The sequence below is a fragment of the Streptomyces globisporus C-1027 genome (assembly GCF_000261345.2).
In the GTDB taxonomy this organism is placed as follows: Bacteria; Actinomycetota; Actinomycetes; order Streptomycetales; family Streptomycetaceae; genus Streptomyces; species Streptomyces pakalii.
In genome coordinates, this window is sequence record NZ_CP013738.1 from 1,706,134 (window position 1) to 1,763,804 (window position 57,671).

The window sequence follows — 57,671 nt, forward strand, 5'->3', positions numbered from 1 at the left end:
ACGTCTTGCCGGGGGCGGTGCCGCGCTCCGGAGTGCCGTGGGGTGTTCCGCACCCCGGAGCGCGGGCCGACGGGCCGCTGGAGTCGCCGCTCAGGCGTCCGTGGCCGGGGATCGCCCGGTACGGCTCCGGCGGCGCAGCGCGGCGGCCCCGCACAGGACCAGGGCGAGCAGCGCCCCGGCGCCGGCGGTGGTGGAGACCGCGGTCAGAGCCGTGTCGGGGCCCTGGGCCGCGCCGGCCAGTGCGGGGCTTGTGCCGCGGTCCGGGGCGGCCTGGTCCGCCGCCGGGCCCGAGACGGGGCCAGGGGCGGGCGCGGATCCGCCGGCCGGTCCGGTTGCCGCGTCGGGGCCGTAGCCGCCCGCCTTGCCGGAGCGGGCGTATCCGGAGCCGGGCAGCTTGTCGCCGTAGGCCTCCTGCACCCGGGTCCGGTAGGCGTCGAGCGTGGCGCCCTTGGCTCCGACGGCGGCCTTCGCGTCCTGGTCGAGCGGGAGCACCCGGGAGCCGTCGTGGACGTACCAGGCGTCGATCTGCGGTTCGCGGAAGACGGTGCCGCCGGGGAGCGCGCGGGCCCCCTGGGCGACGTAACGGGCCTCGTCGTCGCCGGTGGCGATGTTCACCACCTGCCAGTCGCCGTCGGCGCTTGCCCCGGGGAGGGTCCACAGGGAGGCCTTCTGGCCGTCGGAGGAGACGGCGGTGCTGGCGAGGTAGTCCAGGGTGCTCGGGGCGGCCCCGGGCTTTCCGGCGACGAAGGCGGCCGAGAGCGTGCGGACGGGAACGGCCTCGCCCTCGATCCTCGGTGCGCTGGCCTTCCTGCTCACCGCGCCCTCCCGGGCGAAGAACCGGGACAGGGTGTCCAGGGTCGCCGGCTCGGTCGCGGCCTCGTGGGCGGCTTCGAGGGTCGACGCGGTCAGCTTGGGCGGGGCCGCGCGGCCGTCGTCGGCGAGGGCGGGAGCGGCGGCGGTGAACAGGGCGGCACCGGTGAGGGCGGTGGCGACGGCGATGCGCCGGGTGGTGGCCGCGTTCCGCGTGGTGGCTGTGCGCCGGGTGGTGGAGTTCATGTCCTCACGCTCCGATCCGGTAGAGCGAGTGGGTCCAGGAGAACTCGTTGTTGTTCACGTACCAGGCGTGCGAAGCCCAGTTGTAGCGGTCGCTGGAGGGCCAGGGATCGCCCCAGTAGACCCAGCTGTTGGCGTCGTCGTACCCGTAGATGACATGCATGTGGCCGCCGCCGGACGACCACTGGATCCGGGTCTCGATGGGGCGCTGGGCGGATATCTCGGCCTGCACGGTCGGGTAGCGCAGCCAGCCGGTGACGTAACTGCCGGGCCTGACCCCGGCCCAGGACAGGCCGGTCTGGACATTGCCCAGGGTGGCCTGCGAGTTGGGGCACTGGGTGTTCTGGTTGCGGTTGAAGGCGGCGTTGCAGAACTGGTTCTGGGAGTAGCTGCGGCCGAACCAGGCGGCGATGGTGTTGCCGCCGGCCGCCCAGCACCAGTTGCTCTGCTGCTGCGCCTGCATGGTGATGTTCAGCCGCTGGGCGGCGGCGACGGTGGAGCCGGTCGAGGCGGGGGACTGGACGGCGGTGGCGGTGGCTGTGGGGACAGCAAGGAGGGCGGCGGCCAGAAGGGCGGTGAACGAGAGCCTTCCGCGCCTTCCGGACCTCAGGGGCCGTCTGGGGCTGACTTTTCGGTTGCGCATGGCGTTCCTCCCGAAACGGGGGTGGGGATCGGAGGAGCGCGTCCGGACGCTGACAAAGAGCATCCGGCGTTGTCCGGAGCAGGTCAACACGCTTCAATGCGAGGTGACATCACGGTGTGAACGGCACGGCGTCCGTGTGAACGGCACCGCCCCGGTCACCTGCTCCCCCGCATCCCCCGGGGGTCGGTGTCGCCACTCCCCACGTGAACGTTCACCGGAGGCCCGCCCATGCGGCAGACCGAGACCGAGACCGAACTGGCGCAGGTGCTGCGGACCGGACCGTTCCATCTGGCGTTGCGCACGGCCCTGTCGGTGCGCGGGCTGCCGCTCCAGCGGGTGCAGCACCATCTGGCGCACCGGGGCGTCAAGCTCGGGGTGACGAGCCTCAGTTACTGGCAGCAGGGGGTGCGCCGCCCCCGGCGGGCCGAGTCGCTGCGGGCCGTACGGGCGCTGGAGGAGGTGCTCGCGCTGCCGGACGACTCGCTGCTGCGGCTGCTGCGCGACGGCGACGCCCCGGGCGAGGGGGACCGCCCGGCGGGACGCTCGTACCGGTCGCTGATGGAGGCGTCGGGCTCGGTGGAGCGGCTCCTCGCGGCGATGGAGTCACCCGTGGACGGCGGGCTGCACACGGTGGGCCACCAGGAGCGGGTACGGATCGGGGCGCGCCGGGAGCTGGCCGGCCGCACCTCCCGGCATGTGGTGCGCGCGCACCGGGACGGCGTGGACCGCTATCTCGCGGTGCACCGGGGCGACCCCGGCTGCGACCCGTCGCGGATCGCGGTGCGGGCCCTGGAGAACTGCCGGACGGGCCGGGTCCGCTGGGACGGGGACGCGGGGGTGCTGGTGGCGGAGCTGCTGTTCGACACCCGGCTGCGGTCCGGCGAGACGTACCTCTTCGGGTACGGCTTCGACGACGGTACGGGTGGGGCGAGCGGTGAGTACGTACGCGGCTTCACCTTCGGGGGCGGCCAGTACGTGCTCCAGGTCGGCTTCGACGAGGCCGCGCTCCCGGTGCGGTGCCGCCGGTTCGCCCAGGCGTCGGCGGGAGCGGCGCGCGGGGCCCGCGGGGACCTCACCCTGACCGGTCGGCACCGGACCGTGCACCTGGTGGAGGAGGGCGTACGGCCGGGACTGATCGGGATCGACTGGGACTGGGAGTGAGGGGCGGCCGGTGAGCCGACGAGCCGGCGCTCGTGGTTCAGGCGTCGGGGCCCGCGATCAGGTTTCCGCCCTCGGCGGTGAGGGGGACGGCGGGCAGCGGCACGGTGGCCGGGCCCTCGATGACCTCGCCGGTGGTCGTGTCGAAGCGGCTGCCGTGGCAGGGGCAGTGCCCCTCGGTGCCCTCGATCTTGGTCAGGACGCAGCCGCCGTGGGTGCACTGGGCGCTGAACGCTTTGTACTCGCCCTTGGCCGGGCAGCTCACGACGAGGCGCGCTTCCCGGTAGAGCTTGGCACCGCCGACCGGCACCTCGGAGGCCGCGCCGAGGGGAACGGGGGCGGTCGGCGTGGGGTTCTTGGCATGCCCGAGCTTGGACTCGGTCGAGCAGGCGGCCGCTCCCAGCCCGGCGGCACCGGCGAGCGCGGCGCCCTTCAGCACGGTACGGCGGGCGGCGGGCAGGCCGGGCATGCGGACTCCACGGGGTGTCGTTCGAGGCGGATCGCGGTGGATCACCGCGGTCGGGATCGCCGGACGGGCGCGGAGCGACGACGGCGGCCGCGTGTGCCGGTGACAGAACCGACGATACCGGCGGGGATCGGGAGCCTTGCGGGCGGGCCGGTCGAGAGGGGACGGCCGCGGGCGCGGCTGGCCGCCTGGGCAGGGTCTCAGCGGGTCCGGTCCCGTCTCCGCCCAGGACGGCCGCCTACGCCGGTGGCGGCGGCCCCCCTCGTCCTGCGGGGGCCGCCGCCATCGGTGAGCCCGGGGCTGGGGGGTGTCCGGCGGATCAGGCCCCCGGTCATGATCCGCCGGACGCCCCCTAGGCCTTGCGGGCCCGGGTCGTCTTCTTGGCGGCAGCGGCCTTCGTGCCGGTGGCCGTGGCCTTCGCCTTGGTGGCCGTGGCCTTGGTGGCCGTGGCCTTCTTGGCGGCTGCCGTCTTCTTCGCCGGGGCGGCCTTGCGGGCGGCCGTCTTGCGGGGGGTCCCGCCCGAGGGCACCACGGCCTCGGCGATCCGGTCCGCGTCCAGGATTCCCTGGAGGAACTTCCCGGTGTGGCTGGCGGGCACGGAGGCGACCTGCTCCGGTGTTCCCTCGGCGACGACCAGTCCGCCGCCGTTGCCGCCCTCGGGGCCCATGTCGACCACCCAGTCGGCGGTCTTGATGACGTCGAGGTTGTGCTCGATGACGATCACCGAGTTGCCCTTGTCCACCAGGCCCGAGAGCACCGTGATCAGCTTGCTGATGTCCTCGAAGTGCAGACCGGTGGTCGGCTCGTCCAGGACGTAGACCGTGCGGCCGGTCGAGCGCTTCTGGAGCTCGCTCGCCAGCTTGACGCGCTGCGCCTCACCGCCGGAGAGCGTCGGCGCGGACTGGCCGAGCCGGACATAGCCGAGGCCCACGTCGTTGAGGGTGCGCAGATGGCGGGCGATCGCCGGGACGGCCTCGAAGAACTCCAGGCCCTCCTCGATCGGCATGTCCAGCACCTCGGCGATGGACTTGCCCTTGTAGTGGACCTCCAGGGTCTCCCGGTTGTAGCGCGCACCGTGGCAGACCTCGCACGGGACGTACACGTCGGGCAGGAAGTTCATCTCGATCTTGATCGTGCCGTCGCCGGAGCAGTTCTCGCAGCGGCCGCCCTTGACGTTGAAGGAGAAGCGGCCCGGCAGATAGCCGCGCACCTTCGCCTCCATCGTCTCGGCGAACAGCTTGCGGACGTGATCGAAGACTCCGGTGTACGTCGCCGGGTTGGACCGGGGGGTCCGGCCGATCGGCGACTGGTCGACGTGCACCACCTTGTCGACGAGGTCGTCGCCGTCGACCCGGGTGTGGCGGCCGGGCACCGACTTGGCGCCGTTCAGCTCGCGGGCCAGGTGGGTGTAGAGGATGTCGTTGACCAGGGTCGACTTCCCGGACCCGGAGACGCCGGTGACGGCGGTGAGGACGCCGAGCGGGAAGGAGACGTCGATGTCCTGGAGGTTGTTCTCCCGGGCGCCGTGCACGGTGAGGCTACGGGCCGGGTCGACCGGGCGGCGGATGTCCGGAGTCGGGATGGACCGCTTGCCGGACAGATACTGGCCGGTGATCGAGGCCTTGTTCCCCAGCAGCTCCTTGAGCGAGCCGGAGTGGACGACCTTGCCGCCATGCTCACCGGCGCCGGGGCCGATGTCCACGACCCAGTCGGCGACCTTGATGGTGTCCTCGTCGTGCTCGACGACGATGAGCGTGTTGCCCATGTCGCGCAGCCGGACCAGGGTTTCGATGAGCCGGTGGTTGTCGCGCTGGTGCAGGCCGATGGACGGCTCGTCCAGGACGTACAGCACGCCGACCAGGCCGGAGCCGATCTGGGTGGCGAGCCGGATGCGCTGGGCCTCGCCGCCGGACAGGGTGCCGGCCGCGCGGTTCAGCGACAGATAGTCGAGGCCGACGTCGACGAGGAACTTCAGCCGCTCGTTGACCTCCTTGAGCACCCGCTCGGCGATCTTCTTGTCGCGGGCGTTCAGCTTGAGGCGGCCGAGGAACTCGGCGCACTCGCTGATCGACATCGCGGCGACCTCGGCGATGGACTTCTCCATCACCGTCACCGCGAGGACGATCGGCTTGAGCCGGGTGCCCTCACAGGTGGGGCAGGGCACCTCGCGCATGTAGCCCTCGAAACGCTCCCGGCTGGAGTCGCTCTCGGCCTCGGTGTGGCGCCGCTTGACGAACTGCACCGCGCCCTCGAAGGCGGGGGTGGTGTAGGCGCGCTCGCGCCCGTAGCGGTTGCGGTAGCGGACCTCGGTCTGGATCTTGTGGCCGAAGAGCAGGGCCTTCTTGGCCCGCTGCGGCAGCCCGGCCCAGGGGATGTCCGTACGGAAGCCGAGGGCTTCGGAGAGCGCGCCGATCAGCCGGCCGAAGTACTCCTTGGTGTGGCCGTGGGACCAGGGGTGGATGGCTCCCTCGTCGAGGGACTTCTCCTCGTCCGGGACGATCAGCTCCGGGTCGACCTCCATGCGGGTGCCGATGCCGGTGCAGTCGGGGCAGGCACCGAAGGGCGAGTTGAAGGAGAAGGAGCGCGGCTCCAGCTCCTCGAAGGAGAGGTCGTCGTACGGGCAGTAGAGGTGCTCGGAATACATCCGCTCGCGCTCGGGGTCGTCCTCGGGGAGGTCGACGAAGTCGAGCACGACCATGCCGCCGGAGAGGCCGAGCGCGGTCTCGACCGAGTCGGTCAGCCGGCGCTTGGCGCTGTCCTTGACGGTGAGGCGGTCGACGACCACCTCGATGGTGTGCTTCTCCTGCTTCTTGAGCGTGGGCGGCTCGGCGAGCTGGATGGTCTGGCCGTCGACCCGGGCGCGGCTGTAGCCCTTGGTCTGGAGGTCGGCGAAGAGGTCGACGAACTCGCCCTTGCGCTCGCGCACCAGCGGCGAGAGGACCTGGAAGCGGCTGCCCTCGGGCAGGCCGAGGACCTTGTCGACGATGGCCTGCGGCGACTGCCGGGAGATGGGCCGGTGGCACTCGGGGCAGTGCGGCTTGCCGATCCTGGCGAAGAGCAGCCGGAGGTAGTCGTAGACCTCGGTGATGGTGCCGACCGTCGAGCGCGGGTTGCGCGAGGTCGACTTCTGGTCGATGGAGACGGCCGGGGACAGACCTTCGATGAAGTCGACGTCCGGCTTGTCCATCTGGCCGAGGAACTGCCGGGCGTACGAGGAGAGGGACTCCACGTAGCGGCGCTGCCCCTCGGCGAAGATCGTGTCGAACGCGAGGGACGACTTGCCCGACCCGGAGAGCCCGGTGAAGACGATGAGGGAGTCGCGGGGCAGGTCGAGCGAGACGTTCTTCAGGTTGTGCTCGCGCGCGCCACGGACGATGAGACGGTCGGCCACGCCGGTCCGCACCTTTCTAGAGAGAAGCGGGGGAACTGAGCCCCTCTCCCAGGGTATGGGGGGCGCCACAGCGGTGTCAGAGGCTTTCGACTCCGAGCGTATAGCACGCACATTCGATTTACGGCCACCCTTCCCCTCCTTCACCCGAATGAGTGGCGGGGCTAGGCTCGGCCGCATGATTGATCATGCGCACGACCTGGGAGCTGTACGCGAAGCGACCGAACGGCTGCTCGACGCAGTCGGCAAACTGGACAACGCCGCTGTCGCCGAGCCGTCACGGTTGCCCGGATGGAGTCGGAGCCATGTCCTGACCCACCTGTCACGTAACGCCGACGCGATCGGAAATGTTCTCCGAGGCCTCCCGATGTACGCGAGCAGCGAAACCCGCGACGCCGACATCGCCGACGGCGCCCCCCGCCCGCTCGCCGAGCAGCTGGCCGACCTGCGGGAGACCGCGGACGCCCTTCAGGCGGTCAGCGCCGAACCGGCCGACTGGTCCCGTACGGTCGCCCTGCGCAACGGAGTGACGGACGCGGCGGCCCGGGTGCCCTTCCGGCGCTGGGTCGAGGTGGAGCTGCACCACGTCGACCTCGACATCGGCTACGAGCTGGAGGACCTGCCCGCCGAGTTCGTGGAGCGGGAGATCGCCTTCCTCGCCGATCGCTTCCTGGGCAACGAGAGCGTGCCCGCCACCGGGCTGACCGACCTCGACGGCCGCACCTGGAGCACGGGCGGCGGCCCGCCGAGCGACCTGGTAACGGTGCAGGGGCCCGCCGCGGAGCTGCTGGGCTGGCTCTGCGGCCGCCGTGACGGCTCCGCCCTGACGGTGGCCGGAGGCCCGTTGCCCACGCTGCCCCCGCTATAGGCTGAGCCGTATGACGTACAGCGGAGCGGTGAAGGTCGGCGGACCGGCGAGCGTGCACGAACTGACGGATCTGATGATCTCCAAGGTCGCCGTCGGCGCGATGAACAACAACGCGTATCTGCTGCGCTGCCGGGCCACCGGCGAGCAGCTGCTGATCGACGCGGCCGCCGAGCCGGAGACCCTGCTCGCGCTGATCGGTGACGACGGGATCACCTCCGTCGTCACCACCCACCAGCACGGGGACCACTGGCAGGCACTGGCCCAGGTGACCGGGGCGACGGGCGCCCGGACGTACGCGGGCCGCTACGACGCCGACGGCATCCCGGTGCCGACCGACGTCCTGGTCGAGGACGGCGACACGATCACCGTCGGCCGGGTCGAGCTGACCGCCCGCCATCTGGTCGGCCACACCCCGGGCTCCATCGCCCTGGTCTACGACGACCCGCACGGCGCCCCGCACCTGTTCACCGGGGACTGCCTCTTCCCCGGCGGGGTCGGGAACACGCACCAGGACCCCGAGGCGTTCGCGAGCCTGCTGAACGACGTCGAGACGAAGCTGTTCGACCGGCTGCCCGACGAGACGTGGGTCTACCCGGGCCACGGGCACGACACGACGCTGGGCGCCGAGCGCCCCCAGCTGCCCGAGTGGCGCGCCCGCGGCTGGTAGCCCGCACCCGCCGCCCCGCGCCTGCGGCGCACCCGTACCCTTCGCGTACGCGCCTTCCGGGCGCGCACGCGAAAGCGGCCGGGGTGGACGGCTCTCGCCGTGTCCACCCCGGCCGCTGCCGGTGTGTCCCTGTGCCGCTCGGGGCGGCCCCGGGTCAGCTGAGGGTCTTGCTCTCCTCGTCGGCCGGGCCGGCGGTCTCGGCCGCATCCGCCTTCGCGGCCTCCTCCGCCTCGGCCGCCGCCTGCTTCTTGCTGGCGATGAGGCTGGTGATCGTGGTGATCACCAGGACACCGCCGATGACGGAGAGCGAGAACGGGATGCTGATCTCGGGCGTGTGCACGCCGTTCTCGTGCAGGGCGTGCAGCACCAGCTTGACGCCGATGAAGCCGAGGATCACCGACAGGCCGTAGCTGAGGTGGACCAGCTTCTTCAGCAGGCCGCCGATGAGGAAGTACAGCTGGCGCAGGCCCATCAGCGCGAACGCGTTGGCCGTGAAGACGATGTACGGGTCCTGGGTCAGGCCGAAGATCGCCGGGATCGAGTCCAGCGCGAACAGCACGTCGGTCATACCGATGGCGAGCATGACCACCATCAGCGGGGTCATGATGCGCTTGCCGTTCTTCTGGATGAAGAGCTTCGTGCCGTGGTACTTGTCGTCGACACCGAAACGGGTCTCGATCTTCTTGAGGAGACGGTTCTCCTCCCAGTCCTCCTCGTCCTCGCCGGCCCGGGCCTCCTGGATGAGCTTCCAGGCGGTGTAGATCAGGAACGCGCCGAAGATGTAGAACACCCACGAGAAGTTCGCGATCACGGCGGCGCCGGCGGCGATGAAGATCGCGCGGAGCACCAGGGCGATGAGCACACCGATCAGCAGCACGCGCTGCTGGAGGTGCGAGGGCACCGAGAACTTCGCCATGATCAGGACGAAGACGAAGAGGTTGTCGACGCTCAGCGACTTCTCGGTGATGAATCCGGCGAAGAACTCGCCGGAGGCCTGGCTCTCGCCGACGACCATGAGGCCGACTCCGAAGAGGACGGCCAACGCGATCCAGACGATCGTCCAGATCCCGGCTTCCTTGGTCGACACGTCATGGGGCTTGCGCCCGATGAAGAAGTCGACGGCGATGAGGGCCGACAGACCAACGATGGTCAGGGCCCATACGGTCCATGAAACGTCCACTGCGCCTCCGGCAGTTCGCTACGGCTACTGAATCAGCGTCGTCGCTGCCGGAGGTCTCTTCCATCCCTGCGCGTGGTGCGCGCCTGGACCGACGCCCCGGGACCGATTGCGATCCGTATTGACGGGCACGTCGCGTAAGGAGTACTCCCCTCCGTTCCCCGAACAGTACAGGCATCACCAAGGGTAGGTAAAGAAAAGGGTAAAGAAGTCGTCAAAACCGCAGGTCGGATCCGTCTGCTCCGTCAGCGGCCGGCGGCTCTGCGGGCCGCTGCCACCGCCGTGAGCACCTGCTCCAGGACCTGGCTGCCCGGCGGGATCGTCAGCGGCTCGTACGTCCAGGCGTGCCCGACCCAGGGATCGGCGAGGTGGCTGTCGGCGACCGGGGTGATCCGCAGCAGCGAACGCCACAGCGGATCGAGGACCGGCCCGTACGCACTGGCGTCCTCCCGGTCCGCGACCATCAGGAGGTGCACCCCGACCGCGGGGCCCTCGTCGGCGAGGTAGCGGAGCTGGGTGACGGCGCGGTCGTCGAAGCCGTGCGGGAAGTCGTTGACCACCAGGAGCTGTTCGCCGGTGTCCAGGTCGGGCGGGAGCGAGTCGGCCGCCCGGGCCCGCACCGCCATCTGCACGAGGTCCACCCGCCGGGTGAGGTGGGCGAGGACGGAGGCCACTCCCCCGGGTCCGGCGGCGGGCGGTCCGGCGAGGACGCCCGACTCGACCAGCGGCGCGAGCGGACCGGCCGCCGACCCCGCCGGGTCGATGACGTGCACCGCGAACTCCCCGGGCGGATACACCGCGAGCAGCCGCGCCGCGTGCGCGACCGCGGTCTCCATGGCCAGCCGTCGCAGCCGGTCCGTGTCCATCAGGGTGGCCGCCTCGGACGCTGTCCGGCCGCTGTCCACCCACATCCCGCGCTCCAGCGGCAGCCGGACGAGCAGCGGGATGCGCAGGTCGGTGCGCTCGGGCAGATGGAGATCGCCGATGCGCAGGGCCATCGGTATCTCCATGGGGATCCGGTGGGCGTGCCAGACGGGGTTGCCCCAGCCCGCGTACGCCGCCGGAAGCGCGGGCTCGACGACGGCCGCCTCGGCGGCCAGCTGGGCCAGATCGCGGTCCAGGGCCTCCCGGGCCCGGGAGGCCAGCTCGTCGCGCTTGGCGCGGGCCGCCTCACGGGCGCGGTCGCCCGCTCCGCCGATCCGGTTGCGCGGGTCGGACAGGACACGGTCGATCTCCTGGTCCATCCGGGACTCGGCGAAGCCGACGGCGCTGCGGTGGGCGGCGACGGCGCGGGCCAGGTCCTCGAACATGCCCCAGATCTGGTTGTAGAGGCGCTCGTCCATCGACCAGCCGGTGGCGTCGCCCGCGACCGGCTGAGCGGGCTGTCCGGGCTGGGCGGGGGGCGCGGCGGGCGGCGGCGAGGGGGGCGCGGCATGCTGCCGCCGCGGGTGCGCGTAGTTGATGGGCCCACCGGTGGAGGGTCCCGCGGCCGAAGCTGCCGCGGCGGCCGGTCCGCGGGCGGTGTGCGGCTGGGTGGTGTGCGCCGGCCCGGTGGCGGCCGGGTCGGCCAGCGGCTCGGGGGGTTCCGGGGCCGGGGGCGGCGCGGTCGGCCGGTGGTCGGCGGAGCCCGTCGCGTGCCGTACGCGGTCGCCTTCCGTGCGGGGCGGCGGCGGGGCCACCGAGCGGGCCAGGCCCCGGGTGACGGCTTCCTGGATCGATCCGGCCAGGGCGGCTGGGTCGGTCACGCCCTGGTCGGCGAGCATCTCGGCGAGCCCGCCCGCATACCCCTGTCCGACGGCCCGGACCTTCCAGGCGTCCTGGCGGCGGTAGAGCTCCAGGGCGCTGACCGCGGACTCGGCGTCCAGGTCGGTGAGCGTGAAGGTGGCGATCTCGGTGCCGTCGAGCCCGGTGACGGCGACGAAGGGGGCGGGGACGGCACCGAACCGCACCGGGCCGCCGACTCCGACGGGCAGCGCGAGCAGCACGGTGACCCGGTGGGCGCCGGCGGGCAGGGCATCCAGATCGACGGCGAGCCGGTGGTCGGCCGCCGCCTGCTGGGAGACTTCGAGCCCGGGGAGCTGGGGCGAGCCGGGGTGGGCGATCCACTCGATGCCGCGCACCGTGCCCCGCTCGTCGCCGAGGGTGGCGCCCGCCACGACGGGCGTGCCCGCCGACACCCGGATCTCCAGACGGGTCTGGGGCAAGGTGTGGTTCTGCCCCCGGACCAGTTCGGCCGTCATGTCCCCTGTCCCCCTCGACGATGACCCGCGCGCCGCTGTGGGCGCCGGGCCGAGCGATGCCGTGTTCCTGCTGCGTACTGCCGTGCTGTGCGTGGGGCGGCTCCCGGCGGCCTGTGCCGCCGGGAGCCGCCCCCGCTCGTTTCGACGCCGGGTCGGGACCCGGACCCGCCCGGGTCCTACAGGTGCGGGAGGATCGACGGCATCAGGTCCTGGAAGGTGCGGCCGTTGGCCGGGTTCCCGAGGGCCGTCATCTTCCAGCCGGTGCCCGCGCGGTGCACCTTCGCCATGATCTGGGCGGTGTACTGGCCGCCGCCGTCGAGCGTGTACCGGGCGAGCTCCTGGCCGTTGGTCTCGTCGACGATGCGGCAGAAGGCGTTCTGGACCTCCTGGAACGTCTGCCCGGTGAAGGAGTTCACCGTGAAGACGATCTGGTCGATGTGGACCGGGACGCGCTGGAGGTCGACGAGGATCGCCTCGTCGTCGCCGCCGGAGCCCGCGCCGCCGACCAGGTTGTCACCGGTGTGCTTGACCGAGCCGTCATCGCTGACGAGGTGGCGGAAGAACACGACGTCGACGGGCTGCTTGTCGGCGAAGAGCACCGCCGAGGCGTCCAGGTCGACCTCGCGGGTGCGCGAACCGAACAGGCCACGGCGCGGAGCCGCCTGCCAGCCGAGCCCCATCCGTACCGCGGTCAGGGTCCCCCCGTCGCTCTTCTGCAGGTTGATGGCCTGGCCCTTGGTCATATTGACCGTCACGCGCTGTCCCCTCTCGGCATTGCCCCGCAGCCATCCGTGTGCGGTTTCCCCGCACCCTACGCATTCCACCCCGGGTGGCAGCAGGTTCGGTCCTTTTTTGTGTCGGTCTTGCAACACACCCGGCGCGGCCCGCCCGGTGCGGTGGAAACGGTGCCGGTCGCCGGTGCCGGGAGCGGCCCGGCCCCGCGGCCGGCACCGACGATCGACGGCGGAATCAGGCCATGCCCGCTTCCTTCATCTGCCGCAGTTCCTTCTTCAGTTCGCCGACCTCGTCGCGCAGCCGGGCGGCCACCTCGAACTGCAGATCCGCGGCGGCGGCCCGCATCCGGTCGGTCATCTCCTCGATGATCCCGGCCAGTTCGGTCGCGGGCCGGTCGCTGACGACCGCGCCGGCCTTGGCGGCCTTGCCCTTCCCCTTCGCCCCGCCCTGGGCCGCCTTGCCGCCGAGTGCGGGGACCGGGGCCTTGGTCTCCTTGCCCTGCCGGTAGCCGGTGCCGAGGAGCTGTTCGGTGTCGATCTCCTCGCGGGCGATGGTCGCGACGATGTCGTTGATCTTCTTGCGGAGCGGCTGCGGGTCGATGCCCCGCTCGGTGTTGTAGGCGATCTGCTTCTCGCGGCGCCGGTTCGTCTCGTCGATCGCCTGTTCCATGGCCGGGGTGACCTTGTCGGCGTACATGTGGACCTGGCCGGAGACGTTACGGGCGGCGCGGCCGATGGTCTGGATGAGCGAGGTGCCGGAGCGCAGGAAGCCCTGCTTGTCGGCGTCGAGAATGGCCACGAGGGACACCTCGGGAAGGTCGAGGCCCTCGCGCAGCAGGTTGATGCCGACGAGCACGTCGTACTCACCGGAGCGCAGCTCGCGCAGGAGCTCGATACGGCGCAGGGTGTCGACGTCGCTGTGCAGATAGCGGACCTGGATGCCGAGCTCCAGGAAGTAGTCGGTGAGGTCCTCGGCCATCTTCTTGGTGAGCGTGGTGACCAGGACCCGCTCGTCGCGCTCGGTGCGCTCGCGGATCTCGTGGACCAGGTCGTCGATCTGCCCCTCGGTGGGCTTGACCACGACCTGGGGGTCGACGAGACCGGTGGGGCGGATGATCTGCTCGACGAACCCGTCGCCGCGCGAGAGCTCGTACTTCCCCGGGGTGGCGGAGAGGTACACCGTCTGGTCGATCCGCTTCAGGAACTCCTCCCACTTCAGCGGCCGGTTGTCCATGGCCGAGGGCAGCCGGAAGCCGTGGTCGACGAGGGTCCGCTTGCGGGAGGCGTCCCCCTCGTACATCGCGCCGATCTGCGGGACGGTGACGTGGGACTCGTCCAGGACGAGCAGGAAGTCGTCCGGGAAGTAGTCGAGGAGGGTGTTGGGGGCGGTGCCGGGCGCGCGGTCGTCGAAGTGCATCGAGTAGTTCTCGACGCCGGAGCAGGTGCCGATCTGGCGGAGCATCTCGATGTCGTACGTGGTGCGCATGCGCAGGCGCTGGGCCTCCAGCATCTTGCCCTGCTTCTCCAGCTCGGCCAGGCGCTGCTCCAGCTCCTGCTCGATGCCGCTGACGGCCCGCTCCATGCGCTCGGGCCCGGCGACGTAGTGGCTGGCGGGGAAGACGTGGACCGTGGGGTCCTCGCTGATGATCTCGCCGGTGAGCGGGTGGAGCGTGGACAGGTTCTCGATCTCGTCGCCGAACATCTCGATGCGGACGGCGAGCTCCTCGTAGACCGGGAAGATCTCGATGGTGTCGCCCCGGACCCGGAAGGTGCCGCGGGTGAACGCCAGGTCGTTGCGGGTGTACTGCATCTCGACGAAGCGGCGCAGCAGCTGGTCGCGGTCGATCTCCTCGCCGACCTTGAGCTGGACCATGCGGTCCACGTACTCCTGGGGCGTACCGAGGCCGTAGATGCAGGAGACGGAGGCGACCACGACGACGTCGCGCCGGGTGAGCAGCGAATTCGTCGCGGAGTGGCGCAGCCGCTCGACCTCCTCGTTGATGGAGGAGTCCTTCTCGATGTAGGTGTCCGACTGCGGGACGTACGCCTCGGGCTGGTAGTAGTCGTAGTACGAGACGAAATACTCCACCGCGTTGTTCGGGAGGAGCTCGCGGAACTCGTTGGCCAGCTGGGCGGCGAGCGTCTTGTTCGGCGCCATCACCAGGGTGGGGCGCTGCAGCTTCTCGATCATCCAGGCGGTGGTCGCCGACTTGCCGGTGCCGGTCGCGCCGAGCAGGACGACGTCCTTCTCGTCGGCGCGGATACGCCGCTCCAGCTCGGCGATGGCCGTCGGCTGGTCACCGCTGGGCTGGTAGGGGCTGACGACCTCGAAAGGCCGCGTGGAACGTTCGATCTGGGAAACGGGCCGCATGCAACCACCGTACGACCCACCACTGACAACGGCCTCGGATCAGCGGTACCGGGCCCTTCCCGTGCCCTCCCGGGCGGTGCTCCGCGGGCGCCGGTCGCGCGCGTGGGGATCGTTCCGAGGGCGCTGTCGCGCCTGCGGGACCAGGTGGTCCCTGTGGTCCCCGGGGCGGTGGCCCGGGCGGGGCTCGCCCGTCACGGCCCCGGGGTCGAACAGGAGCACCACGGCGGCGAGGAGCAGGAAGCAGCCGGGGCCCACCAGCATCGGGCCGATCATCTCGGCGGGCCGGTCGCCGGACAGGACGGCGGACAGGTCGGACGGCAGGGTGGGCGGCAGGTGCAGGTGCACGTCGAGCGCCGCCATGCCGGTGTAGTGCATCCCGGTCACCGCGACGGCCATCAGAATGCTCGCGCCGAGGCCGGAGAGGGCACCCCGCAGGGTGACGGCCGCCCACAGCGCGCCCGTGGCGGCGCACCCGGCGATCAGCACCGAGAGGACGACGAGGGGGGTGTCGTACGCGAACTGCGCGGCCATGCGCATGCCCGCCATGCCGAGATAGTGCATCGAGGCGATGCCGAGGCCGGTGATGGTGCCGCCCGTGATCAACGCCATGCGGGTCGCGCCCCGGTACCCGACAATGAAGATGCCGATGCCGATCATGACCACGGCCACGGCCAGGCCGGCGAAGGTGAGGGGCTTGTCGTAGGAGATCGGCGTCTCCTGGACGGTGAAGCCCGTCATCGCGACGAAGTGCATGGTCCACACCCCGGAGCCGATGGAGAGCGAGCCCAGCGCCAGCCAGCCGACCCGACACGAGCGTGTGGCGTGAAGGGACCGGGTGGTGCAGCGGAGCCCGAGGGCGGCTCCCAAGGCGGCCATGAGGAACGCCGCGACCGGAGTCACCAGGCCGTAGGTGAATCCGTCGACTGTTCCTTGCATGCGCGTACGCCCTTCGAGAATGCCCGGGGTCGAGGAGGGTCCCCAAGGGGCGCGTCCCGGCAGACAGACAAAAGAAAGCGCATTTTATCGGCACGGCCGCACGCCGTGCTCCGGCGGTGGTCCCCGGGACCGAAGGTTCCGTTCATTTCGCGGCCATCGCCACCCCGCCGGGCGTTGGCGGGCCGCTGTCACTCTCTGCGTGTCCGCACACTCCCGACGTGAGGAGTCCCCGTGTTCGTCCGTACCGCAACCGCCTCCACCACGGCCGCCGCCCTGCTCGGCGCCGGCGCCCTGCTGCTGCCCGCCGACCGGCCCGAGGCCCCGGACCAGGTCTCCGCGCAGCGGGCGAACCCGGTCGTCGTGGCCCACCGGGGGGCGTCGGGCTACGCGCCGGAGAACACCCTCGCCGCCGTCGACGCCGCGGACGCGCTCGGCATCGACTGGGTCGAGAACGACGTCCACCGCAGCCGTGACGGGGTGCTCGTCGTGCTGCACGACACCGACCTGAAGCGCACGACGGACGTCGAGGAGGTCTTCCCCGACCGGGCGCCGTGGGCGGTCAAGGACTTCACCGCCGCGGAGCTGGCGAGACTCGACGCGGGCAGCTGGTTCGGGGAGCAGTTCACCGGGGCCCGGATCCCGACGCTGACCCAGTTCCTGAACCGCCTGGAGCGCAACCGGCAGAAGCTGCTCCTGGAGATCAAGAGCCCGGCGACCTACCCGGGCATCGAGCGGGACATCATCCGGACGCTGGGCCGGTCGGGGTGGCTGGACCGTTCCCACGTACGGGACCGGCTGGTCATCCAGAGCTTCGGCGCCGACAGCGTGAAGACGGTGCACGCGCTGCGCCCCGACATCACGACCGGCTTCCTGGGCACCCCGGCGGTGGCGGACCTGCCCTCGTACGCGGCGTTCACCGATCAGATCAACCCGTCGTACGCGACGATCGGCGCCGACTACGTGGCGGCCGTCCAGCGGCTCAAGGGCCCGCACGGCAAGCGTCTGCGGGTGAACACGTGGACGGTCAACAAGGCGGCGGACGCGGTGAAGGCCCGTGACTACGGGGTCGACGGCATCATCACCAACTTCCCCGACGTGGTCCGCGACGCGACGAGCTGACGCGGCGGGGGCGGCCTTCCGGCCTTCCCGGCTTCTCACCGATGGGCCCGTCGCTGTCAGTGGCGGGTCGTACGGTGGTCGGCATGGACAGCTACGGGGCCGGTGGAGAGCCGGCCGTCGAGTGGGACGTCGTGGACAGCGGCATCGGCCCGCTGCTGCTCGCGGCGACCGCGACGGGCCTGGTGAACGTGGCCTTCCACGCCCGCCCCGACGTCCGGGACACAGCCCTCGACCGGCTGCGGACCCGGTTCGGCACGGAGCCGGTGGCGGCGCCCGGCTCGGCCCGGCTCGCCGAGCCGATACGCGAGCTCGCGGCGTACTTCGCGGGTGAGCCGCGTGACTTCGATCTCGCTCTGGACTGGTCGCTGACCTCCGGCTTCCACCGTGAGGTGCTCCGCGAGCTGGCGTCCGGCGTGCCCTACGGGACGGTCGTCGGGTACGGCGATCTGGCCGCGCGGGTGGGCCGGCCGGAAGGAGCGCAGGCGGTGGGCGCGGCCATGGGGGCCAACCCGCTGCCGGTGGTGGTGCCGTGCCACCGGGTGGTGGAGAGCGACGGGGGCCTGGGCGGGTTCGGCGGCGGCCTGGAGACCAAGCGGCAACTGCTGGCACTGGAGGGGGTGCTGCCGCAGCCGCTGTTCTAGAGGGCCGACAGGGCACGGGCACGGTTCTCGCGGGGGCCGGTTTCACCCGCTCGGGTGCACGGCGGCGGCCCGGCGGTGGCACACTGCGCCGGTGACCCGACCCCTCTCCCTCCCCCCGGCCCCGGCCGTCGGCCTGCCCGCTCTGCAGCGGCGGACGTCGGCCGTGCTCGTCGTCAGCCAGATACTCGGCGGCCTCGGCGTGGCCATCGGCATCGCCCTGGCCCCGATGCTCGCCGCAGAGGTGAGCGGATCGGAGGCGCTGTCCGGCCTCGCGCCGACCGCGTCCGTCCTCGGCACGGCGCTGCTGTCACTGCCGCTGGCCTCCCTGATGAGTTCCCGGGGCCGCCGGTCCGGGCTGATGCTCGCGTATCTGATCGGTGCGCTGGGCGGCGGTCTGGTGGTCCTGGCCACGATGCTGCCGAGCTTCCCCCTGCTGCTGCTCGGTATGGCCGGGTTCGGCGCGGGGTCGCTGGCCGGTCTCCAGGCGCGGTTCGCCGCGGCCGACCTGGTGGGGCCGGAACGCCGGGGGCGGGCCATCTCCACCATCGTCTGGGCGACCACGATCGGCTCGGTCCTGGGCCCCAACATCTCGGCCCCGGCGAGCCGGCTGTTCCGCGGTACGCCGGTGCCCGAGGCGGCCGGGCCGTTCCTCTGCTCGGCCGTCGTCTTCCTGCTCGCCGGGCTCGTCGTGGCGCTCGCGCTGCGCCCGGACCCGCTCCTCACCGCCCGCGCCCTGGCCCCGGAGGGCCCGTCGGGGCCGCCGAAGCGCTCCCTGCGCGCCGGGATCGAGGCCGTACGCGCGTCCCCGATGGCGCGGCTCGCCCTGGTGACGGTCACCGTGTCGCACACCGCCATGGTGTCGATCATGGTCATGACCCCGGTAGATCTGAGCCGGCACGGCGCCGACCTCCAGTTGATCGGGCTCGTCATCAGCGGGCACATCGCGGGCATGTACGCGTTCTCGCCGGTGATGGGGTGGCTGGCCGACCGGTTCGGCCGGCTGACCGTGATCGGGCTGGCCGTCGGACTGCTGAGCTGCGCCGCGCTGCTCGCGGGCACGGCCGGGCCCCGGCACGGGCAGACCGCGGCGGGCCTCTTCGTGCTGGGTCTCGGCTGGTCGGCGGGGATGATCGCCGGTTCGGCGCTGCTCACCGACGCGGTGCCCCGGTCCGCCCAGGCGGCGGTGCAGGGTCTCTCGGACCTGACCATGAGCGCGGCGGCGGGCGTCGGCGGGGCGACGGCGGGGGTGATCGTCGCCCAGTGGGGATACGGGCCCCTCAACGCGATCGGCGCCGCGCTGCTGCTGCCGGTCGCCGCGCTCGCCCTGCGCCGGAGCCTGCGGAGGCGGCCGGGGGCGGGCCCGGGTGCGGTCGGCGGCTGACCCGCGCGCCGCCGGTCCGGACGCGCTGCACCTCGGGACGTCGCCCCGGCTGCTCTGTCGGAGAACCGCAGCCCTCAGAGGCTGATGTGGTACGCCTTGCGGAGCGTCTCGTGAACGGTCCAGGTCGTCCGGTCGCCCTCGCGCAGCACGCAGGCGTCCCCCGGGCCGATCTCCAGCGTCGCCCCGCCCTCGACCGCGACCGTCGCCCGGCCGCTGACGACCACGAACAGCTCGTTCGCCTCGGTGTCGGTGACCACGCCGGGCGTGATCTGCCAGATGCCCCGGATCTGCTTGCCGTCGGGCGACTCCCCCAGCACCTTGCCCGTCACCACGGGGTCGCCCGAGACGATCTGCGCCGGATCGAGGGGTTCCGGTACGAGCTCGGCGTCCGGGATGTGCACGGCGAAGGAGGCGGGGACCTGGTCGTTTGTCGTCATGGCCGGTCACCTTAGCGACCGCTTCAAGCCACCGGGTGACCAGGACCCGCCGGAGAACGTCCGGCCGTGGTTTGCGCCCCTCCCGGCCGCGACAGGGATGGGGCATGCCTCAGAACTCACCAGAACCCTACGAGCCGGTGCTCTCGGCAGAGGTGCGCGCGGCTCTGAGTACCGGTCTGCCCGTCGTGGCGCTGGAGTCGACGATCATCGCGCACGGTCTGCCGCGCCCCCGCAACCTCTCCGTGGCGCGGGAGCTGGAGGGGCTCGTCCGGTCCGCGGGCGCCGTCCCGGCCACCGTCGCCGTTCTCGACGGCCGGGCCCATGTGGGCCTGGGCGATGACCAGTTGGAGCGGGTCGCCGGGGACCCGGCGGTACGCAAGCTGGGGCACCGCGATCTCGCCCCCGCGCTCGCGGCCGGGGCGAGCGGAGCGACGACGGTGTCCGCGACGGCGTTCCTGGCGGCGCGGGCGGGCGTCGGCGTCTTCGCCACGGGCGGGCTCGGCGGCGTACACCGGGAGTGGGCCGCCGACCAGGACGAGTCGGCCGATCTGCGGCTCCTCGCCCGCACCGGGATCACCGTGGTCTGCGCGGGGGTGAAGTCGATCCTCGACGTCCCGGCGACCCTCCAGCGGCTGGAGACCCTCGGCGTCTGTGTCGTCGGCTACGGCACCGGGCACTTTCCCGGCTTCTATCTGAGCAGTTCGGGCCAACCCGTCGACTGGACGGTGCACAGCCCCGAGGAGGTGGTGGAGGTGATCCGGGCCAGGGAGGCGCTGGGCGGGCCGGCGTCCGCGCTGATCGTCGCCAACCCCGTGGCGGAAGCCGATCAGTTGGATCCGGCCCTGCACGACCGGGTGCTGGCGGAGGCGCTGGACGCGTGCCGGGAGCGAGGCATCTCGGGGCAGGGCGTCACGCCGTTCCTGCTGGACCAGCTGATGCGGCGGACCGGGGGCGCGTCGCTGGAGGCGAACCTCGCGGCCGTACGCGGGAACGTGACGCTCGCGGCGAGGATCGCCGTCACGGCGGCCGCCCGGTGAACCGTCCGGCGGCGGGCGGCGGACTCCTGGTGGTCGGGGAAGTCGTCACGGACGTGGTGGCGCGGTACGGGTCGGCGCTCGCGCACGGTACGGACACGTCGGCCCGGATCCGGACCCTGCCGGGCGGTGCGGGGGCCAACGTCGCCTGCTGGGCGGTGCGTTCGGGGTGTGCCGACGTGCGGCTGCTCGCCAGGGCCGGGGCGGGGTCCGCCGCCTGGCACCGGGAGGCGTTGGAGCGGGCGGGGGTGCGGGCGTTCCTGGCGGTGGACGAGGAGGTTCCGACGGCGACGGTCATCGCCCTGGTCGACGCGGCGGCCGAGCGGACGTTCCTGAGTGACGCCGGTGCGGTGCTGCGGCTCGCCTCCGACGACTTCGCGCCGTCGATGCTGGAGGGGGTCGGGCGGCTGCATCTCTCCGGCTACCTCCTCTTCGCGCCGTCGAGCCGGGCGGCGGCGCTGCTCGCCCTGCGGACCGCCGTGGAGCGGGGCGTTCCGGTGAGCGTCGATCCTGCGTCGGCCGGGTTCCTCGGCGAGCTGGGGCCGAAGCGGTTCCTGGAGCTCGCGGAGGGCGCGGAGCTGCTGCTGCCGAACGCGGACGAGGCCCGGCTGCTCACCGGACTGCCCGAACCCGATGCCGCGGCGGCCGAGTTGAGCCGGTGGTTCCCGCGCATCGCCGTCACCCTGGGTGCGCGGGGGGCCGTGGTGGCCGCCGGGGGCGAGGTCATCGGCCGCGTCCCCGGCGCGGCGGTGCGCGAGCCGGTCGACTCGACGGGGGCGGGCGACGCGTTCACCGGTGGGTTCCTGACGGCCCTGCTGGCCGGGGCGGACGAGAGGGGCGCGGCGGCCGAGGGCTGCCGGGCGGGAGCGGCGGCCGTGGCGACGGTGGGCGGTCGGCCGCCGGTTCACTGAGCACAGGTGCCTGGCGGCCGGCCACCGTTTCGCTGAGCACAGGTGGCCGCCCACGCGTCCGGTGAGCCGCACCGCACGCGGTTCACCCGCTCCGCGGCAGCCCCGACCAGGCCGGGTGCGCGGGATCGTCCGCCCGGACCACCACGTCCGCCCGCTCCATGGGCGCGACCTCGTCCTCGTACCGGGCGAAGGCGGGCAGGGTCCAGCGTTCCGGCTCCGCCGTGCGCCGCCGCAACGCCCCCGGCGACAGCCGCAGATGGACGGTGAGCGCGAACGGGAACCAGTGCCCCAGCAGGAACGGACCGTGCACGACGACCACTCCGCCCTCGGGCAGCGGGTGGTACGGGGTGCGGGTGGCCCGGTCCGTCACGGGGTCCCAGAGGTCGGGCAGCACCCGGCCGGAGCCGCCCGCCTCCAGCGGCCCGAACACCTCGCGCCAGAGCGCCCCGGTGTCGAACCAGCCGTCGAGGTACGCGTCCGCGTCCTGCTTCCCGTACTCGAAGCGCAGGCTCGCCGGGCGCAGGAACCCCTCGGTGGGGACCACCAGGACCGAGCGGCCGCGCAGCCGCAGCTCCTCGGCGAGGCGTTCGGCGGCCTCGCCGGTGCGGGCGGCGGGGGCGCCGTCGATCCCGAGGGCGAGCCAGGGCCCGCCGTCGGCGGCGGACAGCCCGTCGCCGTACCGGGCCAGTTCGCCGGCCAGCCGTTCCCAGGTGATCGCTTCGAGTCGCACGGCTCCATCATGGCCGAGGGGTGAGGGGTTTCTCCGTGCGGATGCTCACTCCCCGCGCAGCTCCGCCGCCAGCGGGCCGTCACCCAGCACCTCGACGCGGCCGTCCTTCACCGCCTCCGTGAGGGTCGCCCCGCCCCGCGCCAGCTCCAGGCAGACCTCCGCGCCGAGGACGATCCGGGCGTCGGGGCGGTCGGCGGGACCGTACCCGTACACCGCCCCGTACGCCTCGGCTCCCGGCAGCACGAACCCTGCTCCCCCGCCGGCACGGAGACCGACATGGAGGTGGAACTCGCCCTCGTCGAGGCGGACTTCGAGGAGGCCCTCCCGGGTGAGTCCGGTGAGGGCGCCGAGCAGCGGCAGGGCGAACCAGTGGGCCCGCACCGCGTCGGTCGGGCGGCGCTCGGCGAGGGCGGGTGCGCCCCACTCGGCGAGGGCGGCGAGCACCGGCAGCAGGCCGTGACCGCGTTCGGTCAACTGGTAGACCGACGCGGCCGACGGGGGCGGCAGCTTGCGGCGCAGGGCCAGCCCGCTCTGCTCCATGTCCTTCAGACGGGAGGCCAGCACGTCCGTGCTGACGCCGGGCAGGTCGGCGTGCAGGTCCGTGTACCGGCGCGACCCGCCCAGCAGTTCACGGACGATCAGCAGGGTCCACCGGTCGCCGACGGAGTCGAGGGCGCGGGCGGTGGCGTCGAACTGGTCGTAGCTCCGGCGACGGACGGGGCGTGCCGCTGGATGTGCTGCTGGCTGCTGCTGACGTGGCATGCGACGCAGTCTAGACATGTTGTTGGACTTTCCAAGCTCAAGCTTGGTAAAACCAAGTATCGCAATTCGGCTCGGGAGGCAGCGCATGGAGTTCCGGCAGTCCAGCAAGCTCAACGAGGTCTGCTACGAGATCCGGGGCCCGGTCATCGAGCACGCCAACGCCCTGGAGGAGGCGGGCCACAGCGTGCTCCGGCTCAACACGGGCAATCCCGCGCTCTTCGGCTTCGAGGCGCCCGAGGAGATCGTCCAGGACATGATCCGGATGCTGCCGCAGGCCCACGGCTACACCGATTCGCGCGGCATCCTCTCGGCCCGGCGGGCGGTGGCCCAGCGCTACCAGTCGATGGGGCTGACCGAGGTCGGCGTGGACGACGTGTTCCTCGGCAACGGGGTCTCCGAGCTGATCTCGATGGCCGTGCAGGCGCTGCTGGAGGACGGCGACGAGGTGCTGATCCCGGCCCCGGACTTCCCGCTGTGGACCGCGGTGACCACGCTCGCGGGCGGCAAGGCCGTGCACTACGTCTGCGACGAGGAGTCCGACTGGAACCCGGATCTCGCCGACATGGCCGCCAAGATCACCGACCGGACCAAGGCCGTCGTGATCATCAACCCGAACAACCCCACCGGCGCGGTCTATCCGCGCGAGATCCTCGAAGGCATCCTCGATCTGGCCCGGCGGCACGGGCTGATGGTGTTCGCCGACGAGATCTACGACCAGATCCTGTACGACGGGGCCGAGCACCACAGTGCGGCCGTCCTCGCCCCGGACCTGGTCTGCCTGACCTTCAGCGGCCTGTCGAAGACGTACCGGGTGGCCGGGTTCCGCTCCGGCTGGATGGTGGTGTCCGGTCCGCACCAGCACGCCCGCAACTACCTGGAGGGCCTGACGATGCTGGCCTCCATGCGGCTGTGCCCCAACGCGCCCGCGCAGTACGCCATTCAGGCAGCGCTCGGAGGCCGGCAGTCCATCAAGGAGCTGGTCGCCCCGGGCGGGAGGCTGCACGAACAGCGCGACCGGGCCTGGGAGCGGCTGAACGAGATCCCCGGCGTCTCGTGCGTGAAGCCGAAAGGTGCGCTGTACGCCTTCCCGCGGATCGACCCGAAGGTCCATCCGATCGTGGACGACGAGAAGTTCGTGCTGGACCTGCTGCTGCGGGAGAAGATCCAGGTGGTGCAGGGCACCGGCTTCAGCTGGCCGCGCCCGGACCACTTCCGCATCCTGACCCTTCCGCACGCTGATGATCTCGACGCGGCGATCAGCCGCATCGGCCGCTTCCTGAACGGATATCGCCAGTGACCTGTGCCCTCTGCTCCGTCCCCGTCCACACCCAGTTCGCCACGCCGGAGCTGGTGGGGGCGATCGTGGAGGGCGGGCTCGAACCGGCCGAGGACCCCGGCTGGGCCGGTTCGGGGGCCGGTTCACCCGCCGAGTACGCCCGCTGGGCAGGTCATCTGTGCGGTATGACCTGTCTGCGCATGGCGCTCGGCGCCGGCGCCCCCTCGCTGTTCGCGCTGCGGGACGAGGCGCTGAAGTACGGGGCGTACACGGAGGACGTGGACGGCACGATCCGGGGCCTGGTCTACGCGCCCTTCGCGGAGTACGTGAGCGAGGTGTACGGGCGTGAGGCCACGGTGCACCGGCACCTGGACGTGGCCGAGATCCCCGGGCTGCTGGACGCGGGCCGGACCGTGCTGGCCTCCGTCCACTACGGGATCCGGCATCCGGAGCGGCCGGCTCCGGGGCGGGGCGGGCATCTGGTGCTGGTGACCGCGCGCACGACGGACGGGGCGGGCGTCCACTTCCACAATCCGTCGGGGACGGATGCCGGGACGCGGGCGGCCGTGCTCCCGCTGACGGAGTTCGAGCGGTTCTTCGCGGGCCGGGGCGTCTCGCTGGGATCAGCGGAGGCATCGGAAACGGGAGCGGGCCCGGAGGCGTAGCCGGCCTCCGGGCCCTGTGAATGCCACCCATCTGGCACGCCGGCACGTTTAAGGGTCCGGGTCAGTCATGATGTCGTCGCGTCCTGCCTTTGGACCACCGCAGATCGGAGCTCTGCGGGCCGGACTTGAACCGGCATCTCGACGCGCGCGGGCCCGGGCCCGTTCGATCCGGCGATCGGCGGCGAATGCTGAGTCTGGAGCAAGAGTCTGAGATTGACGGCGGTCTGCCTCTGCCGACTTGGGCTACTCCGGCCCGTGCCGGAGGGAGGAGTCGAACCTCCACTGGGACCGCGCCTTCACGACAAGCTTCAGTTTCAGCTTGCGCTCCTCGCGCACCCCGGTCACCGTCATCGGCGGCCGGGGAATCCATGGTCGGTCACCCGAAGAGGTAACCGAATACCGCATCACCCACCCGCTGGTCGGTGACCTCCGCGCCGTTGGCCTCCTCGCGGGCGAACTTCACGGCCTGCTGGAGCTTCTCGATCCGGTCCAGCAGTTCGTTGACGCGCCGCGCGGGCAGCGCCCCGGAGAACTTGACGGTCGTCCAGTACCCGACCGGGATGTCCTCGTAGTACACCTCGACCTGCGCCGGGTGCTTCTCGGTGGCCTCCGCCTTCACATGGTTGCGGGGGACCTTCTTGGTGCGGAGCGTACGGACCGGCTCGGTCTTCCAGGAGTCGGTCGACGGGTCCTGCACCCAGGCCTCGGCCGCGTCCAGTACGGGCAGCTTGCGGACGAAGGTGTTGAGGTCGGTGAGCTGCTTCTCCAGGAAGAGCAGATACGCCACCGGCACCTCGCTCAGCAGCACCCGTCCTTCGACCTTCACATCGGCGCGGGCCGAGCAGTTCGCCCAGTCCTTCGTGGCGGTCACATCGAAGAGGCGGGTCAGCGTCGTCGCCGTGTCCCGCAGCACGTCCTCGGCCTTGACCTGGACCAGCGTCGACTCGGGCGGAAGCTGTTCGCCCTCCTCGTCCTTGGGCTGGTAGGTACGGGAGATCCCGGCCAGCAACGCGGCCTTCTGGAGGCCGTGATGGGCCGCCGTCAGGTCCTGGTGCGCCTTGGACTTGACGCCCTTCTCCACTGCGATGATCTGATTGAGTTTCGCCACGTCGAGGACGCTAGCAAGGTCAACGCCCTGACGGCCAAGGGTTTTACCGTACGTAGTGGGGGTCGTCGTCCCCGGCCGTGTCCGGGACGGAGTCACCGGCGAGCAGGGCTTCGAGGGCGGAGACCGGGTCGGGGTCCGGGGCGGCGCGCGGCCACCAGTCGTCGGCTCCGGGGTCGGACTCGTAGCCGTACCAGCGCATGTCCTGGCCGAAGCGGAGCTGGAGCGAACCGGCCGGGTGGGTGAGGTGGTTGCGCCAGGGCGTGAAGCGCGGGAAGCCGGCGGCGGCGAGCGCGGGCCTGGCCCGGTCGAAGGGGCCGGCCGGCGGGTCCCAGGGCGTTTCCAGGGCGGCCAGGCCCTCGGCCTCGCCCTGGCGCCAGGCGGCTACGGCACGGGCCAGGTCGGTGGTCGTACGGCCGGTGGCGTACGCCAGCTCGCGGTAGAGCGCGCGGGTGGTGGCGGTGAGCCCGGCGGTCGGGCGCGCGGCGGCGAGACGGACGGCGTCCTGCCACGCGGAGAGCCCGGCCAGCGGATCGTGGCCGGTGGTCAGCAGGGCGTGGGCGCGGGCGACGGCATCGGTCGCGAGGGCGTCCAGGCCCAGCGGATCACGGGCGCCGGGCAGGTCCGGGTAGGACGGCGGCTGGCCGGGGTGCGGCGGGACGGGGCGGGGCTCCGGGAGCGGCGGCAGGAAGCGGGCGGCGAAGGCCTCGCCCGCCGCGATCGAGGGCATGGCCGGGGCCGCGGGGCGCTCGCGGGCGGAGTGTTCGGCGTTGCGCCGGGCGAGGGCGTCCAGCAGCTCACGCTCGCCCCGGCCGCGCATCAGCAGCAGGACGAACGGATCGCTGTCGAGCAGCAGCGCCGTCTGGAAGCAGAGGGCGGCGACATGCTTGCAGGGCCGCCCGTGGTCGGGGCAGGTGCAGCTGGGGTCGAGGTCGTCGGCGGCGGGCAGCAGCCGGACCCCGGCCTCCTCGGCCGTCCGGGCCAGGGAGTGCGGCATCTCCTTGGCCAGCAGCGCGGACAGATGGCCGGGGCGCTCGGCGACCGCGTCGAGCAGGGCCTCCCAGCCCGGGTCGGCGAAGGTGCGCAGGCGTAGCTCGGCGCGGTAGGGGCGGGCCCGGCTGCCGTGCACGTAGGCCACGACGCGACCGGGGGTGACGGTGATCGCGGCGACCTGGCCGTCGTCGGCGTACGCCCGGCCGCGGGCGAGGCGGGCCTCGTCCATCGACAGGGACTCCAGCGCGTCCACCCAGGCCCGGCCCCACCAGCTGTCGGCGAAGGACTCGCCCCCGGCGGAGGTGCGGGCGGGCACCGCCTCGAAGGTGCGCCGCAGGTCGTCCGGGCCGATCCGGGCGCGCGGGGCGGATCTGCGGGCGGCCGGGCCCGTCGTCGGACGGGGGCTCATGCGCGGGCTCATGCGGGCCTCCGCAGGGACACGAGGTCGGCGAGGTCCCGGTCGCTCAGCTCGGTCAGGGCGCTCTCCCCGTTGCCGAGCACCGCGTCCGCCAGGGCCCGCTTGGACTCCAGCAGCTCGGCGATCCGGTCCTCCACCGTGCCCTCGGCGACGATCCGGTGGACCTGGACGGGCTGGGTCTGGCCGATGCGGTACGCCCGGTCGGTGGCCTGCTCCTCCACGGCCGGGTTCCACCAGCGGTCGAAGTGGACGACATGGGCGGCGCGGGTGAGGTTCAGTCCGGTGCCGGCCGCCTTGAGGGAGAGCAGGAAGACGGGGACCTCGGCGGACTGGAAGCGGTCCACCATCCGCTCCCGCTCGGGCACCGGCGTACCGCCGTGCAGGAGTTGGGAGGGGATGGCGCGGGAGGCGAGGTGTGCGGAGAGGAGCCGCGCCATCGACACGTACTGGGTGAAGATCAGGACCGAGCCGTCCTCGGACAGGATCGTGTCGAGCAGTTCGTCGAGGAGGGCGAGCTTGCCGGAGCGGCCCGTGAGCCGGGTGGGCTCCTCCTTCAGATACTGCGCGGGGTGGTTGCAGATCTGCTTGAGCGAGGTGAGCAGCTTCATGATCAGGCCCCGGCGGGCGATGCCCTCCGCCCCCTCGATCTGCGCCATCGTCTCGCGGACGGCCGCCTCGTAGAGCGTGGCCTGTTCCCGGGTGAGGGAGACGGGGTGGTCGGTCTCGGTCTTGGGCGGCAGTTCGGGGGCGATACCGGGGTCGGACTTCTTCCGCCGCAGGAGGAAGGGGCGCACCAGCCGGGACAGCCGCTCGACCGCCTCGTCGTTGCCGAGACCGGCGGCCGTGTCCGTGTTCTCCACGATCCGGGCGTGCCGGGCCCGGAACGCCTTGAGCGGCCCGAGCAGTCCGGGGGTGGTCCAGTCGAGGAGCGCCCACAGCTCGGAGAGGTTGTTCTCGACGGGGGTGCCGGTGAGGGCGACCCGGGCGGGGGCGGGGATGGTGCGCAGCGCCTTGGCGGTGGAGGAGTGCGGATTCTTGACGTGCTGCGCCTCGTCGGCGACGACCAGGCCCCAGCTCTGCGCGGCGAGCTGGGCGGCGCTGGAGCGCATGGTGCCGTAGGTGGTGAGGACGAACCCGCCGTCCGGATCGCTCAGGCTCCGGTCCGCGCCGTGGAAGCGGCGCACGGGCACGCCGGGGGCGAAGCGGTTGATCTCGCGGTGCCAGTTGCCGAGGAGGGAGGCGGGGCAGACGACGAGGGTGGGCGAGGGGTGCGCCCGGTGCAGGTGGAGGGCGATGAGGGTGATCGTCTTGCCGAGGCCCATGTCGTCGGCGAGGCAGCCGCCGAGACCGAGCGAGGTCATCCGGTCCAGCCAGGCCAGACCGCGCAGTTGGTAGTCGCGCAGGGTCGCGTCCAGGCCGGGCGGCGGTGCGATCGTCGTGTCGTCGGCGAGGAGGCGGGTCCGGAGAGCGGCGAGGGCCCCGGCCGGGACGGCGTCCACTCGCTCGCCGTCCACCTCCGCGCTGCCGGTGAGCGCGACGGCCAGCGCGTCCACCGGATCCAGGAGCCCCAGCTCCCGCTTGCGCGCCTTGCGTACGAGCGCGGGGTCGACGACCACCCACTGGTCGCGCAGCCGCACCACCGGGCGGTGCGCCTCGGCCAGGAGGTCCATCTCGGCCTCGGTCAGCCGCTCGTCGCCCAGGGACAGCTGCCAGTCGAAGGCGAAGAGGTGCTCGGCCTCGAAGAAGGACGTGCCGTCGGTGGCCGATCCGGGCGCTGGCCGCACAACGGCGGCCGCGGTGAGCGAACGGGCCAGCTCGCGCGGCCAGCGCACCTCGACCCCGGCGGCGGCCAGCCGGGCTCCGGCGTCGCTCAGCAGCTCGTACAGCTCGTCCTCGGTGATCGCGAGGACATCGGGGACGGGCTGCCCCAGGAGCCGTTCCAGCGGGGCCCAGACGCGGGCGGCGCGGCGCAGGGCCAGCACCGCGTCGACCTGGGAGCGCGGCCCGAACGGCTCGCCCGCCCCGCCGTTCCACAGGGCCGCCGCGTCCACCACGTACGTCGGGTCGGCGAGGCTGTGCACCTGCACGATCGCCGCGGCGGCGGGGCGGACCGCCGGATCGTCCGCGGGCTCCGGCCGGACGGCTTCGCCGGCGGTCTCCGCCTCCTCGCGGGCCGCGGTGAGCGCGTAGGTGTCGGCGGTGTCGAACAGCTCGTACGCGGAGAGGTCCAGGCGCAGCGAGACCCGCACACCCGCGTCCAAACCCGAGGCCACCTCGACGGCCCAGGCGGCGGCCTGGGGCAGATGCTGGGCCTCGCGGGCGGCGAACGGAGCGCCCATCGCGAACGCGGCGGCGGGCGTGCGCGGCAGCGTGTCGGCGACGGCGTCCAGGAACGCACCGGTCAGTCTCTCGGGGTCGGGCAGCCGGGGCGGCGCGGAGCCGGGGACCGGCACCGCGTGCCCCTCGGGCGGCAGGGCGGCGGCGACCGCCCGCAGATGCGCCACGTCCTCGGCGTCCGAAGGACCGGCCCGCCAGGCGTCGTGGCCGTCCGCCGTGAGCCCGGGGAGGATCCGGCCCCGGGCGAGGAGGTGGAGGGCGTGCAGGGCGGCCGCACCCCAGCAGCGCGTGGCGGGGTGGGCGGACGCCTGCTGCCGGGCCCGGACGAGCAGGGGCAGCGCGTCGGCCACGGACAGCAGGGCCGCGGGCACCTCGCGGGTCCGGATGCCCCCGGGGCCCGCGGCGTCGTCCGGCCGGACGACCGTGAGCCGGGCGGAGGTGTACGGGACGGTGTCGGGACGCACGGTGGCGTCCGCGTACGCGAAGGGCGTCCCGGTCCGCTCCGGAGCGGGGTCGGGCCGCCACGGGTCGCCGTCGGCATGGGAGCCGCCGTCGGCGCGGGGGTCCCAGAAGGCGATGCGGCCTTCCCTGGGCACCGGTCCTGGCAGGAAGACCGCGGGGTGGCGCAGCAGGCGGGCGACGTCGGCGGTCCGCGCCTCGCCCTCACGGGTCTGTTCCGTCATGTCCACTCCCCCTCCCACTCGATCCCCGGTCTCCGGGGCTCCGATATCAGGGGCTCCGGTCTCCGTCGGCACGGAATGTGCTGACTCTGCGAGTCTAGGCGGGAGGTCTGACACTCCGGACGCCCACCGCATCACCCCAGCTCAGCAATTGCTCGACCGGCCAGGAGGACGTCCCGGGCACCCCCGGGCCCGCGAGCGGGCCGCCACGCTCGGTGACGGCCGAACCGCTGCGCCGGCGAACCCCCCGTCGCTCCGCGGCTCGCCCGGTCGGCCGCGCCCGGGATGCCGGGCGCGGCCGGGCCGGGCAGGGTGGCCAGCGCCAGCACGTCTTCCCGACGTACCGACTTCACCGGACGAGCACCGGACGAGCAGACGAGGACCCGCCCATGTCCGTGACCGCCACCGTTCCCCGCCGCCGACGCCGTCTCACCGTCGCCGCCGGAGTCTCGCTCCTCGCCCTCGCCGCCACGGGCTGTTCCGGGCTGGGCCGCACCGCCGTGGGCCCGGTGACCTACACGACGGAGCGCGAAGCGGTGATCCAGGTGAACAGCCCGTCGGTACGCGGCTGCCACCGGATCGCCCCGGCGGGGGCCCACGAGGTGGAGAACGGGACGCTGGTCGACGTGATCCTCTACCGCACCCGGGACTGCACGGGCCGGGGGACGACCTACGTGCCGACCCGGTTCAGCGATGTGACGGCGCCGGGCAGCGGCCCGTGGCGCAGCTACAGCTTCGTGCACTGACCCGCGGACCATGCACGCACTGACCCGCTGACAAAGAGCCGGTCAGAGCGCCGGTCGGGCCAGCAGCCAGGTGCCGTCGTCGGTGAGGGTGCGGTCCACCGTGAGCCCGGCCGCCACGAGATGTCCGGCCAGGTCCGCCTCGGACAGCTCCCGTGACAGGAAGGTCTGTGTCCACCGCGCGTCGTCGAAGTGATACTCCGCGCGCACCGAGCGCACGCCGTCGCCCACCGGATCCGCGGAGACGATCCGGACCAGGCATCCGGACGGGTCGGTCCGCTCCCACGGAAGCTCCGAGCGGTGCGCCACGCCCTCGCGCTGGACGAGGACGATCCCGTCGTCCCGCACATGGGCGCGGCAGACCCGCAGCATCCCGTCGCGCACCCGGTGCTCGCCCGCGTGGACCAGGAACGAGCCGAGCAGCACCACGTCGAACCGCTCGTCGCCCAGGTCCAGCGACTCGATGGGACTGCGCACCGTGCGCGCCCCGGAGATCTCCGCCAGCATCTCCGGCGACTCGTCCACCGCCGTGACGTCGAACCCGCGCCGCACCAGCGGATGGGTCACCCGGCCCGCCCCGCAGCCCAGTTCGAGAATGCTCGCACCTGCGGGGGCCACGCCCGCGATCACGTCCGGCTCGTCGCCGACGGCCAGCCGGCGGTACAGCTCCACCGCGCAGCCGTCCGGCGTGATGGCTCCGGGACCCGTCCCCGCGTACCCCTCACGTACCAGTGATTCGCCCATGGAGGGGGAACGAGCCGTCTCCGGGCGCGGTTCCCCGCCCCGCCGCTGTTCCGGCCACCGCTTTCCGTTCCGCCGCCGGGTGGGTCCATGCTGGAAAGTGAGGTGATCGCCATGCGTACGGGCAGTGAACCCGCGACCGCCCGCAGTCCCCTGCGGATGCGGCTCTGGCTGAGCCTGTGGGGGATGGCCTGGGCCCTCTTCGGCCTGGTGGCCTTCGCGATGAACGGGCGGCCGGGCTGGGCGGCGGCCTGCGCGGTGGTGCTGCTGCTCGCCGTGGTGGACCTCTGCGTGATCACGTACCGCATGCGCCAGGGCCCGCACTACCAGCCGGGCCGGGACGTCCCGCCGTACGAGCCGGACCACGGCGACGGCCGTCCGCACGGGCCGGGCCACGGCGACGGCCGTCCGCACGGGCCGGGCCACGGCGTCGACGGCGGGCGGCCGGGTCAGGGACGAACCGGACCCTCCTCCGGGCGCCCCTGACGCGCCCCGTCAGTCCCGCTCGTCGAACTTCGCCGCCCGCAGGTACTCCGGCTTCGGGTCCAGCGCCGCCGCCAGGCGGAAGTGGCGGGTCGCCCGCTCCGGGCTGCCGGACCGTTCGAAGGTGCGGGCCAGGGCGAAGTGGGCGAACGCGTTGTCCGGTTCGCGCTCCAGCACCAGCTCGAATTCCAGCTCGGCGGGGCGCAGTTGGGCGGCAGCGAAGAAGGCGCGGGCCCTCAGCAGCCGGGCGGCGGTGTTCTCCGGGTGGGCGGCGATCACCGAGTCGAGGAGCTTGATGGCACCCCGGGGGTCCCGGGCGTCGAGCAGGTGCTCGGCCGCACGGAAGTCGATGACGTCGGTCTCCGGGTTCCTCTCGGGCACGGTCGCGTCCCTTCCTCTCCTCGCGGTCTTCCCGCGCGGGTCCACCGTCGCTTCCTCGCGCGTGTCAACGTCCGCTCCGACTGCGCTGTTCCGGACCGGAGCGTTCCGTTCAGCCACCCTCAGCCAGCGGCGGCAGCCCTGCGGACCAGTTCGTCCCAGACCTCGCGGACCCGGGCGTCCAGCGCCTCCCGGGGCCCGTCGTTGTCCACGATGAGGTCGGCGACGGCCCGGCGCTCCTCCCGGGTGGCCTGGGCGGCCATCCTGGCACGGGCGTCGGACTCCGTCATTCCGCGCAGCGTCACGAGCCGGTCGAGCTGGGTCTCGGCGGAGGCGTCGACGACCACGACCAGGTCGTAGAAGGGGGCGAGCCCGTTCTCGGTGAGGAGGGGGACGTCGTGGACGACGACGGCGTCCGCGGGGGCCGCCCGTTCGAGTTCGGCCGCGCGGGCGCCCACCAGCGGGTGGACGATCGCGTTGAGGGCGGCCCGCCGCCCGTCGTCGGCGAAGACGAGCGCACCGAGCGCCGGGCGGTCCAGGGCGCCTTCGGCGGTCAGGACGTCCGGCCCGAACTCCTCGACGACGGCCGCGAGTCCGGGCGTTCCGGGCTCGACGACCTCGCGGGCGATCAGGTCGGAGTCGATGAGCACGGCCCCGTACGAGACGAGCAGCCGCGACACTTCGCTCTTGCCGGCGCCGATGCCGCCGGTCAGGCCCACTTTCAGCATGGGCCGCAGCCTACGGGCCGGTCCCGGGCGGTCAGCCCTCGCCCTCCCGCTCGGCGAGGAACCGCTCGAACTCTCGGCCGATCTCGTCGGCGGACGGCAGGTCGACCGGCTCGGCGACGAGGTTGCCGCGCGTCTCGGAGCCGGCGACGGCGTCGTACTGGTGCTCAAGGCCCTCGACGAGGGAGACGAGCTCCTCGTCCCCCTGGCCGATCTGCCGGTCGATCTCGGTCTGCGTGCGGTGGGCCTCGGTGCGCAGGGAGTGCGCGAGGGCGGGCAGCACCAGACCGGTCGCGGCGGTGATCGCCTCCAGCGCGGTGAGCGCCGCGTCCGGGTAGGCGGAGCGGGCCACGTAGTGCGGTACGTGGGTGGCGACCCCGAGGACGTCGTGGCCGGCCTCCATCAGCCGGTACTCCACGAGAGCCTCGGCGGAACCGGGCACCTGGGCCTCGTCGAAGGGGCTGCGGTGGCCGGGCATCAGGTCGGTGCGGTTGCCGTGCGGGGTGATGCCGACGGGGCGGGTGTGCGGGACGCCCATGGGGATGCCGTGGAAGTTCACCGCGAGCCGGACGCCGAGGCGCTCGACGATCTGCTCGACGGCGGCGGCGAACCGCTCCCACTCCACGTCCGGCTCCGGGCCCGACAGCAGCAGGAAGGGCGCTCCGGTGGCGTCCTGGACGACCCGGACCTCCAGCGCGGGCGCCTCGAAGGACGCCCAGCGGTCGCGCCGGAAGGTGAGCAGGGGACGCCGTGCGCGGTAGTCGACGAGCCGGTCGTGGTCGAAGCGTGCGACGACCTGGTGGGGCAGCGTCTCCAGCAGGCCCTCGACGATCTGCTCGCCGGTCTCACCCGCGTCGATGTAGCCGTCGAAGTGGTAGAGCATGACCAGACCGGCCGACTCCTGCGCCAACGCCATGTCGACGACGGCCAGGCCCTTCGGCTCCCATTCGTACAAACTCTGCGGATCAGGCACGGTTACCGCTCCTCCTCATGTTCCTAGACAAGAACACGACCGGCCGCACCGGCATTCCCCGCGCCCCGACCTTTCCCCGCCGAGGACGGGTCACGGCACGTCAGGTGCGATGGGGGCGAAGGCACTTCAGCGCGTCCGGCACCACCCCGCCGATCCTGGTCCAGACCTTGACGCGCCCCGCCGCCGTCCCTACCGTCACTGGGCAACACGTTCAGAGACACGTCTCATATTCATGTACGGGAACATCTGAACTCCTCCGACGGGAAGGCACCTCCATGCGCACCCGCTCCCCCCTCACCGTCCTGCTCGCCGCCGCCCTGGCCGCCGGCGGTCTCACCCTGGCCGGCGCCGGGCCCGCGAACGCCGCGGTCATCGATGTGAGCACCGCGGCCCAGCTCAAGTCGGCGCTCACCACCGTCTCCCCCGGCGACACGATCCGGCTCGCCGACGGCACGTACACCGGGAACTTCAAGGCCACCCGGCCCGGCACCTCCGGGGCCCGGATCACCCTCACCGGCTCCAGCGGCGCGGTCCTGACAGCGGGCGGCGGCTACGGGCTGCACCTCAACGGCGCCTCGTACTGGACGGTCCACGGGGTCACGATCAAGGGCGGGCAGAAGGGCATCATGGCCGACACGGCGAACGGTGTCGTGATCGACTCGGTGACCGTGCACGACCTCGACATGGAGGGCGTCCACTTCCGCAAGTCCAGCAGGGACGGCGTCCTGAAGAACTCCCGGATCTACGACACCGGGCAGAACGGGCGCGGCATGGGCGAGGGCGTGTACGTCGGTTCGGCCGGCGATCTGTCCGACCGGAGCGACAACGCGCAGATCCTGAACAACACCATCGGGCCGGACGTCGGCGGCGAGTCCGTCGACATCAAGGAGGGCACGACCGGCGCGCGGATCATCGGCAACACCTTCGACGGCCACGGCCTGACCGGCGCCAACTACGACGACTCCTGGGTCGACGTGAAGGGCAACAACGTCCTGGTCGAGGGCAACAAGGGGTCGCGCACCACCAACAACGGCTACGAGACGCACACCCAGCAGAGCGGCTGGGGCTGCGGCACCGTCTTCCGGAACAACTCCTCGAACCTGACCGGGGCCACCGGCGACAGGCAGCTCGCCATCAACGTCACCAACAACAGCTCCAGTTGCCGCACCACGGTCTACGCGAGCAACACCGTCACCGGCGGCAAGGGGCTGACCAACATCGCCGTCACCCCCTGAGCGTCCGGATATGCGAGTGAGGCCCGCCCCCCGAGGGGAACGGGCCTCACTTACCGCTCTACAGCTACTGCAGCCGATGAGCCGCCGGGGTCAGAGCGTCAGCTCTGGCCGCCCGCGAGCTTCTCGCGCAGCGCGGCAAGGGCCTCGTCCGACGCCAGGGCGCCGGAGTTGTCCGCCGACTCCGAGGAGTACGAACCGCCGCCGCCACCGCTGCCGCCGGAGGCGGCCGGAGCAGCGCCGGCCGGGGCAGCAGCGCCCTCGGCCGCAGCGGCCTCGTCGGCCTCGCGGGACTTGATGACCTGGGCCTGGTGCTGCTCGAAGCGCTGCTGCGCCTCGGCGTACTGGGTCTCCCAGACCTCGCGCTGCGCCTCGAAGCCCTCGAGCCAGTCGTTGGTCTCGGGGTCGAAGCCCTCGGGGTAGATGTAGTTGCCCTGGTCGTCGTACGACGCGGCCATGCCGTACAGCGTCGGGTCGAACTCGACCGAGGCCGGGTCGCCACCGAAGGACTCGTTGGCCTGCTTCAGCGAGAGGCTGATGCGACGGCGCTCGAGGTCGATGTCGATGACCTTGACGAAGATCTCGTCGTTGACCTGGACGACCTGCTCCGGGATCTCCACGTGGCGCTCGGCCAGCTCGGAGATGTGGACCAGACCCTCGATGCCCTCGTCGACGCGGACGAACGCACCGAACGGAACGAGCTTGGTGACCTTACCCGGGACGACCTGACCGATCTGGTGCGTACGGGCGAACTGCTGCCACGGGTCTTCCTGCGTCGCCTTGAGCGACAGGGAGACGCGCTCGCGGTCCATGTCGACGTCGAGGACCTCGACGGTGACTTCCTGGCCGACCTCGACAACCTCGGAGGGGTGGTCGATGTGCTTCCAGGACAGCTCGGAGACGTGCACGAGACCGTCGACGCCACCCAGGTCCACGAAGGCACCGAAGTTGACGATCGAGGAGACGACGCCGGAGCGGACCTGACCCTTCTGCAGGGTGGTGAGGAACGTCTGGCGAACCTCGGACTGGGTCTGCTCGAGCCAGGCACGGCGGGACAGGACCACGTTGTTGCGGTTCTTGTCCAGCTCGATGATCTTCGCCTCGAGCTCCTTGCCCACGTAGGGCTGGAGGTCGCGGACACGACGCATCTCGACGAGCGACGCCGGGAGGAAGCCGCGGAGGCCGATGTCGAGGATGAGACCACCCTTGACGACCTCGATGACGGTACCGGTGACGATGCCGTCCTCTTCCTTGATCTTCTCGATGGTGCCCCAGGCACGCTCGTACTGAGCGCGCTTCTTCGAGAGGATCAGGCGGCCTTCCTTGTCCTCCTTCTGGAGAACCAGGGCCTCGATCTCGTCGCCGACCTTGACGACCTCGTTGGGGTCGACGTCGTGCTTGATCGAGAGCTCGCGGCTCGGGATGACACCTTCGGTCTTGTAACCGATGTCGAGGAGAACCTCGTCCCGGTCAACCTTGACGATGACACCGTCAACGATGTCGCCGTCGTTGAAGTACTTGATCGTCTCGTCGATCGCCGCGAGGAACGCGTCCGCGTCGCCGATGTCGTTGACCGCAACCTGCGGAGTGGTGGCGGTGGTCTCGGTGCTGCTCGTCATGTGGGAAAGGGCTCCGGTACGGACAGAGAGTCGTAGGTACTGCTACGCCGAAAGCCCGTATCGCCTCTGCAGAAGCCGGACAGCCTGGAAAGCGCGCAATCCGTTTCCGGAGAGACGCCTCGACAACCGAGGGGACATGCAACAGACGCGAGCGCGGCCTGCTAGGTCTGAGGCGCGCAGGCTCGCAGCGCAACTTGTAGCATACGGGGGCAGCCGGACAGGGTCAATGCGCGAAGGCGCACACCCGGGGCACATCGCCCCAAACCCGGCACAACTCGTGTTCTCCGAGGCCACATCGGCCCGAGAACACTACGGCACGGCGCCGCGGGCAGGCCTCCGTAGCCCCGGGGTACGCCCCTGGTACGGACCGCACGCGGCGGGTGAAGGCAAACTACAACGACGGGCACGATGAGCCAAGAGATCCACGGGACCTACTCCTCGGAACCCGGAGAACCCGCAGAGTACGCGGAGCCGGAAGCCACGCGCCGGGCGGCGGACGAGGCCGAGAGCAGCCGGGCCAGCCGCGGCTGGTGGGACCGCAACGCCGACGAGTACCAGAGCGACCACGGCGGCTTCCTGGGGGACGACCGGTTCGTCTGGGGTCCGGAGGGGCTGGACGAGGCCGAGGCGGGTCTGCTGGGGCCCGCGGCCTCCCTCAAGGGGCTGGACGTCCTGGAGATCGGGGCCGGGGCCGCCCAGTGCTCGCGCTGGCTGGCCGCGCAGGGCGCCCGCCCGGTGGCGCTGGACCTCTCCCACCGCCAGCTCCAGCACGCCCTGCGCATCGGTGAGGGGCTCCCCCTGGTGGAGGCGGACGCGGGCCGGCTGCCCTTCCGGGACGCCTCCTTCGACCTGGCCTGCTCCGCGTACGGGGCGGTGCCGTTCGTCGCCGATCCCGTGCGGGTCTTCCGCGAGGTCCACCGGGTGCTGCGGCCCGGCGGGCGGTGGGTGTTCTCCGTGACGCACCCGATCCGCTGGGCGTTCCCGGACGAGCCCGGGCCCGAGGGGCTGTCCGTCGCGGCCTCCTACTTCGACCGTGTCCCCTACGTCGAGCAGGACGAGGCCGGCAACGCCGTCTATGTGGAACACCACCGCACGCTCGGCGACCGGGTCCGGGACGTGGTCGCGGGCGGTTTCCGGCTGGTCGACCTGGTCGAACCGGAATGGCCCGCCTGGAACAACCAGGAGTGGGGCGGCTGGTCCCCCCTCCGGGGCAACCTGATCCCGGGCACGGCGATCTTCGTGTGCGAGCGGGACTGACCGTCCGGACCGCGTCCGCCCCGTACGACACTGGGGGCGTGATCCGTACCGAAGCCCTGGACCGCCTGCCCGTCCGCACCGCCGTGCCCGCCCTGGAGCGCGCACTCGACGACCGGGGCGTCGCCGTCCTGTGCGCCCCGCCCGGCACCGGCAAGACGACGCTCGTTCCGCTGGTGCTGGCCGGGCTGACCGGGGACGGGCCGGTGCGCCGGGTCCTGGTCGCCGAGCCGCGCCGGATCGCCGCGCGGGCGGCGGCGCGGCGGATGGCCTGGCTGCTGGGCGAGCGGCCGGGCGAACGGGTCGGCTTCACGGTGCGCGGCGAGCGCGTGGTGGGGCGGGAGACGGTGGTGGAGGTCGTGACCACCGGGGTGCTGCTCCAGCGGCTCCAGCGCGACCAGGAGCTGCCCGGGATCGACGTCGTGATCATCGACGAGTGCCATGAGCGGCACCTGGACGCGGACACGGTCGCGGCCTTCCTCCTGGACGTACGGGAGGCGATCCGGCCCGATCTGCGGCTGGTGGCGGCGTCCGCGACGACGGACGCGGAGGGCTGGGCGCGGCTGCTGGGCGATGCCCCGGTCGTCGAGGCCGAGGGCGTCTCGTACCCGGTGGAGGTTCTCTGGGCGCCGCCCGCGCGGCCGGTGAAGCCGCCGCACGGGATGAGGGTCGATCCGGCGCTGCTGACGCATGTGGCGGCGACCGTGCGGCGGGCGCTGGCGGAGCGGGAGGGGGACGTGCTCTGCTTCCTGCCCGGCGTGGGGGAGATCGGCCGCGTGGCCGGGCAGCTCGCCGGGGTGGACGCGGAGGTGCTCCAGGTGCACGGGCGGGCTCCGGCCACCGTGCAGGACGCGGTGCTGGCCGGGTCGTCCGGCGTACGACGGGTGGTGCTGGCGACCTCGGTGGCGGAGTCGTCGCTGACGGTCCCGGGCGTGCGGATCGTCGTCGACTCGGGCCTCGCGCGCGAACCCCGGACCGACCATGCCCGGGGGCTGAGCGCCCTGACGACCGTACGGGCCTCGCAGGCGGCCGGGCGGCAGCGCGCCGGGCGGGCGGGGCGGGAGGCTCCGGGGGCGGTGTACCGGTGCTGGGACCAGGCCGAGGACGGGCGGCTCGCGCGCTTCCCCTCCCCCGAGATCAAGGTGGCCGACCTCGCGGCGTTCGCGCTCCAGGTGGCGTGCTGGGGCGATCCGGACGCCTCATCGCTCGCCCTGCTGGACCCGCCGCCGGCCGGGGCGATGGGCGCGGCCCGGGAGGTGCTGGGCGCGATCGGCGCGGTGGACGGCGGCGGCGGGCTCACCGGGCGCTGCGTACGGATGTCCCGGCTCGGGCTGCACCCCCGGCTGGCGCGGGCCCTGCTGGACGGGGCGGCGGAGGTCGGGGCGCGGCGGGCGGCTGAGGTGGTGGCGCTGCTGAGCGAGGAGCCGCCCAGGGAGTACGGGGACGATCTCGCGGCAGCGCTGCGGACCGCCCGCCGGGGCCAGGACGGGTACGCGGCGCGCTGGAAGCAGGAGGTGCGGCGGCTGTCGGGCCAGGCGGCCGGCGCGGGCTCCGGCTCCGGGAGATCGGCGAGCTCCGGGGCCGCGCCGGGCACCGGGGCCGGGGCCGCGCCGGGCACGAGCACCGGCACGGGGTCCGGTTCCGGGACCGGCTCCGGCCACCGCTCCGGCTCCGGTTCCGGAACCGGCGCGGGTCGCTCCGATGACGCCGTCGTCGGGCTCGTCGCCGCTCTGGCGTTTCCCGAGCGGGTGGCGCGGGCCCGGGGCGACGGGGCGTTCCTGATGGCGTCGGGCACGGGCGCGGAGCTGCGGGACGGGTCGCCGCTGCGCCGCTCGCCCTGGCTGGCGGTGGCGGTCGCGGACCGGCCCTCCCACGCGGCGTCCGCGCGGGTGCGGCTGGCGGCGGTGCTCGACGAGGACACCGCGCTGGCGGCCGCCGGGCATCTGCGGGTGCGGGGCGAGGAGGTCCGCTGGGTGGACGGCGAGGTGGCCGCCCGGTCCGTGGACCGGCTGGGGGCGGTGGAGCTGGCGGTACGGCCGCTGAAGCAGCCCGATCCGGAGCTGGTGCGCGGGGCCCTGGTGGACGGGCTGCGGCGCGAGGGGCTCGGGCTGCTGCGCTGGAACCGGGACACGGAGCAGCTGCGGTCGCGCCTGGCGTTCCTGCACGGGGTGCTGGGGGCGCCGTGGCCGGACGTGTCGGACGGGGCGCTGCTGGCGGTTCCGGACGCGTGGCTGGAGCCCGAGCTGTCGCGGGCCCGGCGGCGCTCCGATCTGGCCCGGATCGACGCGGGCCAGGCGCTGCGGCGGCTGCTGCCCTGGGCGACCGGCGAGGCGGCCCGGCTGGACGAGCTGGCGCCGGAGCGGATCGAGGTGCCGAGCGGGTCCCGGATCCGGGTCGAGTACGGCGGGGACCAGCCCGTACTGGCCGTGAAACTCCAGGAGTTGTTCGGGCTGGCCGAGACGCCCCGGGTGGCCGGGGTGCCGGTCCTGGTGCACCTGCTCTCCCCCGCCGGACGCCCGGCGGCCGTCACCGCGGACCTGGCGTCGTTCTGGCGGGAGGGCTACAAGGCGGTGCGGGCGGAGCTGCGCGGCCGCTACCCGAAGCATCCGTGGCCGGAGGACCCCGCGACCGTACCGGCGACGCGGTACACGTCGGCGAGGCTCAAGCGTTCGTAGGGGTCTCGGGCCGCCGCGAGCGCGCCTCCAGCCACAGGGCCAGCGCGGCCAGTCCGATGCCGAGGCCCAGGAAGCCCCAGGGCAGGTACGAGGTGAGGAGGAGGACCAGGACGCGCTGGGACTTCACCAGGTCGACGGTGTCGACGATGTAGTCCTCGCGCATCTTCACATGGCCGGAGAACGCGGTGACGGTGTCCTCGGACATGCCCATCTTCTTGGCGTCGCGCAGCTCTTCGCGGTGGATCTCCTCGCCGTTGACGGGGGCGCCGGTGACCGGGTCGACCCAGAACATGCGCTTGGTGGTGTACCAGCGGGTCATGCCGGTCTGCGCGATCTGCTCGGCGGTGATGCCCTCGATGGGCATCTTCTTCGGCATGGGGACCTTGGTCCACGGGATGGTCTGCTCGAAGTAGTAGACCTCCAGGCCGCGGAAGTTGCGCGTGCCCCGGTAGTGGATGGGGGCGGTGGTGCGGGTCTGGGCGTCGAAGTACTCGTAGTCCCGTTTCTCGGTGAGGAAGGGCCACTTGAACTCGATGCCCTCGCGGCGGACCGGGTCACCGTCGACCATCTCGCCGGTGGCGTTGACGGGGGCCTGGGTGTGGGCGTCGAAGATGTAGCGCTCGGGGATGGCGGAGACCATCTTTCCGTCGGGGCCCTGGACGTAGGAGAGCGCGTCCCAGACGACGACGTCGCGTCCGGCGCTGCGTTCGATCTTCTCGGACTCCTCCACGTTGCCCTTGAGGGTCTGGACGATGGTGACCTTGTCGACCTTCTTCGCCTTGAGGGTGGAGTAGTCGAGGAGGACGGCGGGCTTCGCCTCCAGGACGACTTCCTGGTACTGGCTCGGCGGGATCTTGGCCAGGCGCGGGAAGGCGTACCAGCGCAGCAGGGGTGACAGGGCGGCGAAGAACACGGCGAAGGCCAGGAGTACGAGACCGGCTCGGCGGCGCATGGTGGTGACCTCTTCCCTCTGCGGCGGCTATCTCTTCGGTCCCGGGACGGTGGTCAGCAGGGGTTTCGGCGAGGTCTCCCCGGCCGGGGAGCCGATGGCGGAGACGGTGAACACGAGCGCGAGGGCGGCGGCCAGTCCGATGGCGGCGGCGACGAGGGCACGCATGCTCGGCCTCCCGGGGCGGTGGTCCGGCGACGGCGGCCTGATGGGCCGTCAGGGCTGGGGCACCGTAGCAACCGGGGCGCGAGATGAGAACAGAGCGGACAGCCCCTCGGCCGGGGGGCCGAGGGGCTGTGAGATTCGCTGCAGGGAGAGCCGGGGTCAGGGCTTGGTGGCCGCGGGGGTCTCCGTCGCGTCCGGCGCCGGCTCCTCCGGGGCCGTCTCCTCCGGGGCCTCGACGGTCAGCTTGATGACGGTCGAGGCGCCGCCCTCGGTGGTCAGGCGCAGCAGGTAGGTGCCCTCGTTGTCGTCGGCGAAGATCTCCGGGAGCCGCAGCTGCCCGTCGGCGTCCGTCGTCAGCGTGGTGAGGGTGCGGACCGGCTTGCCGTCCGCGTCCTTGAAGTACGGGCCCTTGTCGTTGTCGATGACGCCCAGGGGGTCCTTGACCATGGTGGCGGTGACGGCCACTCCGGCCGCGGCCGTGTCCTTGTAGGTGGCCTTGACGGTGACGGCGTCCGCGAACTTCTCGCCGGGGGCGGCGACGAGCGCCTTCTCGTCGGTCCGGGCGATCGCGTCGGCCTGGCGGGCGGTGACGGTCGCCGCGTACGTCAGGGTGCGCGGGCGGCCGGTGCCCGCGACGGCGGTCACGGTGAACTCCCCGGTCTTCTCCCCGGCCTGGAGCTTCGGTGCGGTGGCGGTGCCGTCGGCCCCGGTCCGTACCGTCACGCTCTTCTTGCCGCCGGCGAAGAGCGTGCCGGTGCCGCCGGTGACGGTGAAGGTGACGGGCACCTTGGCGAGCGGGGCGCCGACCGCGTTGCGTGCCAGCACCGAGACCCGCTCGTCGAACTCCTGGCCCGCGGTGGCGCGCAGCGGGCCGGTGCCCGCGTTCTCCAGGGAGCCGAAGGTTTCGGACGGCGGTGTCGGCTTGGGGGTGGGCGGCTTCGGCGTCGGGCTGGTGGAGCCTCCGCCACCGGGCTTCGAGGGGCCCGGGCTCGGCTTGCCGCCGGGCTTGGACGGGGAAGGGCTCGGGCTCGGAGTGGCGCTCGGGCCCGAACCGGTGCCCGGACGCGGGCTCGGGGTGGGGGTGCTCGGGGTGCTGGGGAGCGTGCCGGTGCCGTCGGGGATCTCGTGCGTGCCGCGCTGGTAGTAGGAGAACCAGGAGCGGACCGTGCGCAGGTACTCCGTCGACCGGTTGTAGCTCAGCACGGCCTGGTCGAGGTCGGCGGCGAGGGCCAGATCGCGGTCGTTGGCGCAGAGGTAACGGCCGGCGGCGAGAGCCGCGTCGTAGATGTTGTTGGGGTCCTTGCGGCCGTCGCCGTTCGCGTCCTGGCCCCAGGAGGCCCAGGTCGAGGGGATGAACTGCATCGGGCCGACCGCGCGGTCGTGGACCGCGTCGCCGTCGTACGCCCCGCCGTCGGTGTCCTTGATGAGCGCGAAGCCCTGGCCGTTGAGGGCCGGGCCGAGGATGCGGGGGCTGGCAGTGCCGTTCGCGTCGACGCGGCCGCCGCGGGCCTGGCCGGACTCGACCTTGCCGATGGCCGCGAGGAGTTGCCAGGGCAGCCGGCAGGAGGGGTCGGTGGTCGCGACGGTCCGCTCGGCCTGCTTGTACGCGGCAAGGATCGACGCCGGAATGCCCGCTTCGGCACGGCCCGCCGCCGGAAGATTGCTGGACGAACCGGGCTTGTCGGGCGTGACCAGGGGCGGAAGGTCCGTGTAGTAGGGCGAGTTGCCGGTGGCGGCGCCGTCGGTCTCGCCGCTCGCGGTGTCCTCGCCCGCCGCCTTCGGGTCACCGCTGCCCGCGGATCCGTCGGCCAGGGTCGCCGCGGGCGCCTGCGAGGCCGCCAGCGCCGCCACTGCGGCCGCCGCCACGGCGGTGGTCGTGGCTCCCTTGCGCAGACGTCGGCGAATGTGCGCTGCCATACGTTCCGGTCCCTCCCCCTCGAAGGCTGCTCGCGCTCCCCAGCGCAACGACTCCAGCGACCCTACGGCACCTTGTGTCGCCCGGGCACCGAGGGCTGACCGCTTCTTACTGTTTTTTCACGTTCGCGGGCGCACGTTGTCCGGTGGGCCACGAAAGGCTGCCCCGGCGGTCCCGCATACTTGCCGCCATGCCGTTCACGCTCAGTCATGCCGCCGCCGTGCTCCCGGCGATCCGCCGGAACGGGACGGCCCGGTGGCCGCTGTTCCCCTCGGCCCTCGTCGCCGGTTCGTTCGCGCCCGACATCACCTACTTCGCGGACACGGTGGTCCCCGGGGCGATGGAGTTCGGTTCGTTCACGCACACCCTCGCCGGGGTCCTCACGGTGAACGTGGCCATCGCGGCGGTGCTGGTCGCGGTGTGGGCGCTGCTGCGGGAGCCGCTGGAGGCGCTGTTGCCGGTACGGGTACGGGGCCGGGTCCACGCGTTCGTCCGGGGGCAGCGGTGGACGCGGGCCTCCTTCGGTCCGTCCGCCTGGCTGTGGTTCGCCGTCTCGGGTGCGCTGGGCGCGGCCACGCATGTGGTGTGGGACGCGTTCACGCACCACAGCCGGTGGGGCACGGAGCTGCTGCCGTTCCTGAACCGGAGTGTCGGCGGCTTCCCGGTGTTCCAGTTCGTGCAGTACGGGAGTTCGGCGCTGGCCCTCGTGGTCATCGGCTGGTTCGTCGCCACCGGGCTGCGCCGGGCCCCCGCCGTCCCCGCGCCCGTGGAGGTGCCGGTGCTCGGCCACCGGGAGCGGTGGGGGGCGCTCGGTCTGCTGGCGCTGTGCGTGCTGGCCGGTGTCGTCCACCGGTGCGCCCGCTGGTACGCCCACTTCGGCCGGGTGGAGAGCCCGCTCGACATCATCCCGACGGCCTGCTTCGGCGCGGGCGCGGGGCTGGCGGCCGGACTGCTGCTGTACGGGGTGTGGATGCTGCTGCGCCGGCGGACCCGGGTCCCCGTCTCCGTACCGGAGGGACCGCGGACGGAGGCACCGGCGGGCCGTAGGTAGCGTCGGAGAAAGCCGCACTGAGCGACGGACTCCCAGTCCTTGCCGACGCCGACCGAGACGTCGAGCGGGGCGCGCAGCTCGACGGCGTTCGCCATCTCGTGGCGCAGGATCTCCTCGACCTGCTTCCGCTCGCCCTTCGCGATCTCCAGGACGATTTCGTCGTGGACCTGGAGCAGCATCCGCGAGGTCAGCTCCGCCTCCCGCAGCGCCTTGTCCACCCGCAGCATCGCGACCTTCACGATGTCCGCCGCGGTGCCCTGGATCGGGGCGTTGAGCGCCATCCGCTCGGCGGCCTCGCGGCGCTGGCGGTTGTCGCTGTTGAGGTCGGGGAGATAGCGGCGGCGGCCGAGGATCGTCTCCGTGTAGCCGGTGGCCCTGGCCTCCTCGACGACCCGGTGGAGATAGTCCCGTACGCCGCCGAACCGTTCGAAGTAGGTGTCCATCAGCACCCGCGCCTCGGCGGGGTCGATGTTCAGCTGCTGGGAGAGGCCGAAGGCGGAGAGACCGTAGGCGAGGCCGTAGGACATGGCCTTGATCTTGCGGCGCATCTCCGCGTCGACCGCGTCCTTCTCGACGTTGAAGACCTGCGAGGCGACCGTGGTGTGCAGGTCCTCGCCGGAGGTGAACGCCTCGATGAGACCGGCGTCCTCGGAGAGGTGCGCCATGACCCGCAGTTCGATCTGGCTGTAGTCGGCCGTCATCAGCGTCTCGAAGCCCTCACCGACGACGAACCCGCGGCGGATCGCGCGGCCCTCGTCGGTGCGGACGGGGATGTTCTGCAGGTTCGGGTCGGTGGAGGAGAGCCGGCCGGTCGCCGCGACCGTCTGGTTGAACGTGGTGTGGATCCGGCCGTCGGCGGCGATCGTCTTGATCAGGCCCTCGACGGTGACCCGCAGCTTGGCCTGCTCGCGGTGGCGCAGCATGAGGACCGGCAGCTCGTGCTCGGTCTGCGCGGCCAGCCAGGCCAGCGCGTCCGCGTCCGTCGTGTATCCCGTCTTGGTCTTCTTCGTCTTCGGCAGGCCCAGCTCGTTGAAGAGGATCTCCTGGAGCTGCTTGGGCGATCCGAGGTTGAACTCGCGGCCCACCGCCGCGTGCGCCTCCTTCACCGCCTGCTGCACGGTCCCGGCGAACTGCTGCTCCATGCCTTCGAGATGGGCCCGGTCCGCGGCGATCCCGTGGCGCTCCAGGCGGGCCAGGAGGATGGAGGTCGGCAGCTCCATGTCGTGCAGCAGCTCCGCCGCGCCCACCTCCTTGAGGCGGGTGGTGAACGCGTCGCCCAGGTCGAGGACGGCGCGGGCCTGCGCCATCAGGGCGTCCTGCTCGGCCCGGTCGTCCGCGCCGAAGGCCAGCTGCCCGTCGGAGGCGGCGGCCGGGGCCAGCTCGCGGCCCAGATACTCCACGGCCAGCGCGTCCAGGGCGAAGGACCGGCGGCCCGGCTTCACCAGATACGCGGCGAGCGCGGTGTCCATGGTGACGCCTTCGAGCTGCCAGCCGTGCTCGGGGAAGACCCGCATCACGTTCTTCGCGTTGTGCAGGACCTTCGGGCGTGCCGGGTCCGACACCCAGGCGGCGAACGCCTGCTCGTCGGCCTCCTCCAGCTGGGTCGGGTCCAGCCAGGCGGCGGCCCCGTCGGCGGCGGCGAGCGCGACCTCGGTGACCGTGCCGGACCCGAGCGACCAGGTGTCGACGGTCATGACGCCGAGCGACTGCGCGCCGTGCGCCTCCAGCCAGGGGGCGACCTCGCCGGAGCCGAGCACGGCCCCGTCCAGCTCGATCCCGGCGGCGGGCGCGGGCGGCTCGGCCTCGGCCGCCCCCGGGTCGACGGCGAGGAGACGCTCGCGCAGGCTCGGGTTGCGGATCTCCAGTATGTCCAGGACACCAGTGACCGCCGTGCGGTCGTACGGGGCGCGCTCCAGCTCGGCCGGGGTCTTCGGCAGCTCCACGTCCCGGACCATCTCGGTCAGCACGCGGTTCATCTTCACCGCGTCCAGGTGGTCGCGGAAATTCTGCCCGGCCTTGCCCTTGACCTCCTCGGCCCGCTCGACCAGCTCGGCGAACGAACCGAACTGGTTGATCCACTTCGCGGCCGTCTTCTCACCGACGCCCGGAATGCCCGGGAGGTTGTCCGACGGGTCGCCGCGCAGGGCGGCGAAGTCCGGATACTGCTGCGGGGTGAGCCCGTACTTCTCGACGACCTTCTCCGGGGTGAACCGGGTCAGCTCGGAGACCCCCTTGGTGGGGTACAGCACGGTCACGTTGTCCGTGATCAGCTGGAAGGAGTCCCGGTCGCCGGTGACGATCAGCACCTCGAACCCGGCCGCCTCGGCCTGGGTCGCCAGCGTCGCGATGACATCGTCGGCCTCGAACCCGTCCACCGCGAACCGGTCCGCGTGCATCGCGTCCAGCAGCTCGCCGATCAGCTCGACCTGCCCCTTGAACTCGTCGGGGGTCTTGGAGCGGTTCGCCTTGTACTCCGGGAACTCCTGCGCCCGCCACGTCTTGCGGGACACGTCGAACGCGACCGCGAAGTGCGTGGGCGCCTCATCACGCAGGGTGTTCGCCAGCATCGACATGAAGCCGTACACGGCGTTCGTCGGCTGCCCCACCGCCGTCGTGAAATTCTCCGCGGGCAGGGCGAAGAACGCCCGGTACGCCAGGGAGTGCCCGTCCATGAGGAGCAGGCGCGGTCGGTTGTCTGCCGTCTTCTTCGATGCCGTCTCAGCCACGCCCCCGATCCTGCCACGCCCCACTGACAATCCGGACCGGCACGGCCTTGCGCGGCCGTGACAGGATCGATGGTGAGGACATGCACCACCTCGCCACGCGGACGAGCGCTCGAAGGGGAGCAGCATCATGGCCACCAAGCCGCCGACCGGTGACCCGGTCCAGGACGCCCCGCAGGTCGACCAGGCGCAGCACGCCGCCGCCGGTCTGCCCGCCGTCGCCCACTCCCTGCGCATCTCCCAGCAGCAGATGGGGGTGCGCCGCACCGCGCAGACCCTCCTCAAGGTCAACCAGAAGGACGGCTTCGACTGCCCCGGCTGCGCCTGGCCCGAGGGCGACAAGCGGCACATCGCGGAATTCTGCGAGAACGGCGCGAAGGCCGTGGCCGAGGAGGCGACGCTGCGTCGCGTCACCCCGGACTTCTTCGCCGCGCACCCGGTCGCCGACCTCGCGGAGCGCAGCGGCTACTGGCTGGGCCAGCAGGGCAGGATCACCCAGCCGGTGTACCTCCCCGAGGGCGCCGACCGGTACGAGGCCGTCACCTGGGAACGCGCCTTCGCGATCATCGCCGAGGAGCTGACCGCGCTCGGCTCCCCCGACGAGGCCCTCTTCTACACCTCGGGCCGCACCAGCAACGAGGCCGCGTTCCTCCTCCAGCTCTTCGCCCGCGAGTTCGGCACCAACAACCTCCCCGACTGCTCCAACATGTGCCACGAGTCGTCCGGATCGGCGCTCAACGAGACCATCGGCATCGGCAAGGGCAGCGTCTCCCTGGAGGACATCCACCAGGCCGACCTGATCATCGTCGCCGGACAGAACCCCGGCACGAACCACCCCCGGATGCTCTCCGCCCTGGAGAAGGCCAAGCAGTCCGGAGCGAAGATCATCTCGGTGAACCCGCTGCCCGAGGCCGGGATGGAGCGGTTCAAGAACCCCCAGACCCCGCACGGCATGCTCAAGGGGACCCCGCTCAACGACCTCTTCCTGCAGATCCGCATCGGCGGCGACCAGGCCCTCTTCCGCCTCCTCAACAAGCTGATCCTGGCCACCGAGGGCGCCGTCGACACCGCGTTCGTCGCCGAACACACCCACGGTTACGAGCAGTTCGCCAAGGCCGCCGAAGCGGCCGACTGGGACGAGACGCTGCGCGCCACCGGCCTCACCCGCGCCGAGATCGAGCAGGCGCTCGCCCTGGTCCTCGCATCGGAGCGCACCATCGTCTGCTGGGCCATGGGCCTCACCCAGCACAAGCACTCCGTGCCCACCATCCGCGAAGTGGTCAACTTCCTTCTGCTGCGCGGCAACATCGGCCGACCCGGCGCGGGTGTCTGCCCGGTGCGCGGCCACTCCAACGTCCAGGGCGACCGCACCATGGGCATCTTCGAACGCCCCGCACCGGCCTTCCTCGACGCCCTCGACAAGGAGTTCGGCATCACCTCGCCCCGCCACCACGGCATGGACGTCGTGCGCTCCATCCAGGCGCTCCGCGACGGCGAGGCGAAGGTCTTCTTCGCCATGGGCGGCAACTTCGTCGCGGCCACCCCCGACACCGCCGTCACCGAGGCCGCGATGCGCCGCGCCCGCCTCACCGTCCACGTCTCGACCAAGCTCAACCGCAGCCACGCCGTCACCGGGGCCCGGGCCCTGATCCTCCCGACGCTGGGCCGCACCGACAAGGACGTCCAGGCGGGCGGCAAGCAGTTCGTCACCGTCGAGGACTCCATGGGCATGGTCCACGCCTCCCGCGGCAACCTCACCCCCGCGAGCCCCCACCTGCTCTCCGAGCCCGCCATCGTCGCCCGCCTCGCCCGCGCTGTCCTCGGCTCCGGCTCCCGTACACCGTGGGAGGAGTTCGAGCGGGACTACGGCACCATCCGCGACCGCATCTCCCGCGTCGTCGCCGGCTTCGAGGAGTTCAACACCCGCATCGCCCGTCCCGGCGGCTTCGCCCTCCCGCACGCCCCCCGCGACGAGCGCCGCTTCCCCACCGCGACGGGCCGCGCCAACTTCACCGCCGCCCCCGTCGAGTACCCCGAACTCCCCGACGGCAGGCTCCTGTTGCAGACCCTGCGCTCCCACGACCAGTACAACACCACCATCTACGGCCTGAACGACCGCTACCGGGGCATCAAGGGCGGCCGCCGCATCGTCATGGTCAACCCCGAGGACGCCGCCGCCCTCGGCCTCGCCGACGGCGCGTACACCGACCTCGTCGGCGAGTGGAAGGACGGCGTTGAACGCCGCGCGGAGGGCTTCCGCATCGTCCACTACCCCACCGCCCGGGGCTGCGCCGCCGCCTACTACCCGGAGACCAACGTCCTGGTCCCCCTCGACTCCACGGCCGACACCAGCAACACCCCGGCCAGCAAGTCGGTCGTCGTCCGCTTCGAGGAGCCCCGGCGCACCCCCGGCAGCGACTGAAAACCGCCACCGACTAAGCGCGCGCTCAGCCGTCTGATAAGAACAGTGCAGACAGCAACGAACCAGCGCAGCAGACGAACGGAGCAGGATCCATGGGCGAGCACACCGCACCCCTCTTCCCGCAGGAAGTCATCGACGAGTACGCGGCACTCGGCATCGACCTGCCCGCCCTCTTCTCCGCCGGCCACCTCGGCGAGCGCATGGGCGTGACCATCGTCGAGGCCGCCGCCGACCGCGTCGTCGGCACCATGCCCGTCGAGGGCAACACCCAGCCCTACGGCCTCCTGCACGGCGGCGCCTCCGCCGTCCTCGCCGAGACCCTCGGCTCCATCGGCTCGATGCTCCACGGCGGCGCCAACAAGATCGCCGTCGGCGTCGACCTCAACTGCACCCACCACCGGGGCGTCCGCAACGGCCTCGTCACCGGCGTCGCCACCCCCGTGCACCGGGGCCGCTCCACCGCCACGTACGAGATCGTCATCACCGACGAACAGGACAAGCGGGTCTGCACCGCACGCCTCACCTGCCTGCTCCGCGACATCCCCCAGCCCGAAGCGGGCTGAGCCGTCACCGACCCCCGTCACAGCAAGCGAACGGCCCGCCGGCCTCGACCGGCGGGCCGTTCGCCGTCCGCGGCCGCACCGCATTCCGGACCGCGCATCCCCATATCCGGCGCGGTAAGAGGAAGTTGATGGAAACGCACGGTCAACACCCTTGACGGCCGCACCCGTTCCATGACCTGCTTCAACAGCGGCACCGACCCGTCGGCGCAGCACACATATCCCACACATGTAACACTGCGTAACGTTTGCGCAATACACGAAAAACCCGGCACCCCCACCCCCGCGCCCCCGGCCCGCCTCCCCCCGCCACCCTCGCGCCCCGGCCCGCGCGACAGCACCAAGATCACCCCAAGCCCCTTAGCAGAGCTGCGCGTTCTCACCATGTGGGCAATGCGCAGTCCAGGCGAAACCCGCACATCCCCTCACAGGAACCTCAAGCCTTGCTCAAGGGCATAACAAGAGAGTCACATCCGCAGCCGACCCATCCCGATGGCCCCCGGCTGCGCTTAGAGTCACGGCCAGTCACCGCGCCGCCGGGCGCGTCTGCTGCACGGCCCTGTACCACCCCAGTACGGCCCGGCGATGATCACGGCACCTCATGCCCGAGGAGCGCCGCGCCAGGGAAAGGACCCTCTCGTGCGACACCGTTCTTTGCTCATACTCACCGCAGTGCTCACCACCGGAGCACTGACGCTCACCGCCTGCGGGTCGCGCGACGAAGGCAGCAAGGACAGCGGCGACAGCGGTGGCAAGACCACCGTCGTCATCGGCGTCGACGCGCCCCTGACCGGCTCCCTCTCGGCGCTCGGCCAGGGCATCAAGAACTCCGTGGACCTCGCGGCCAAGACCGCGAACAAGAACAACGAGGTCCCCGGCATCGAGTTCAAGATCGAAGCCCTCGACGACCAGGCCGTCCCCGCCTCCGGACAGGCCAACGCCACCAAGCTCGTCGGCAACGACGACGTCCTCGGCGCCGTCGGCCCCCTCAACTCCGGCGTCGCCCAGTCCATGCAGGGCGTCTTCGAGAAGGCCGACCTCGCCCAGGTCTCCCCGGCCAACACCAACCCGGCGCTCAGCCAGGGCGACAACTGGGCCAAGGGCGACATCCAGCGCCCCTTCAAGACCTACTTCCGCACCTGCGCCACCGACGTCGTCCAGGGCAAGTTCGCCGCCCAGTACCTCTACAACGACGCCAAGAAGAAGAAGGTCTACGTCGTCGACGACAAGCAGACCTACGGCGCCGGCCTCGCCGCGATCTTCTCCGCCGAGTTCAAGCGCCTCGGCGGCAAGGTCGTCGGCACCGACCACGTCACGGTCAAGGAGACCGACTTCTCCAGCACCGCCGACAAGGTCAAGAGCTCGGGCGCCGACTCCGTCTACTACGGCGGCCAGTACCCCGAGGGCGGCCTGCTCTCCGACCAGATCAAGAAGACCGGCGCCAAGATCCCCACCATGGGCGGCGACGGCATCTACGACCCCGCCTTCATCAGCGCCTCCGGCGAGGCCAACGACGGCGACTACGCCACCTCCATCGGCTACCCCGTCGAGGCCCTCCCGACCGCCAAGAAGTTCATCGAGGACTACAAGGCCGCCGGCTACAAGGACCCGTACGCGGCCTACGGCGGCTACTCCTACGACGCCGGATGGGCCATCATCCAGGCCGTCAAGGCCGTCGTCGCCGACAACGACGGCAAGCTCCCCGAGGACGCCCGCGCCAAGGTCACCGAGGCCATGGCCAAGGTCTCCTTCGACGGCGTGACCGGCAAGGTCTCCTTCGACGAGAACGGCGACACCACCAACAAGCAGCTCACCGTCTACGAGGTCCAGAAGGGCGCCTGGAAGGACGTCAAGAGCGCCACGTTCGAGGACTGATCCCACCGGCACAGCCCCGCCCCACCTGACCCAGACCGCGCGAGGGCGCAAACAGCGCCCTCGCGCGGAGTCATATCCGACAAGCTCATCGGAGGCCCTGCGGTGCACGAACTGCCGCAACAGCTGGCCAACGGCCTTGCCCTCGGCGCCCTTTATGGCCTCATAGCCATCGGGTACACCATGGTGTACGGCATCGTCCAGCTCATCAACTTCGCCCACGGCGAGATCTTCATGATCGGGGGCTTCGGCGCCCTCACCACCTACATCATGCTCCCCAGCGGGACCACCCTCCTGGTCGCCATCCCGCTCATGATCATCGGTGGTGCCATCGCCTCCGTCGCCGTGGCCACCGCCGCGGAACGGTTCGCCTACAGGCCCCTGCGAGGCGCCCCCCGCCTCGCCCCGCTCATCACCGCGATCGGCCTCTCGATCGTGCTCCAGCAGCTCGTCTGGGGCTTCTACCCCGACGCGAAGAAGCCCCGCAGCTTCCCCGAGTTCCAGGGCGAATCCTTCAAGCTGCTCGACAACCTCTACCTCCAGCGCGCCGACGCCTTCGTCCTCGTCCTGGCCCCGCTCTGCATGCTCGCCCTCGGCCTCTTCGTCGCCAAGAGCCGCAGCGGCCGCGCCATGCAGGCCACCGCCCAGGACCCCGACACGGCAAAGCTCATGGGCATCAACACCGACCGCATCATCGTGATGGCCTTCGCCATCGGCGCCGCCTTCGCCGCCGTCGCCTCGGTCGCCTACGGCCTCGACAAGGGCCAGATCAACTTCGAGATGGGCTTCATCCTCGGCCTCAAGGCCTTCACCGCAGCCGTCCTCGGCGGCATCGGCAACATCTACGGAGCCATGGTCGGCGGCGTCGTCCTCGGCCTCGCCGAAGCCCTCTCGATCGCCTACATCGAAGAGATCCCCGGCATGCAGCAGCTCGGCGGCGGCGCCTGGGCCAACGTCTGGGCCTTCGTCCTCCTCATCGTCGTCCTCCTCGTCAGGCCACAAGGCCTGCTCGGCGAGCGCGTCACGGACAGGGCGTGATACCCATGACCACCAAGACCCACCAGACGACGCCCGTCCTCGCCATCCCCGCAACCGTGGCCCGCGCGGCCACCGCGGCCGGAGCCGCACTCACTCTCGGCTCCACCTTCCTCGCCTGGACCTGGACCGCGAAGTTCCCCGGCGACCTCACCGTCACCGGCTACCCCGGCGGCCTCCAGGTCCTCACCCTCGTCGGCGCCGCCCTCACCCTGCTGTTCACCCTCTCCGGGTACGGCATCAAGGGCCTCCGCTGGCTCACCCCCGGCGGCACCAACAGCCCCGTCCGGCTCGCCGCACTCGGCCTGCTCGGCACCATGGGCTTCACCGTCGGCGCCATCTCCGTCGAACTCGGCGGCGTCGTCAACCTGGAACCCGGAGCCTGGATCGGCCTCGTCGGCGCCATCATCACCGTCGTCGCCTCCCTCGGCCTCCCGCACGACCAGGACATCACCGACACCACCACCCCCTCCCCCCTCGAAAAGTTCCTCAACAGCCTCCGCGCCCCCGCGCCCGGACGCCCCAAGGAACTCCCCTCCTGGGCCGAGATCCTGATCATCGTCGCCGCGTTCGGCATCGGTCTCTTCGTCGTCACCTACGGCATCGACACCGCCTACCCCGAACTCTTCGTCGGCTACCTGATCATCACCGGCTTCGCCGTGACCGCACTCTTCAAGGCCGGCCTCATGGCCCGCCTCTCCGCGATCACCACGAAGTACCGCTCCATCGCCGTCGCCGCGGCCTTCGTCGCCGCAGCCGTCTTCCCGTTCACCCAGAGCACCGACCAGTACACCCTCATCGCGGTCAACATCCTCATCTTCGCGACCGTCGCCCTGGGCCTGAACATCGTCGTCGGCCTCGCCGGACTCCTCGACCTCGGATACGTCGCCTTCCTCGGCGTCGGCGCCTACACCGCCGCCCTCGTCTCCGGAACCAGCGCATCCGCCTTCGGCGTCCAGTTCCCCTTCTGGGCCTCCGTCCTCGTCGGCGCCGCCGTCTCCCTGATCTTCGGCGTCGTCATCGGAGCACCCACCCTCCGCCTCCGCGGCGACTACCTCGCCATCGTCACCCTCGGCTTCGGCGAGATCTTCCGCATCGCCGTCGGCAACCTCGACGGCGTCTCCGGACCCCGCGTCACCAACGGCCCCAACGGCGTACCGAACATCCCCGACCTCAACTTCTTCGGGTACGACTTCGGCGAATCGCACACCATCCTGGGCTTCGAACTCGGCGCCTACGCCAACTACTACATGCTCATGCTGCTCGCGATGATCCTCGTGGTCCTCGTCTTCAGCCGAGCCGGCAGCTCCCGCATCGGGCGCGCCTGGGTCGCCATCCGCGAGGACGAGACCGCCGCCACCGCCATGGGCATCAACGGCTTCCGCGTCAAGCTCATCGCCTTCGCCCTCGGCGCCACGCTCGCCGGCATCGCCGGCACCGTACAGGCCCACGTCCAGAGCACCGTCGTCCCCGAGATGTACGTCTTCGCCGGACCCGTGCCGCCGAACTCCGCCTTCCTCCTCGCCGCCGTCATCCTCGGCGGCATGGGAACCATCAGCGGACCCCTCATCGGCGCGGCACTCCTCTACATGATCCCGGCCAAGCTCCAGTTCCTCTCGGACTACCAGCTCCTCGGCTTCGGACTCGCCCTCATCCTCCTCATGCGCTTCCGCCCCGAAGGCCTCATCGCCAACCGGCGGGCCAAGCTGGAATACCACGAGACCGGCCAGCTCGACGTACCCGACGAAACCCTGGCAGGCACCACCTCCGGCACCACGAAGGCGGGGGCGTGAACACCATGACCACCACCACACCCGAAACCGCCACCACGGTGCTCGACGCGAGCGGCGTCACCATGCGCTTCGGCGGACTCACCGCCGTACGCAACGTCGACCTCACCGTCAAGGCGGGCGAGATCGTCGGTCTCATCGGCCCCAACGGCGCCGGCAAGACCACCTTCTTCAACTGCCTCACCGGCCTCTACGTCCCCACCGAGGGCACGGTCCGCTACAAGGGCACCGTCCTGCCGCCCAAGCCCCACCTCGTCACCCAGGCAGGCATCGCCCGCACCTTCCAGAACATCCGGCTCTTCGCCAACATGACCGTGCTGGAGAACGTCCTCGTCGGACGCCACACCCGCACCAAGGAAGGCCTCTGGTCCGCCCTCCTGCGCGGACCCGGCTTCAAGAAGGCCGAAGCCGCATCCCACGAACGCGCCATGGAACTCCTGGAGTTCATCGGCCTCCAGGACAAGGCCGACCACCTCGCGCGCAACCTCCCCTACGGAGACCAGCGCAAGCTGGAAATCGCCCGCGCCCTCGCCAGCGACCCCGGCCTCCTCCTCCTGGACGAGCCCACCGCCGGCATGAACCCGCAGGAAACCCGCGTCACCGAAGAACTCATCTTCGCGATCCGGGACATGGGCATCGCCGTCCTCGTCATCGAGCACGACATGCGCTTCATCTTCAACCTCTGCGACCGCGTCGCCTGCCTCGTCCAGGGCGAGAAGCTCGTCGAGGGCTCCCCCGGCGAGGTCCAGGCCGACGAACGCGTCGTCGCCGCCTACCTCGGCACCCCCTTCGAAGGCGACCCCGGCGCCGACGAAGTCGCCGAGGTCGAGGCCGCAGAGGCCCAGAGCGCCACCCGCACCACCCGCACGGAAGGGGAAACCCAGTGACCGCCCTGCTAGAGGTCGAAGACCTCCGCGTCGCCTACGGCAAGATCGAAGCCGTCAAGGGCATCTCCTTCTCCGTCGAAGCCGGCCAGGTCGTCACCCTCATCGGCACCAACGGCGCGGGCAAGACCACCACCCTGCGGACCCTCTCCGGACTCCTCAAGCCCTCCGGCGGCCGCATCACCTTCGACGGAAAGCCCCTCGGCAGCGTCCCCGCGCACAAGATCGTCGCGCTCGGACTCGCCCACTCCCCCGAAGGCCGGCACATCTTCCCCCGCCTCACCATCACGGAGAACCTCCAGCTCGGAGCGTTCCTCCGCACGGACAAGGCAGGCATCGAGAAGGACGTCCAGCGCGCCTACGACCTCTTCCCCATCCTCGGGGAACGCCGGAAGCAGGCCGCCGGCACCCTCTCGGGCGGAGAGCAGCAGATGCTCGCCATGGGACGCGCCCTGATGTCCCAGCCCAAGCTGCTCATGCTCGACGAGCCCTCCATGGGGCTCTCCCCGATCATGATGCAGAAGATCATGGAGACCATCGTCGAGCTCAAGGCGGCGGGCACCACGATCCTGCTCGTCGAGCAGAACGCCCAGGCCGCCCTGTCCCTCGCGGACCAGGGTCACGTCATGGAGGTCGGCAAGATCGTCCTCTCCGGCCCCGGCTCGGACCTGCTCCACGACGAGTCGGTCCGCAAGGCGTACCTCGGCGAGGACTGACGCCGCTGCCGTACGGAAGAGGCCCGCACCCGGTTCGTTCCGGGTGCGGGCCTCTCTCGTTGCGGAGGTACCCGTACGTGTACGTGTACGTCGTGTACGCGGCTACTCCGCCGACTTCTTCTTCTCCTCGGCGTCCTCGATCAGCGCCTCCGCGAGCTGCTGCATCGACATCCGGCGGTCCATCGACGTCTTCTGGATCCACCGGAACGCGGCCGGCTCGGAGAGCCCGTAATCCGTCTGCAGGATGCTCTTGGCCCGGTCCACCAGCTTCCGGGTCTCCAGCCGCTGGGAGAGGTCGGCGATCTCGCTCTCCAGTGCCTTCAGCTCGGCGAACCGGGAGACGGCCATCTCGATGGCCGGCACGACGTCGCTCTTGCTGAACGGCTTCACGAGGTACGCCATGGCCCCGGCGTCACGGGCCCGCTCGACGAGGTCACGCTGCGAGAAGGCGGTGAGCATGAGGACCGGGGCGATGGACTCCTCGGCGATCTTCTCGGCGGCGGAGATCCCGTCAAGGACCGGCATCTTCACGTCCAGGATGACCAGGTCCGGCTTGTGCTCCCGGGCCAGCTCTAC

General features: G+C 71.8%; 47 protein-coding genes and 1 pseudogene (1 of these 48 running past the window's edge). 23 read left to right on the forward strand and 25 right to left on the reverse strand.

The genetic code is table 11. From position 1 onward, the window contains the following. Positions 1-90 precede the first annotated feature (90 nt). Both WQO_RS07495 and WQO_RS07500 read right to left on the reverse strand, forming a co-directional pair. Entirely contained in the window at positions 91-1,056 is a 966-nt protein-coding gene (locus WQO_RS07495) for a hypothetical protein (protein ID WP_010061265.1), read from the reverse strand. A 4-nt stretch (positions 1,057-1,060) separates the two neighbouring features. Next, positions 1,061-1,696, reverse strand: a complete 636-nt coding sequence (locus tag WQO_RS07500; RefSeq protein ID WP_010061263.1) for a papain-like cysteine protease family protein — start codon at positions 1,694-1,696, stop codon at positions 1,061-1,063. A 228-nt stretch (positions 1,697-1,924) separates the two neighbouring features. Here WQO_RS07500 and WQO_RS07505 point away from each other — a divergent pair, with 228 nt between their 5' ends. Continuing rightward, positions 1,925-2,857 carry a hypothetical protein gene (locus tag WQO_RS07505; RefSeq protein ID WP_010061261.1) on the forward strand — a complete coding sequence of 311 codons (933 nt, stop codon included), beginning with the start codon at positions 1,925-1,927 and terminating at the stop codon, positions 2,855-2,857. Between the two features lie 37 nt (positions 2,858-2,894). Here the strand turns inward: WQO_RS07505 and WQO_RS07510 are convergent, their stop codons facing one another. Together WQO_RS07510 and uvrA are read right to left on the reverse strand one after the other, a co-directional pair. Further along, positions 2,895-3,323, reverse strand: coding sequence for a Rieske (2Fe-2S) protein (locus WQO_RS07510; protein WP_010061259.1), 429 nt, complete (start codon positions 3,321-3,323; stop codon positions 2,895-2,897). Positions 3,324-3,672: 349 nt separating this feature from the next. After that, complete coding sequence (gene uvrA, locus WQO_RS07515) at positions 3,673-6,711, reverse strand: excinuclease ABC subunit UvrA (protein ID WP_010061257.1); 3,039 nt, start codon at positions 6,709-6,711, stop codon at positions 3,673-3,675. Between the two features lie 175 nt (positions 6,712-6,886). Here uvrA and WQO_RS07520 point away from each other — a divergent pair, with 175 nt between their 5' ends. Beyond that, positions 6,887-7,576 (forward strand): maleylpyruvate isomerase family mycothiol-dependent enzyme, encoded by a 690-nt coding sequence (locus WQO_RS07520; protein WP_029182344.1) that lies wholly within the window; start codon positions 6,887-6,889, stop codon positions 7,574-7,576. 10 nt (positions 7,577-7,586) lie between these two features. Further along, entirely contained in the window at positions 7,587-8,243 is a 657-nt protein-coding gene (locus tag WQO_RS07525; protein WP_010061255.1) for an MBL fold metallo-hydrolase, read from the forward strand. A gap of 154 nt (positions 8,244-8,397) precedes the next feature. Here WQO_RS07525 and WQO_RS07530 read toward each other — a convergent pair whose 3' ends face one another. From WQO_RS07530 to WQO_RS07550, 5 genes are all read right to left on the reverse strand, one after another. Continuing rightward, positions 8,398-9,423 carry a TerC family protein gene (locus WQO_RS07530; protein ID WP_058953906.1) on the reverse strand — a complete coding sequence of 342 codons (1,026 nt, stop codon included), beginning with the start codon at positions 9,421-9,423 and terminating at the stop codon, positions 8,398-8,400. Positions 9,424-9,665: 242 nt separating this feature from the next. Beyond that, positions 9,666-11,660: a TerD family protein gene (locus WQO_RS07535; RefSeq protein WP_010061253.1), complete on the reverse strand. Its 1,995-nt coding sequence runs from the start codon at positions 11,658-11,660 to the stop codon at positions 9,666-9,668. A 176-nt stretch (positions 11,661-11,836) separates the two neighbouring features. Further along, positions 11,837-12,415, reverse strand: a complete 579-nt coding sequence (locus WQO_RS07540; RefSeq protein WP_010061252.1) for a TerD family protein — start codon at positions 12,413-12,415, stop codon at positions 11,837-11,839. 214 nt (positions 12,416-12,629) lie between these two features. Beyond that, positions 12,630-14,765, reverse strand: a complete 2,136-nt coding sequence (gene uvrB, locus WQO_RS07545; RefSeq protein WP_010061249.1) for an excinuclease ABC subunit UvrB — start codon at positions 14,763-14,765, stop codon at positions 12,630-12,632. Between the two features lie 39 nt (positions 14,766-14,804). After that, positions 14,805-15,701, reverse strand: a complete 897-nt coding sequence (locus tag WQO_RS07550) for an MHYT domain-containing protein (protein WP_010061247.1) — start codon at positions 15,699-15,701, stop codon at positions 14,805-14,807. A gap of 231 nt (positions 15,702-15,932) precedes the next feature. Between WQO_RS07550 and WQO_RS07555 the strand changes: the two genes are divergently transcribed. The 3 genes from WQO_RS07555 (at position 15,933) to WQO_RS07565 (ending at position 18,842) form a co-directional block, all read left to right on the forward strand. After that, positions 15,933-16,820 (forward strand): glycerophosphodiester phosphodiesterase family protein, encoded by an 888-nt coding sequence (locus WQO_RS07555; RefSeq protein ID WP_010061245.1) that lies wholly within the window; start codon positions 15,933-15,935, stop codon positions 16,818-16,820. 83 nt (positions 16,821-16,903) lie between these two features. Further along, positions 16,904-17,461, forward strand: coding sequence for a methylated-DNA--[protein]-cysteine S-methyltransferase (locus WQO_RS07560; protein ID WP_029182343.1), 558 nt, complete (start codon positions 16,904-16,906; stop codon positions 17,459-17,461). 163 nt (positions 17,462-17,624) lie between these two features. Beyond that, positions 17,625-18,842 carry an MFS transporter gene (locus WQO_RS07565; protein WP_032748612.1) on the forward strand — a complete coding sequence of 406 codons (1,218 nt, stop codon included), beginning with the start codon at positions 17,625-17,627 and terminating at the stop codon, positions 18,840-18,842. Between the two features lie 74 nt (positions 18,843-18,916). On the opposite strand, the gene WQO_RS07570 is transcribed toward WQO_RS07565, so the two are convergent. Then, positions 18,917-19,279: a cupin domain-containing protein gene (locus WQO_RS07570; RefSeq protein WP_010061239.1), complete on the reverse strand. Its 363-nt coding sequence runs from the start codon at positions 19,277-19,279 to the stop codon at positions 18,917-18,919. A gap of 104 nt (positions 19,280-19,383) precedes the next feature. Between WQO_RS07570 and WQO_RS07575 the strand changes: the two genes are divergently transcribed. Continuing rightward, entirely contained in the window at positions 19,384-20,316 is a 933-nt protein-coding gene (locus WQO_RS07575; RefSeq protein WP_029182342.1) for a pseudouridine-5'-phosphate glycosidase, read from the forward strand. Beyond that, positions 20,313-21,224, forward strand: coding sequence for a carbohydrate kinase family protein (locus WQO_RS07580; RefSeq protein ID WP_010061236.1), 912 nt, complete (start codon positions 20,313-20,315; stop codon positions 21,222-21,224). The genes WQO_RS07575 and WQO_RS07580 overlap by 4 nt, the downstream gene beginning before the upstream one ends. Positions 21,225-21,306: 82 nt before the next feature. Here the strand turns inward: WQO_RS07580 and WQO_RS07585 are convergent, their stop codons facing one another. Next, complete coding sequence (locus tag WQO_RS07585; protein ID WP_010061235.1) at positions 21,307-21,954, reverse strand: nucleoside/nucleotide kinase family protein; 648 nt, start codon at positions 21,952-21,954, stop codon at positions 21,307-21,309. 45 nt (positions 21,955-21,999) lie between these two features. Beyond that, positions 22,000-22,716, reverse strand: a complete 717-nt coding sequence (locus tag WQO_RS07590) for a winged helix-turn-helix transcriptional regulator (RefSeq protein ID WP_010061234.1) — start codon at positions 22,714-22,716, stop codon at positions 22,000-22,002. A gap of 85 nt (positions 22,717-22,801) precedes the next feature. Here WQO_RS07590 and WQO_RS07595 point away from each other — a divergent pair, with 85 nt between their 5' ends. Together WQO_RS07595 and WQO_RS07600 are read left to right on the forward strand one after the other, a co-directional pair. Further along, entirely contained in the window at positions 22,802-24,013 is a 1,212-nt protein-coding gene (locus WQO_RS07595) for a pyridoxal phosphate-dependent aminotransferase (protein ID WP_010061233.1), read from the forward strand. Further along, positions 24,010-24,657, forward strand: a complete 648-nt coding sequence (locus tag WQO_RS07600; RefSeq protein WP_010061232.1) for a C39 family peptidase — start codon at positions 24,010-24,012, stop codon at positions 24,655-24,657. The genes WQO_RS07595 and WQO_RS07600 overlap by 4 nt, the downstream gene beginning before the upstream one ends. Before the next feature lie 376 nt (positions 24,658-25,033). Here the strand turns inward: WQO_RS07600 and WQO_RS07605 are convergent, their stop codons facing one another. The 3 genes from WQO_RS07605 to WQO_RS07615 are packed head-to-tail and all read right to left on the reverse strand — an operon-like array spanning position 25,034 to position 30,193. Next, a complete protein-coding gene (locus WQO_RS07605) occupies positions 25,034-25,765 on the reverse strand; it encodes a DUF7873 family protein (RefSeq protein WP_010061229.1) in 732 nt (243 codons plus the stop codon). Between the two features lie 43 nt (positions 25,766-25,808). Then, complete coding sequence (locus WQO_RS07610) at positions 25,809-27,164, reverse strand: SWIM zinc finger family protein (RefSeq protein WP_010061227.1); 1,356 nt, start codon at positions 27,162-27,164, stop codon at positions 25,809-25,811. Positions 27,165-27,172: 8 nt separating this feature from the next. Further along, a complete protein-coding gene (locus WQO_RS07615) occupies positions 27,173-30,193 on the reverse strand; it encodes a DEAD/DEAH box helicase (protein WP_010061226.1) in 3,021 nt (1,006 codons plus the stop codon). Positions 30,194-30,579: 386 nt separating this feature from the next. On the opposite strand from WQO_RS07615, the gene WQO_RS07620 reads away from it, so the two are divergent. Beyond that, positions 30,580-30,936, forward strand: coding sequence for a hypothetical protein (locus tag WQO_RS07620; protein WP_010061223.1), 357 nt, complete (start codon positions 30,580-30,582; stop codon positions 30,934-30,936). 42 nt (positions 30,937-30,978) lie between these two features. Here WQO_RS07620 and WQO_RS07625 read toward each other — a convergent pair whose 3' ends face one another. Then, positions 30,979-31,677 carry a class I SAM-dependent methyltransferase gene (locus tag WQO_RS07625; protein WP_010061221.1) on the reverse strand — a complete coding sequence of 233 codons (699 nt, stop codon included), beginning with the start codon at positions 31,675-31,677 and terminating at the stop codon, positions 30,979-30,981. Positions 31,678-31,764: 87 nt separating this feature from the next. On the opposite strand from WQO_RS07625, the gene WQO_RS07630 reads away from it, so the two are divergent. Beyond that, positions 31,765-32,160 (forward strand): DUF6343 family protein, encoded by a 396-nt coding sequence (locus tag WQO_RS07630; RefSeq protein WP_058953907.1) that lies wholly within the window; start codon positions 31,765-31,767, stop codon positions 32,158-32,160. 9 nt (positions 32,161-32,169) lie between these two features. On the opposite strand, the gene WQO_RS07635 is transcribed toward WQO_RS07630, so the two are convergent. The 3 genes from WQO_RS07635 to WQO_RS07645 all read right to left on the reverse strand — a co-directional run bounded on the left by WQO_RS07635 (position 32,170) and on the right by WQO_RS07645 (position 34,233). After that, positions 32,170-32,538 (reverse strand): tetratricopeptide repeat protein, encoded by a 369-nt coding sequence (locus tag WQO_RS07635; protein WP_010061219.1) that lies wholly within the window; start codon positions 32,536-32,538, stop codon positions 32,170-32,172. 119 nt (positions 32,539-32,657) lie between these two features. Next, positions 32,658-33,263, reverse strand: coding sequence for a dephospho-CoA kinase (gene coaE / locus WQO_RS07640; RefSeq protein ID WP_010061218.1), 606 nt, complete (start codon positions 33,261-33,263; stop codon positions 32,658-32,660). A gap of 31 nt (positions 33,264-33,294) precedes the next feature. Continuing rightward, positions 33,295-34,233 carry a PAC2 family protein gene (locus tag WQO_RS07645; protein ID WP_010061217.1) on the reverse strand — a complete coding sequence of 313 codons (939 nt, stop codon included), beginning with the start codon at positions 34,231-34,233 and terminating at the stop codon, positions 33,295-33,297. A gap of 275 nt (positions 34,234-34,508) precedes the next feature. Here WQO_RS07645 and WQO_RS07650 point away from each other — a divergent pair, with 275 nt between their 5' ends. Further along, complete coding sequence (locus tag WQO_RS07650) at positions 34,509-35,468, forward strand: right-handed parallel beta-helix repeat-containing protein (protein WP_010061216.1); 960 nt, start codon at positions 34,509-34,511, stop codon at positions 35,466-35,468. A 98-nt stretch (positions 35,469-35,566) separates the two neighbouring features. On the opposite strand, the gene rpsA is transcribed toward WQO_RS07650, so the two are convergent. Next, positions 35,567-37,084 (reverse strand): 30S ribosomal protein S1, encoded by a 1,518-nt coding sequence (gene rpsA, locus WQO_RS07655; RefSeq protein WP_003969826.1) that lies wholly within the window; start codon positions 37,082-37,084, stop codon positions 35,567-35,569. A 408-nt stretch (positions 37,085-37,492) separates the two neighbouring features. Between rpsA and WQO_RS07660 the strand changes: the two genes are divergently transcribed. Both WQO_RS07660 and WQO_RS07665 read left to right on the forward strand, forming a co-directional pair. Next, positions 37,493-38,341, forward strand: a complete 849-nt coding sequence (locus WQO_RS07660) for a class I SAM-dependent methyltransferase (RefSeq protein WP_010061215.1) — start codon at positions 37,493-37,495, stop codon at positions 38,339-38,341. A 38-nt stretch (positions 38,342-38,379) separates the two neighbouring features. Next, complete coding sequence (locus WQO_RS07665) at positions 38,380-41,013, forward strand: ATP-dependent RNA helicase (protein WP_029182341.1); 2,634 nt, start codon at positions 38,380-38,382, stop codon at positions 41,011-41,013. Here the strand turns inward: WQO_RS07665 and pgfA are convergent. The 3 genes from pgfA to WQO_RS07675 all read right to left on the reverse strand — a co-directional run bounded on the left by pgfA (position 41,000) and on the right by WQO_RS07675 (position 44,044). Then, positions 41,000-41,965 carry a cell envelope lipid trafficking protein PgfA gene (gene pgfA, locus WQO_RS07670; protein ID WP_010061211.1) on the reverse strand — a complete coding sequence of 322 codons (966 nt, stop codon included), beginning with the start codon at positions 41,963-41,965 and terminating at the stop codon, positions 41,000-41,002. The two genes, WQO_RS07665 and pgfA, sit on opposite strands and share 14 nt — an antisense overlap. A 27-nt stretch (positions 41,966-41,992) precedes the next feature. Then, positions 41,993-42,130, reverse strand: a complete 138-nt coding sequence (locus WQO_RS35630; protein ID WP_010061209.1) for an SPW_0924 family protein — start codon at positions 42,128-42,130, stop codon at positions 41,993-41,995. A 156-nt stretch (positions 42,131-42,286) separates the two neighbouring features. Continuing rightward, the gene (locus WQO_RS07675; RefSeq protein WP_058953908.1) at positions 42,287-44,044 is read right to left on the reverse strand and encodes a lytic transglycosylase domain-containing protein; all 1,758 of its coding nucleotides are present in this window, start codon (positions 44,042-44,044) and stop codon (positions 42,287-42,289) included. Between the two features lie 188 nt (positions 44,045-44,232). Here WQO_RS07675 and WQO_RS34830 point away from each other — a divergent pair, with 188 nt between their 5' ends. Next, positions 44,233-45,093: a DUF4184 family protein gene (locus WQO_RS34830; protein WP_029182358.1), complete on the forward strand. Its 861-nt coding sequence runs from the start codon at positions 44,233-44,235 to the stop codon at positions 45,091-45,093. Positions 45,094-45,113: 20 nt separating this feature from the next. Here the strand turns inward: WQO_RS34830 and polA are convergent. After that, positions 45,114-47,819 (reverse strand): annotated as a pseudogene (gene polA / locus WQO_RS07680) (DNA polymerase I); the annotation flags it as partial. 127 nt (positions 47,820-47,946) lie between these two features. Between polA and WQO_RS07685 the strand changes: the two are divergent. From WQO_RS07685 to WQO_RS07715, 7 genes are all read left to right on the forward strand, one after another. Continuing rightward, positions 47,947-50,238, forward strand: a complete 2,292-nt coding sequence (locus tag WQO_RS07685) for an FdhF/YdeP family oxidoreductase (RefSeq protein ID WP_010061205.1) — start codon at positions 47,947-47,949, stop codon at positions 50,236-50,238. Positions 50,239-50,330: 92 nt separating this feature from the next. Then, positions 50,331-50,801: a PaaI family thioesterase gene (locus WQO_RS07690; protein WP_010061204.1), complete on the forward strand. Its 471-nt coding sequence runs from the start codon at positions 50,331-50,333 to the stop codon at positions 50,799-50,801. A 636-nt stretch (positions 50,802-51,437) separates the two neighbouring features. After that, entirely contained in the window at positions 51,438-52,673 is a 1,236-nt protein-coding gene (locus WQO_RS07695; protein WP_029182340.1) for a branched-chain amino acid ABC transporter substrate-binding protein, read from the forward strand. Positions 52,674-52,775: 102 nt separating this feature from the next. Next, positions 52,776-53,708 (forward strand): branched-chain amino acid ABC transporter permease, encoded by a 933-nt coding sequence (locus WQO_RS07700; RefSeq protein WP_010061202.1) that lies wholly within the window; start codon positions 52,776-52,778, stop codon positions 53,706-53,708. A gap of 5 nt (positions 53,709-53,713) precedes the next feature. After that, positions 53,714-55,498, forward strand: coding sequence for a branched-chain amino acid ABC transporter permease (locus tag WQO_RS07705; RefSeq protein WP_010061201.1), 1,785 nt, complete (start codon positions 53,714-53,716; stop codon positions 55,496-55,498). Positions 55,499-55,503: 5 nt separating this feature from the next. Then, the gene (locus WQO_RS07710) at positions 55,504-56,382 is read left to right on the forward strand and encodes an ABC transporter ATP-binding protein (protein WP_029182339.1); all 879 of its coding nucleotides are present in this window, start codon (positions 55,504-55,506) and stop codon (positions 56,380-56,382) included. Continuing rightward, entirely contained in the window at positions 56,379-57,095 is a 717-nt protein-coding gene (locus tag WQO_RS07715; protein ID WP_010061197.1) for an ABC transporter ATP-binding protein, read from the forward strand. The genes WQO_RS07710 and WQO_RS07715 overlap by 4 nt, the downstream gene beginning before the upstream one ends. Before the next feature lie 102 nt (positions 57,096-57,197). On the opposite strand, the gene WQO_RS07720 is transcribed toward WQO_RS07715, so the two are convergent. Then, positions 57,198-57,671, reverse strand: the 3' portion of a protein-coding gene (locus WQO_RS07720) for an ANTAR domain-containing response regulator (RefSeq protein ID WP_003969810.1). 183 nt of this gene lie beyond the right edge of the window; only the last 474 of its 657 coding nucleotides appear in the window; its start codon lies beyond the right edge, outside the window — the gene reads right to left on this strand; it ends in the stop codon at positions 57,198-57,200.

Coding starts and splice junctions, on each gene's coding strand:
- WQO_RS07615 (WP_010061226.1), bottom strand. CDS start 30,193: ATGACGGAACAGACCCGTGAGGGCGAGGCGCGGACCGCCGACGTCGCC.
- WQO_RS07650 (WP_010061216.1), top strand. CDS start 34,509: ATGCGCACCCGCTCCCCCCTCACCGTCCTGCTCGCCGCCGCCCTGGCC.
- coaE (WP_010061218.1), bottom strand. CDS start 33,263: ATGCTGAAAGTGGGCCTGACCGGCGGCATCGGCGCCGGCAAGAGCGAA.
- WQO_RS07620 (WP_010061223.1), top strand. CDS start 30,580: ATGTCCGTGACCGCCACCGTTCCCCGCCGCCGACGCCGTCTCACCGTC.
- WQO_RS07535 (WP_010061253.1), bottom strand. CDS start 11,660: ATGACGGCCGAACTGGTCCGGGGGCAGAACCACACCTTGCCCCAGACC.
- WQO_RS34830 (WP_029182358.1), top strand. CDS start 44,233: ATGCCGTTCACGCTCAGTCATGCCGCCGCCGTGCTCCCGGCGATCCGC.
- uvrB (WP_010061249.1), bottom strand. CDS start 14,765: ATGCGGCCCGTTTCCCAGATCGAACGTTCCACGCGGCCTTTCGAGGTC.
- WQO_RS07590 (WP_010061234.1), bottom strand. CDS start 22,716: ATGCCACGTCAGCAGCAGCCAGCAGCACATCCAGCGGCACGCCCCGTC.
- WQO_RS07560 (WP_029182343.1), top strand. CDS start 16,904: ATGGACAGCTACGGGGCCGGTGGAGAGCCGGCCGTCGAGTGGGACGTC.
- WQO_RS07595 (WP_010061233.1), top strand. CDS start 22,802: ATGGAGTTCCGGCAGTCCAGCAAGCTCAACGAGGTCTGCTACGAGATC.
- WQO_RS07520 (WP_029182344.1), top strand. CDS start 6,887: ATGATTGATCATGCGCACGACCTGGGAGCTGTACGCGAAGCGACCGAA.
- WQO_RS07510 (WP_010061259.1), bottom strand. CDS start 3,323: ATGCCCGGCCTGCCCGCCGCCCGCCGTACCGTGCTGAAGGGCGCCGCG.
- WQO_RS07570 (WP_010061239.1), bottom strand. CDS start 19,279: ATGACGACAAACGACCAGGTCCCCGCCTCCTTCGCCGTGCACATCCCG.
- WQO_RS07550 (WP_010061247.1), bottom strand. CDS start 15,701: ATGCAAGGAACAGTCGACGGATTCACCTACGGCCTGGTGACTCCGGTC.
- WQO_RS07685 (WP_010061205.1), top strand. CDS start 47,947: ATGGCCACCAAGCCGCCGACCGGTGACCCGGTCCAGGACGCCCCGCAG.
- WQO_RS07710 (WP_029182339.1), top strand. CDS start 55,504: ATGACCACCACCACACCCGAAACCGCCACCACGGTGCTCGACGCGAGC.
- rpsA (WP_003969826.1), bottom strand. CDS start 37,084: ATGACGAGCAGCACCGAGACCACCGCCACCACTCCGCAGGTTGCGGTC.
- WQO_RS07690 (WP_010061204.1), top strand. CDS start 50,331: ATGGGCGAGCACACCGCACCCCTCTTCCCGCAGGAAGTCATCGACGAG.
- pgfA (WP_010061211.1), bottom strand. CDS start 41,965: ATGCGCCGCCGAGCCGGTCTCGTACTCCTGGCCTTCGCCGTGTTCTTC.
- WQO_RS35630 (WP_010061209.1), bottom strand. CDS start 42,130: ATGCGTGCCCTCGTCGCCGCCGCCATCGGACTGGCCGCCGCCCTCGCG.
- WQO_RS07660 (WP_010061215.1), top strand. CDS start 37,493: ATGAGCCAAGAGATCCACGGGACCTACTCCTCGGAACCCGGAGAACCC.
- WQO_RS07525 (WP_010061255.1), top strand. CDS start 7,587: ATGACGTACAGCGGAGCGGTGAAGGTCGGCGGACCGGCGAGCGTGCAC.
- WQO_RS07610 (WP_010061227.1), bottom strand. CDS start 27,164: ATGAGCCCCCGTCCGACGACGGGCCCGGCCGCCCGCAGATCCGCCCCG.
- WQO_RS07505 (WP_010061261.1), top strand. CDS start 1,925: ATGCGGCAGACCGAGACCGAGACCGAACTGGCGCAGGTGCTGCGGACC.
- WQO_RS07705 (WP_010061201.1), top strand. CDS start 53,714: ATGACCACCAAGACCCACCAGACGACGCCCGTCCTCGCCATCCCCGCA.
- WQO_RS07500 (WP_010061263.1), bottom strand. CDS start 1,696: ATGCGCAACCGAAAAGTCAGCCCCAGACGGCCCCTGAGGTCCGGAAGG.
- WQO_RS07495 (WP_010061265.1), bottom strand. CDS start 1,056: ATGAACTCCACCACCCGGCGCACAGCCACCACGCGGAACGCGGCCACC.
- WQO_RS07675 (WP_058953908.1), bottom strand. CDS start 44,044: ATGGCAGCGCACATTCGCCGACGTCTGCGCAAGGGAGCCACGACCACC.
- WQO_RS07575 (WP_029182342.1), top strand. CDS start 19,384: ATGCCTCAGAACTCACCAGAACCCTACGAGCCGGTGCTCTCGGCAGAG.
- WQO_RS07625 (WP_010061221.1), bottom strand. CDS start 31,677: ATGGGCGAATCACTGGTACGTGAGGGGTACGCGGGGACGGGTCCCGGA.
- WQO_RS07630 (WP_058953907.1), top strand. CDS start 31,765: ATGCTGGAAAGTGAGGTGATCGCCATGCGTACGGGCAGTGAACCCGCG.